The organism is Streptomyces sp. NBC_01017, assembly GCF_045162795.1.
Taxonomy (GTDB): domain Bacteria; phylum Actinomycetota; class Actinomycetes; order Streptomycetales; family Streptomycetaceae; genus Streptomyces; species Streptomyces machairae.
In genome coordinates this window covers 4,826,280-4,882,408 of record NZ_CP108683.1, presented here as the reverse complement: position 1 = coordinate 4,882,408, position 56,129 = coordinate 4,826,280, and the positions used below count along the sequence as shown (strand labels likewise).

The 56,129-nt window shown below is 70.3% G+C and carries 58 protein-coding genes (1 of these 58 only partly in view); 36 read left to right on the top strand and 22 right to left on the bottom strand.

The genetic code is table 11. The features are described 5' to 3' along the window. The first annotated feature begins 71 nt into the window (after positions 1-71). The gene (locus OG331_RS22115) at positions 72-512 is read left to right on the top strand and encodes a peptidoglycan-binding domain-containing protein (protein WP_328880078.1); all 441 of its coding nucleotides are present in this window, start codon (positions 72-74) and stop codon (positions 510-512) included. A 93-nt stretch (positions 513-605) separates the two neighbouring features. Here the strand turns inward: OG331_RS22115 and argS are convergent, their stop codons facing one another. Next, a complete protein-coding gene (gene argS / locus OG331_RS22110) occupies positions 606-2,366 on the bottom strand; it encodes an arginine--tRNA ligase (RefSeq protein ID WP_406198856.1) in 1,761 nt (586 codons plus the stop codon). A 238-nt stretch (positions 2,367-2,604) separates the two neighbouring features. Between argS and lysS the strand changes: the two genes are divergently transcribed. Then, complete coding sequence (lysS, locus tag OG331_RS22105) at positions 2,605-4,347, top strand: lysine--tRNA ligase (RefSeq protein WP_406210191.1); 1,743 nt, start codon at positions 2,605-2,607, stop codon at positions 4,345-4,347. 68 nt (positions 4,348-4,415) lie between these two features. Here the strand turns inward: lysS and OG331_RS22100 are convergent, their stop codons facing one another. The 3 genes from OG331_RS22100 to OG331_RS22090 form a co-directional block, all read right to left on the bottom strand. Further along, positions 4,416-5,756 carry a DUF2637 domain-containing protein gene (locus OG331_RS22100; RefSeq protein ID WP_406198854.1) on the bottom strand — a complete coding sequence of 447 codons (1,341 nt, stop codon included), beginning with the start codon at positions 5,754-5,756 and terminating at the stop codon, positions 4,416-4,418. 167 nt (positions 5,757-5,923) lie between these two features. Continuing rightward, the gene (locus OG331_RS22095; protein WP_406198851.1) at positions 5,924-6,826 is read right to left on the bottom strand and encodes a DUF3558 family protein; all 903 of its coding nucleotides are present in this window, start codon (positions 6,824-6,826) and stop codon (positions 5,924-5,926) included. Between the two features lie 137 nt (positions 6,827-6,963). Next, complete coding sequence (locus OG331_RS22090; RefSeq protein ID WP_406198849.1) at positions 6,964-7,824, bottom strand: DUF3558 domain-containing protein; 861 nt, start codon at positions 7,822-7,824, stop codon at positions 6,964-6,966. Between the two features lie 215 nt (positions 7,825-8,039). Between OG331_RS22090 and OG331_RS22085 the strand changes: the two genes are divergently transcribed. Further along, a complete protein-coding gene (locus OG331_RS22085) occupies positions 8,040-9,233 on the top strand; it encodes an RtcB family protein (RefSeq protein ID WP_406198847.1) in 1,194 nt (397 codons plus the stop codon). A gap of 52 nt (positions 9,234-9,285) precedes the next feature. Here the strand turns inward: OG331_RS22085 and OG331_RS22080 are convergent, their stop codons facing one another. The 3 genes from OG331_RS22080 to OG331_RS22070 are packed head-to-tail and all read right to left on the bottom strand — an operon-like array spanning position 9,286 to position 10,948. Then, the gene (locus tag OG331_RS22080; protein WP_406198845.1) at positions 9,286-10,032 is read right to left on the bottom strand and encodes a tyrosine-protein phosphatase; all 747 of its coding nucleotides are present in this window, start codon (positions 10,030-10,032) and stop codon (positions 9,286-9,288) included. An 11-nt stretch (positions 10,033-10,043) separates the two neighbouring features. Beyond that, the gene (locus OG331_RS22075; protein WP_363047912.1) at positions 10,044-10,172 is read right to left on the bottom strand and encodes a hypothetical protein; all 129 of its coding nucleotides are present in this window, start codon (positions 10,170-10,172) and stop codon (positions 10,044-10,046) included. Continuing rightward, a complete protein-coding gene (locus tag OG331_RS22070; RefSeq protein WP_406198842.1) occupies positions 10,172-10,948 on the bottom strand; it encodes an SDR family NAD(P)-dependent oxidoreductase in 777 nt (258 codons plus the stop codon). Before OG331_RS22070 ends, OG331_RS22075 begins: the two co-directional genes overlap by 1 nt. A 104-nt stretch (positions 10,949-11,052) precedes the next feature. Between OG331_RS22070 and OG331_RS22065 the strand changes: the two genes are divergently transcribed. Further along, the gene (locus OG331_RS22065; protein WP_328880069.1) at positions 11,053-11,481 is read left to right on the top strand and encodes a nuclear transport factor 2 family protein; all 429 of its coding nucleotides are present in this window, start codon (positions 11,053-11,055) and stop codon (positions 11,479-11,481) included. 9 nt (positions 11,482-11,490) lie between these two features. Here OG331_RS22065 and OG331_RS22060 read toward each other — a convergent pair whose 3' ends face one another. After that, a complete protein-coding gene (locus OG331_RS22060) occupies positions 11,491-11,826 on the bottom strand; it encodes a YnfA family protein (protein ID WP_406198839.1) in 336 nt (111 codons plus the stop codon). A gap of 136 nt (positions 11,827-11,962) precedes the next feature. On the opposite strand from OG331_RS22060, the gene OG331_RS22055 reads away from it, so the two are divergent. Further along, entirely contained in the window at positions 11,963-12,448 is a 486-nt protein-coding gene (locus OG331_RS22055) for a hypothetical protein (protein ID WP_406198836.1), read from the top strand. A gap of 15 nt (positions 12,449-12,463) precedes the next feature. On the opposite strand, the gene OG331_RS22050 is transcribed toward OG331_RS22055, so the two are convergent. Beyond that, a complete protein-coding gene (locus tag OG331_RS22050) occupies positions 12,464-12,871 on the bottom strand; it encodes a winged helix-turn-helix transcriptional regulator (protein WP_406198833.1) in 408 nt (135 codons plus the stop codon). Between the two features lie 132 nt (positions 12,872-13,003). On the opposite strand from OG331_RS22050, the gene OG331_RS22045 reads away from it, so the two are divergent. Next, complete coding sequence (locus OG331_RS22045; protein ID WP_406198831.1) at positions 13,004-13,894, top strand: NADP-dependent oxidoreductase; 891 nt, start codon at positions 13,004-13,006, stop codon at positions 13,892-13,894. Positions 13,895-13,904: 10 nt separating this feature from the next. On the opposite strand, the gene OG331_RS22040 is transcribed toward OG331_RS22045, so the two are convergent. Continuing rightward, the gene (locus OG331_RS22040; RefSeq protein ID WP_406198828.1) at positions 13,905-14,765 is read right to left on the bottom strand and encodes a DUF6597 domain-containing transcriptional factor; all 861 of its coding nucleotides are present in this window, start codon (positions 14,763-14,765) and stop codon (positions 13,905-13,907) included. A 62-nt stretch (positions 14,766-14,827) separates the two neighbouring features. On the opposite strand from OG331_RS22040, the gene OG331_RS22035 reads away from it, so the two are divergent. From OG331_RS22035 to OG331_RS22000, 8 genes are all read left to right on the top strand, one after another. Next, the gene (locus OG331_RS22035; protein WP_406198826.1) at positions 14,828-15,418 is read left to right on the top strand and encodes a TIGR03086 family metal-binding protein; all 591 of its coding nucleotides are present in this window, start codon (positions 14,828-14,830) and stop codon (positions 15,416-15,418) included. Positions 15,419-15,541: 123 nt separating this feature from the next. Further along, positions 15,542-16,636, top strand: coding sequence for an LLM class flavin-dependent oxidoreductase (locus tag OG331_RS22030; RefSeq protein ID WP_406198824.1), 1,095 nt, complete (start codon positions 15,542-15,544; stop codon positions 16,634-16,636). Further along, positions 16,633-17,229: an FMN reductase gene (locus OG331_RS22025; RefSeq protein WP_406198822.1), complete on the top strand. Its 597-nt coding sequence runs from the start codon at positions 16,633-16,635 to the stop codon at positions 17,227-17,229. The genes OG331_RS22030 and OG331_RS22025 overlap by 4 nt, the downstream gene beginning before the upstream one ends. A 142-nt stretch (positions 17,230-17,371) precedes the next feature. Further along, positions 17,372-18,097 (top strand): response regulator transcription factor, encoded by a 726-nt coding sequence (locus OG331_RS22020; protein ID WP_406198818.1) that lies wholly within the window; start codon positions 17,372-17,374, stop codon positions 18,095-18,097. Then, a complete protein-coding gene (locus OG331_RS22015; protein ID WP_406198816.1) occupies positions 18,098-19,519 on the top strand; it encodes an ATP-binding protein in 1,422 nt (473 codons plus the stop codon). A 136-nt stretch (positions 19,520-19,655) separates the two neighbouring features. Then, on the top strand, positions 19,656-20,921 hold the full coding sequence (locus OG331_RS22010) for an ArgE/DapE family deacylase (RefSeq protein ID WP_406198814.1): 1,266 nt from the start codon (positions 19,656-19,658) through the stop codon (positions 20,919-20,921). Between the two features lie 122 nt (positions 20,922-21,043). After that, positions 21,044-22,981, top strand: coding sequence for a serine/threonine-protein kinase (locus OG331_RS22005; protein WP_406198812.1), 1,938 nt, complete (start codon positions 21,044-21,046; stop codon positions 22,979-22,981). Further along, a complete protein-coding gene (locus OG331_RS22000; RefSeq protein WP_406198809.1) occupies positions 22,978-23,826 on the top strand; it encodes an FHA domain-containing protein in 849 nt (282 codons plus the stop codon). Before OG331_RS22005 ends, OG331_RS22000 begins: the two co-directional genes overlap by 4 nt. A 36-nt stretch (positions 23,827-23,862) precedes the next feature. Here the strand turns inward: OG331_RS22000 and OG331_RS21995 are convergent, their stop codons facing one another. Further along, positions 23,863-24,759, bottom strand: coding sequence for a LysR family transcriptional regulator (locus OG331_RS21995; RefSeq protein WP_406210188.1), 897 nt, complete (start codon positions 24,757-24,759; stop codon positions 23,863-23,865). Between the two features lie 79 nt (positions 24,760-24,838). Here OG331_RS21995 and OG331_RS21990 point away from each other — a divergent pair, with 79 nt between their 5' ends. Both OG331_RS21990 and OG331_RS21985 read left to right on the top strand, forming a co-directional pair. Further along, a complete protein-coding gene (locus OG331_RS21990) occupies positions 24,839-25,783 on the top strand; it encodes an EamA family transporter (RefSeq protein ID WP_406198807.1) in 945 nt (314 codons plus the stop codon). A gap of 11 nt (positions 25,784-25,794) precedes the next feature. Continuing rightward, complete coding sequence (locus OG331_RS21985) at positions 25,795-26,505, top strand: NAD(P)-dependent oxidoreductase (protein ID WP_406198804.1); 711 nt, start codon at positions 25,795-25,797, stop codon at positions 26,503-26,505. Between the two features lie 12 nt (positions 26,506-26,517). Here the strand turns inward: OG331_RS21985 and OG331_RS21980 are convergent, their stop codons facing one another. The 5 genes from OG331_RS21980 to OG331_RS21960 all read right to left on the bottom strand — a co-directional run bounded on the left by OG331_RS21980 (position 26,518) and on the right by OG331_RS21960 (position 32,533). Next, positions 26,518-27,336: a lipase family protein gene (locus OG331_RS21980; RefSeq protein ID WP_406198801.1), complete on the bottom strand. Its 819-nt coding sequence runs from the start codon at positions 27,334-27,336 to the stop codon at positions 26,518-26,520. 249 nt (positions 27,337-27,585) lie between these two features. Further along, positions 27,586-29,229: a glycoside hydrolase family 13 protein gene (locus OG331_RS21975; RefSeq protein WP_406198799.1), complete on the bottom strand. Its 1,644-nt coding sequence runs from the start codon at positions 29,227-29,229 to the stop codon at positions 27,586-27,588. 72 nt (positions 29,230-29,301) lie between these two features. Further along, on the bottom strand, positions 29,302-30,183 hold the full coding sequence (locus OG331_RS21970; RefSeq protein WP_406198796.1) for a carbohydrate ABC transporter permease: 882 nt from the start codon (positions 30,181-30,183) through the stop codon (positions 29,302-29,304). Beyond that, on the bottom strand, positions 30,180-31,202 hold the full coding sequence (locus OG331_RS21965; RefSeq protein WP_406198794.1) for a carbohydrate ABC transporter permease: 1,023 nt from the start codon (positions 31,200-31,202) through the stop codon (positions 30,180-30,182). Before OG331_RS21965 ends, OG331_RS21970 begins: the two co-directional genes overlap by 4 nt. 11 nt (positions 31,203-31,213) lie before the next feature. After that, on the bottom strand, positions 31,214-32,533 hold the full coding sequence (locus OG331_RS21960; RefSeq protein WP_406198792.1) for an ABC transporter substrate-binding protein: 1,320 nt from the start codon (positions 32,531-32,533) through the stop codon (positions 31,214-31,216). Between the two features lie 260 nt (positions 32,534-32,793). On the opposite strand from OG331_RS21960, the gene OG331_RS21955 reads away from it, so the two are divergent. Further along, positions 32,794-33,849 carry a LacI family DNA-binding transcriptional regulator gene (locus OG331_RS21955; protein WP_406198790.1) on the top strand — a complete coding sequence of 352 codons (1,056 nt, stop codon included), beginning with the start codon at positions 32,794-32,796 and terminating at the stop codon, positions 33,847-33,849. A gap of 131 nt (positions 33,850-33,980) precedes the next feature. Here OG331_RS21955 and OG331_RS21950 read toward each other — a convergent pair whose 3' ends face one another. Beyond that, a complete protein-coding gene (locus tag OG331_RS21950; protein WP_003974483.1) occupies positions 33,981-34,418 on the bottom strand; it encodes a hypothetical protein in 438 nt (145 codons plus the stop codon). Positions 34,419-34,927: 509 nt separating this feature from the next. Between OG331_RS21950 and hemL the strand changes: the two genes are divergently transcribed. The 8 genes from hemL to OG331_RS21910 all read left to right on the top strand — a co-directional run bounded on the left by hemL (position 34,928) and on the right by OG331_RS21910 (position 43,808). Further along, on the top strand, positions 34,928-36,247 hold the full coding sequence (hemL, locus tag OG331_RS21945) for a glutamate-1-semialdehyde 2,1-aminomutase (protein WP_406198787.1): 1,320 nt from the start codon (positions 34,928-34,930) through the stop codon (positions 36,245-36,247). Continuing rightward, entirely contained in the window at positions 36,244-36,975 is a 732-nt protein-coding gene (locus OG331_RS21940; RefSeq protein WP_406198785.1) for a histidine phosphatase family protein, read from the top strand. Before hemL ends, OG331_RS21940 begins: the two co-directional genes overlap by 4 nt. A gap of 109 nt (positions 36,976-37,084) precedes the next feature. Further along, on the top strand, positions 37,085-38,371 hold the full coding sequence (locus tag OG331_RS21935) for a hypothetical protein (protein ID WP_406198783.1): 1,287 nt from the start codon (positions 37,085-37,087) through the stop codon (positions 38,369-38,371). Positions 38,372-38,437: 66 nt separating this feature from the next. Next, entirely contained in the window at positions 38,438-39,052 is a 615-nt protein-coding gene (locus OG331_RS21930; protein WP_406198781.1) for a TlpA family protein disulfide reductase, read from the top strand. A gap of 1 nt (position 39,053) precedes the next feature. After that, on the top strand, positions 39,054-39,821 hold the full coding sequence (locus OG331_RS21925) for a cytochrome c biogenesis CcdA family protein (protein ID WP_406198779.1): 768 nt from the start codon (positions 39,054-39,056) through the stop codon (positions 39,819-39,821). Between the two features lie 3 nt (positions 39,822-39,824). Then, positions 39,825-41,549 (top strand): cytochrome c biogenesis protein ResB, encoded by a 1,725-nt coding sequence (locus OG331_RS21920; RefSeq protein ID WP_406198777.1) that lies wholly within the window; start codon positions 39,825-39,827, stop codon positions 41,547-41,549. Then, positions 41,546-42,646 (top strand): c-type cytochrome biogenesis protein CcsB, encoded by a 1,101-nt coding sequence (gene ccsB, locus OG331_RS21915; RefSeq protein WP_406198775.1) that lies wholly within the window; start codon positions 41,546-41,548, stop codon positions 42,644-42,646. Before OG331_RS21920 ends, ccsB begins: the two co-directional genes overlap by 4 nt. 358 nt (positions 42,647-43,004) lie before the next feature. After that, the gene (locus OG331_RS21910) at positions 43,005-43,808 is read left to right on the top strand and encodes an SRPBCC domain-containing protein (RefSeq protein ID WP_406198773.1); all 804 of its coding nucleotides are present in this window, start codon (positions 43,005-43,007) and stop codon (positions 43,806-43,808) included. A gap of 13 nt (positions 43,809-43,821) precedes the next feature. Here the strand turns inward: OG331_RS21910 and OG331_RS21905 are convergent, their stop codons facing one another. The 3 genes from OG331_RS21905 to OG331_RS21895 all read right to left on the bottom strand — a co-directional run bounded on the left by OG331_RS21905 (position 43,822) and on the right by OG331_RS21895 (position 46,733). Further along, positions 43,822-45,213, bottom strand: a complete 1,392-nt coding sequence (locus tag OG331_RS21905; RefSeq protein WP_406198770.1) for a condensation domain-containing protein — start codon at positions 45,211-45,213, stop codon at positions 43,822-43,824. Between the two features lie 103 nt (positions 45,214-45,316). Continuing rightward, positions 45,317-46,282 (bottom strand): isopenicillin N synthase family dioxygenase, encoded by a 966-nt coding sequence (locus OG331_RS21900; protein WP_406198768.1) that lies wholly within the window; start codon positions 46,280-46,282, stop codon positions 45,317-45,319. After that, on the bottom strand, positions 46,275-46,733 hold the full coding sequence (locus OG331_RS21895; RefSeq protein ID WP_406198766.1) for a nucleoside deaminase: 459 nt from the start codon (positions 46,731-46,733) through the stop codon (positions 46,275-46,277). The genes OG331_RS21900 and OG331_RS21895 overlap by 8 nt, the downstream gene beginning before the upstream one ends. A gap of 286 nt (positions 46,734-47,019) precedes the next feature. Between OG331_RS21895 and OG331_RS21890 the strand changes: the two genes are divergently transcribed. After that, the gene (locus OG331_RS21890; protein WP_406198764.1) at positions 47,020-47,499 is read left to right on the top strand and encodes a hypothetical protein; all 480 of its coding nucleotides are present in this window, start codon (positions 47,020-47,022) and stop codon (positions 47,497-47,499) included. Positions 47,500-47,542: 43 nt separating this feature from the next. Here the strand turns inward: OG331_RS21890 and OG331_RS21885 are convergent, their stop codons facing one another. Beyond that, positions 47,543-47,866: a PLD nuclease N-terminal domain-containing protein gene (locus tag OG331_RS21885; protein WP_406198762.1), complete on the bottom strand. Its 324-nt coding sequence runs from the start codon at positions 47,864-47,866 to the stop codon at positions 47,543-47,545. Between the two features lie 88 nt (positions 47,867-47,954). Between OG331_RS21885 and OG331_RS21880 the strand changes: the two genes are divergently transcribed. The 3 genes from OG331_RS21880 to OG331_RS21870 are packed head-to-tail and all read left to right on the top strand — an operon-like array spanning position 47,955 to position 50,883. After that, the gene (locus OG331_RS21880; RefSeq protein ID WP_406198760.1) at positions 47,955-49,412 is read left to right on the top strand and encodes a menaquinone biosynthesis decarboxylase; all 1,458 of its coding nucleotides are present in this window, start codon (positions 47,955-47,957) and stop codon (positions 49,410-49,412) included. Beyond that, positions 49,409-50,311 carry a menaquinone biosynthesis prenyltransferase MqnP gene (gene mqnP, locus OG331_RS21875; protein ID WP_406198757.1) on the top strand — a complete coding sequence of 301 codons (903 nt, stop codon included), beginning with the start codon at positions 49,409-49,411 and terminating at the stop codon, positions 50,309-50,311. The genes OG331_RS21880 and mqnP overlap by 4 nt, the downstream gene beginning before the upstream one ends. A 14-nt stretch (positions 50,312-50,325) precedes the next feature. Next, positions 50,326-50,883, top strand: coding sequence for a Uma2 family endonuclease (locus OG331_RS21870; protein WP_406198755.1), 558 nt, complete (start codon positions 50,326-50,328; stop codon positions 50,881-50,883). Here OG331_RS21870 and OG331_RS21865 read toward each other — a convergent pair. Next, a complete protein-coding gene (locus OG331_RS21865) occupies positions 50,861-51,505 on the bottom strand; it encodes a rhomboid family intramembrane serine protease (RefSeq protein WP_406198753.1) in 645 nt (214 codons plus the stop codon). The genes OG331_RS21870 and OG331_RS21865 overlap by 23 nt on opposite strands. A 90-nt stretch (positions 51,506-51,595) precedes the next feature. Between OG331_RS21865 and OG331_RS21860 the strand changes: the two genes are divergently transcribed. The 7 genes from OG331_RS21860 to OG331_RS21830 all read left to right on the top strand — a co-directional run. Continuing rightward, complete coding sequence (locus tag OG331_RS21860) at positions 51,596-52,279, top strand: UbiX family flavin prenyltransferase (protein ID WP_406198751.1); 684 nt, start codon at positions 51,596-51,598, stop codon at positions 52,277-52,279. A 68-nt stretch (positions 52,280-52,347) separates the two neighbouring features. Further along, positions 52,348-52,809, top strand: a complete 462-nt coding sequence (locus OG331_RS21855) for an Lrp/AsnC family transcriptional regulator (protein ID WP_328880032.1) — start codon at positions 52,348-52,350, stop codon at positions 52,807-52,809. 74 nt (positions 52,810-52,883) lie between these two features. Then, entirely contained in the window at positions 52,884-54,047 is a 1,164-nt protein-coding gene (gene mqnE / locus OG331_RS21850) for an aminofutalosine synthase MqnE (RefSeq protein WP_328880031.1), read from the top strand. A gap of 33 nt (positions 54,048-54,080) precedes the next feature. After that, entirely contained in the window at positions 54,081-54,740 is a 660-nt protein-coding gene (locus OG331_RS21845; RefSeq protein ID WP_406198747.1) for a UdgX family uracil-DNA binding protein, read from the top strand. 40 nt (positions 54,741-54,780) lie between these two features. Then, on the top strand, positions 54,781-55,305 hold the full coding sequence (locus OG331_RS21840) for a GNAT family N-acetyltransferase (protein WP_406198745.1): 525 nt from the start codon (positions 54,781-54,783) through the stop codon (positions 55,303-55,305). 88 nt (positions 55,306-55,393) lie between these two features. Further along, positions 55,394-55,696, top strand: coding sequence for a DUF4229 domain-containing protein (locus OG331_RS21835; protein WP_406198742.1), 303 nt, complete (start codon positions 55,394-55,396; stop codon positions 55,694-55,696). Positions 55,697-55,839: 143 nt separating this feature from the next. Next, positions 55,840-56,129, top strand: partial view of an SPFH domain-containing protein gene (locus OG331_RS21830; protein ID WP_406198739.1) — the start only. The gene runs 1,384 nt beyond the window's last position; 290 of the gene's 1,674 nt are visible here — the first part of the coding sequence; its start codon is at positions 55,840-55,842; its stop codon lies beyond the right edge, outside the window.

Sequence of the window (56,129 nt, the reverse complement as noted above, 5' to 3'; positions counted from 1 at the left end):
CCGCCCCGCACGCTCGTTTCGCCAGCCCGGCGGCAGGGGCCGCCACCCGAGACAGAGCGAGAGGGAAACGCATGCGACCGAATGTCTGGACGAGGACCCTCGTCAGCGTCAGCGCCGTGATCGGCCTTGCCGCCGGAAGCCTCGCCACCGCGGGCACCAGCTTCGCGGCACCGGACACACAGCCGGCCGTGAGCTCCGAGGTCTCCGTCCTCGCGGTGAACAACCTCGGCCTGAGCGCCGCCGAGGCCAAGAAGGTCCAAGGCTGGCTGAAGCAGTACTGGGGCTACACCGGCGCGATCGACGGGCAGCTCGGCACCAACAGCTGGAAGGCGTTCCAGCGCTGCCTCAAGGAGTACTGGGGCTACACCGGCGCGATCGACGGCATCGTCGGATCGGGCACCATCAAGGCGCTGCAGCGGCTGCTCCAGCACTACGGCTACACCGGCGCGATCGACGGGATCGCCGGCTCGGGCACCAAGGCCGCGTTCAAGAACTTCGCCAACAGCCGTTAGGTGCACAGCTAGGCGCACTGCCGTTCCGTACCAAGACAGCGGCCCGTCCTCTCCCTCGGGGAGACGACGGGCCGCGCGCGTGTCCTCGGACGCTCAGAGGCGCTCAGGCGTCCGGATGCCCAGCAGGGCCATGCCCTGGTGCAGCGTCCGGGCCGTCACGTCGCACAGGAGCAGACGGTTCTCCGCCACGTCCTTCGGCGGCTCCGGCTTGATCACCGGGCACTTGTCGTAGAACGACGTGAACAGCGACGCCAGCTGGTACAGGTACGCGGCCAGCTTGTGCGGGGCGTACTCCGCGGCCGCCTCGAAGACCGTGTCACCGAACGCGTCCAGGTGCAGGCCGAGCGCCCGCTCCGCCGCGTGCAGTTCCAGCTCCGGGTGCGCGGCCGGCCGGGTCTCGCCCGCCTTGCGCAGGATCGACTGGATACGGGCGTACGCGTACTGGAGGTAGACGGACGTGTCGCCGTTCAGCGAGACCATCTGGTCCAGGTCGAACTTGTAGTCCCGGTTCGGCGACGTCGACAGGTCCGCGTACTTCACGGCGCCGATGCCGACCTGTGCGGCCCGCTCCTGGATCTCGTCCTCGGTGAGGTCCTGTGCCTTCTCCCGTACGACCTCCGCGGCCCGCTGCACCGCCTCGTCCAGCAGGTCCTCAAGGCGTACGGTCTCGCCCTCACGCGTCTTGAACGGCTTGCCGTCCGCGCCCAGCACCGTGCCGTAGCCCATGTTGTGGGCGGTGACGCCGTCGCTCAGCCAGCCGGCCCGCCGGGCCGTCTCGAAGACCATCTTGAAGTGCAGGGACTGGCGTACGTCCACGACGTAGAGCAGCGACGTCGCGTGCAGGTCGGCGACACGGTTGCGGATCGCGGTCAGGTCGGAGGCCGCGTAGCCGAAGCCGCCGTCGGCCTTCTGCACGATCAGCGGGACCGGCTGGTCGTCCTTGCCGCGGATCTCGTCGAAGAACACCACGAGCGCGCCCTCGGAGCGCACCGCGACACCCATCTCCTCCAGGAGGCGGGCGGTCTCGGGCATGCCCTCGTTGTACGCGGACTCGCCGACGATCTCGTCGTCGCGGATCTCCATGTCCAGCTTCTCGAAGACCGAGTAGAAGTAGACCTTCGACTCGTCCACGAACTGCTGCCACAGCTCCAGCGTTTCCTTGTCGCCGGACTGCAGGGCGACGACCCGCTTGCGGGCCCGCTCCTTGAACTCCTCGTCCGAGTCGAAGACCGCGCGTGACGCCTTGTACACCCGGTTCAGGTTGCTCATCGCCTGCTCGCCGTCGACGTCGGCCGCGGGGGCCAGCTCGCCGGGGTTCTCGAACAGGTACTGGATGAGCATGCCGAACTGGGTGCCCCAGTCGCCGATGTGGTGCCGGCCGATCGTCTTCTCGCCGGTGAAGTCGAGCATGCCGCGCAGGGCGGCGCCGATCACCGCGGAGCGGAGGTGGCCGACGTGCATTTCCTTGGCGACGTTCGGCTGGGCGTAGTCGACGACGGTGATGCCGGGGGTGTCCTTGCGGGGGACGCCGAGGCGTTCGGAGTCCGCGTAGCGTGCCGCGAGGTTCTCCGTGATCGCCTTGTCGGAGACGGTGATGTTGAGGAAGCCGGGGCCGGAGACTTCGACATCCTTGACCACGTCACCGGTGGTGATGTTGCCGACGACCTGGGTGGCCAGCTCTCTGGGGTTGGCCTTGGCCTTCTTGGCGAGGGCGAGAATGCCGTTCGCCTGGAAGTCGGCCCGGTCGCTACGTCGCAGCAGCGGGTCGACGTCGGTCGCCTCCGGCAGGGTGGCCGAGAGGGCGGACGTGAGCTGCTGTTCGACGGAAGCGCTGAGGGGCGTGACCGAGGCCATGGGGTGGGAGCCGTTCTCCTCGTGGGTTTGGTAGACGTGCTCAGTATCCCATGGGGGGTAAAGCGGATTTCGCGGCTGCGGGCCGGTGGGGGCTTGTCGCGCAGTTCCCCGCGCCCCCAGAGGCGGCTGCGCCGCCTGTCGGGGCGGTCGTGCAAAGGCGTTTTCGTTGTTGCCGTCCTTGCTGGGACAATGAGGGCGCCAGCCGTTGACCGTACGGCTGCCCTGGAGAAAGAAGGACGTGCCGATCGTGGCTCAGAGCACCGAGACCACCGACTGGGTCTCCCGTTTCGCGGATGAGGTCATCGAGGAGTCGGAGCGTCGGGCCCCGGGCAAACCGGTCGTCGTCGCGTCGGGACTCTCCCCCTCCGGACCCATCCACCTCGGCAACCTCCGCGAGGTCATGACCCCGCACCTCGTCGCCGACGAGGTCCGGCGGCGCGGGCACCAGGTCCGGCATCTGATCTCCTGGGACGACTACGACCGCTACCGCAAGGTGCCGGCCGGTGTCGCCGGGGTCGACGAGACCTGGGCCGCGCACATCGGCAAGCCGCTGACCTCCGTCCCGGCGCCGAAGGGCTCGGCGTACCCGAACTGGGCCGAGCACTTCAAGGCGGCGATGGTCGAGGCGCTCGCCGAGCTGGGCGTGGAGTTCGACGGGATCAGCCAGACCGCGCAGTACACCTCCGGGGTGTACCGCGAGCAGATCCTGCACGCCATGAAGCACCGCGGCGACATCGACGCCGTCCTCGCGCAGTACCGCACCAAGCCCAAGGGCGGCGCCAAGAAGTCGCAGAAGCCGGTCGACGAGGCCGAGCTGGAGGCCGCCGAGGGCTCCGGCGCGGCCGGCGAGGACGACGGCAGCTCCGGCTCCGCCGGGTACTTCCCGTACAAGCCCTACTGCGGCAACTGCGAGAAGGACTTCACCACCGTCACCTCGTACGTCGACGACACCACCGAGCTGACGTACACCTGCAACGAGTGCGGGTTCTCCGAGACCGTCCGGCTCAACGAGTTCAACCGCGGCAAGCTGGTCTGGAAGGTCGACTGGCCCATGCGGTGGGCGTACGAGGGCGTCGTGTTCGAGCCGAGCGGTGTCGACCACTCGTCGCCGGGGTCGAGCTTCCAGGTGGGCGGCCAGATCGTCGGGATCTTCGGCGGCAAGCGGCCGATCGGTCCGATGTACGCCTTCGTCGGCATCAGCGGCATGGCGAAGATGTCCTCCTCGCGCGGTGGGGTGCCCACCCCGTCCGACGCGCTGAAGATCATGGAGCCGCAGCTGCTGCGCTGGCTGTACGCCCGCCGCAGGCCCAACCAGTCCTTCAAGATCGCCTTCGACCAGGAGATCCAGCGGCTCTACGACGAGTGGGACAAGCTCGACGGGAAGGTCGCGGACGGGTCCGCGCTGCCCGCCGACGTCGCCGCGCACTCGCGTGCCGTGCGCACGGCAGCCGGTGAGCTGCCGCGTACGCAGTGCCCGCTGCCGTACCGGACGCTCGCGTCCGTCGCCGACATCACCGCCGGGCACCAGGACCAGGCGCTGCGGATTCTCTCCGAGCTGGACCCGGAGAACCCGCTGGGCTCGCTCGACGAGGCGCGTCCCCGGTACGACAAGGCCGAGGCCTGGATCAACACGCAGGTGCCCGCCGACCAGCGGACCATCGTGCGCGACGAGCCCGACGTCGAGCTGCTGAAGTCCCTCGACGAGGCGTCCCGGCAGTCGCTGCGGCTGCTCCTCGACGGACTGGAATCGCACTGGTCGCTGGACGGGCTGACCCACCTCGTCTACGGCGTGCCCAAGGTGCAGGCCGGGTTCTCCGCGGACGCGACGCCCAAGGAGCTGCCGGCCGAGATCAAGACCGCCCAGCGGTCGTTCTTCGCGCTGCTGTACCACCTGCTGGTCGGGCGGGACACGGGGCCGCGGCTGCCCACGCTGCTGCTTGCGGTGGGGCAGGAGCGGGTGCGGGCCCTGCTCGGGGAGTAGGCGATACGGGAAAGGGGGCCCTCGGCGGAGGGCCCCCTTTTTTTGAGCTCAAGATTCTGTGCTCAGAGTCAGGCGATGTGGTCCTCTTCCAGCTCCGCCGAATGGCGCTTCTGGAAGCGTTCCGTGAGGGTCTTCAGCGCGCTGGGGCTCAGCGACGTGCCGTATGTCGCCTGGATGTTGTCGCCCAGGACACGGGGCGTGGGGTAACTGCCGTCGATCGACTGACGGAAGATCTGGTAGTAGTCGTCGTCGTTCGGCTCCGCGGGCTCCGGAGGACCGCCGCCCTCGCCGAGCTGGCGGGTGCGGTTGCCGGTCACGGGGATCGGGAAGGTGCCGGTGTCCTCGGGGGAGGGCTCCTGGACGGGCGGTTCCTGCTGGTACTGGTCCTGGTACTGCTCCGCCTGGAGCTGTTCCTCGTACCACTCCTCGTAGTGGCCCTGGGGGTAGTACTGGGCGTCGTAGCCGCCCTGGTACTCGACGTTCCGGGGGGTGTTGAACCAGTCCTGCACGTACTCCGGCTGCTCGGCTCCGGGCGGGCGGACCGGCTCGGGGCCGGCCAGCTCGGGGCGCTGCTCGCCGGCGGGTGCCGTCTGCCGGGGGACCGGCGGCGCCGTGGCCGCGCGAGGGTCGGAAGCGTTGCCCGGCGTCGTACCGGCCATGTCGGCGGGCGACGCAGCGGCGTCCAGGGCCTGCTTCGGCGCCGGCGGCAGCAGCGCCGGCTCGATGCCCGCCGCGGCCAGCCCCGCCGGAGCCGTCTGCGCCAGCGGAACCCCGTACCGCGCCAGACGCAGCGGCATCAAGGACTCCACCGGCGCCTTGCGCCGCCATGCCCGGCCGAAGCGGGAGCGCAGACGGGCCTGGTACACCAGCCGCTCCTGCTCCAGCTTGATGACCTGCTCGTAGGAACGCAGCTCCCACAGCTTCATGCGGCGCCACAGCAGGAACGTCGGGACGGGGGAGAGGAGCCAGCGGGTGAGGCGGACGCCCTCCATGTGCTTGTCGGCCGTGATGTCCGCTATGCGCCCGATCGCGTGGCGGGCCGCTTCCACCGAGACCACGAACAGGATCGGGATCACGCCGTGCATGCCGACGCCCAGCGGGTCCGGCCAGGCCGCCGCGCCGTTGAAGGCGATCGTCGCCGCCGTCAGCAGCCACGCCGTCTGGCGCAGGAGCGGGAACGGTATGCGGATCCACGTCAGGAGAAGGTCGAGGGCGAGCAGGACGCAGATGCCTGCGTCGATGCCTATCGGGAAGACATAACTGAAGTTCCCGAAGCCCTTCTGGATGGCCAGCTCGCGGACGGCCGCGTACGAACCGGCGAAGCCGATGCCGGCGATGATGACGGCGCCGAACACGACCACACCGATGAGAATGCGGTGCGTCCGAGTCAGCTGCAGTGGCGCGGCCACTCGTACTCCCCTCCCAGTGCATGTTGTTGCGCGCAACAGGGTGGCACATCTGTGCGGCGTGCGGATTGCCGGTACGGCACGAGCCCGGTCCCTTCAGGGGGCCGGGCTCGTGCAACAGGCATGGCTGAGCTGCGAGTTGTGACTCAGCGGTGGGGCAGGTGTGACGGTCAGCTCTTCTTCGACGCTGACTTGGACGGGGAGCCGGCCGCCTTCGAGGAGCTCCCGGAGGGCGACTTCGAGGGAGCCTTCGAAGTCGACTTCGACGGGGCGCTGCTCGGCGTGCCCGCGGTGCCGCCGCCGCTGCCGTTCGCCTTCGTCACAGCGGCCACCGCCTCCTTGGCGGCCTTGCGCGCGAGCTTGTCCATGGACTCCGTGCTCGGGGTCTTCTCACCGGCCAGACCGGCGCCGTTGTAGTCGAGCGTCACGACGACGTTCTCGACCCGGGCCACGATCGTCTCCTGCCGGAAGGAGCCCTCCTTCTTCTTCAGGTCGTAGCGCACCGCCGTCGCCTGATCGCCCACCCCGGCGACCGGCTCCGACTTGGCGTTCCTCGCACCCGACACCGACTTCGCGTCCTTGGCCTGCGTCTCGTAGTACTCCTGCGCCCGCTTGTCGCCCGAGCGCGAGGCGTCCGACTCGAAGCGCAGCAGGGAGACGTTGAGCCAGCGGAACTGCGAGCCCTTCACGCCGTTGTTGTCGAGGCTGCTCCAGGAGCAGGAGCCACGCGTCGACGCATCGTCCGACGAGCCCTCCTTGCCGGACTTGGCCTTGGGGGCGAGTTCCTCCAGCGTCTTCTTCGACAGCGCCTTGCACGCCTGCGGAAGCGCCTTGTACGCCGCCGCCTGCACCGTCGGCGACGGGCTCGCGGACTCGGACGCCGACGCCGAGGCCTTCGTGTCCCCGGCGGCCTTGTCGTCCGAACCGGAGTCCGAGGAGCAGCCCGCGGCGATCAGCACCGCGGGCACGACGGCCGCGCAGACAAGGGCACGCTGCAGGCCGTGAAGGCCCTGCCCCCGCTGCTCGCGCTGCTCACGCCCGTCACGCTGTTCTCGCTCTGCTACTCGCTGCATGGTTCCTTCACTCATGACTGACACTCGTGGTCCCTGCGGTCGGATCGGGTCCGAGGGGCCACGGTACGCGGTGAAGAAGGTGTGTGGTCTCGTTTCGGTTACGTCGCACTCGGGCGCAAGAGGGTGCGCGAGGGGCGCTACTCCGCCAGTTCGTCGGCCAGTTGTGCCGCCAGTTTCTGGGCCCTGTCCTGCATTTCCTCGCTGTCCGGGACCGTGCCGACGGTGGCCGGCTGCTCCTCGTACTCGATCGTCACGATCACGTTGGACGTGCGGAACGCCACAGTCACCTTGCGCTGCTGGGCCGTCGAACCGGAGCTGCTGAGCTTGTCGTCGAGGAAGGCCTCGTCGCCGAGGTCGTCGAGCACACGGGGCTGGAGGTCGGCCGAGGTCGAGGCCGAGGCGGACGGGGAGGTGGAGGCCGAGGCGGAGGGCGAGGAGGACGCGGACGCCGACGGTGAGGCCGGGGACGAGGGGGCGGACGAGTCGCTCGGATCGGCGGAGGCGGTGCCCTCGCCGGTCGCGGTACTGCCGGACTTGGTGCTCGTCGGCTCGGGGAGGTCGGCCGCCTCCAGCAGGGCCGCGAAGAGCTGCTCCGCCTCGCTGTCGTCGCTGACCGACGTGTCGTACGACACCACACGCTCGAAGTCGACGAAGAGATGGTCCGTGGCGTCGCTCGACTCGACCTTCCAACGGCAGCCGACCTTGCGGTCGGTGTCGTAGGTGAGCGTCGGGGCGCCCTCGTACGCCTTCTCGCGCTGGTCCTCGTCCGTGATCTGCCGGACGCCCGGCAGGAGCGAGTCGAGCGTGTCCTCGCCGACCACGCCGCACGGTTCGGGGAGCGTGTCGTAGCGGCCGGGCTCGGCCGCGGCGGTCGCCGTGCCGGAGTCGCCGGGGTTGGAGCCGTCGGTCGTGCCGCCGTCGTCGGAGCTGCCGGTGCAGCCGGCCAGCAGCGCCGCGAGGAGGGCGGCGACGCCGGATACGTAGGCCTTCCGCTGCACGGTCAGGCTCCTCTCGACGGTGGCTTCGTGGTCGGTCCGTTGCCGGTCTTTCAGTGTCCCCGCTGGTTATTCGCTTGCCGCACGGGGGCGCCCACTGGAGACAATGTGTATCGCACGCACTGCCGTGGGCGCCGGTCCGCTGTCCCTTTCGTCGACCTTGGTGCCGGTTTTGCGATTTCAGACTTGTATTTGTTTTCCGGGGGATTGAGGGCGTTATGTCGTACGTGGAGATGCCGGGCGCGAAGGTTCCCATCCGTATGTGGACCGACCCGGCGACGGTCGAGGACGTGGCGCTGCAGCAGCTGCGCAACGTCGCGACCCTGCCGTGGATCAAGGGCCTCGCCGTGATGCCGGACGTGCATTACGGGAAGGGGGCGACGGTCGGGTCCGTCATCGCGATGCGGGGGGCCGTGTGTCCTGCTGCGGTGGGAGTGGACATCGGCTGCGGGATGTCCGCCGTCAAGACGTCGCTGACGGCCAATGACCTGCCGGGGGACCTGTCGCGGCTGCGGTCGAAGATCGAGCAGGCGATTCCGGTGGGGCGCGGGATGCACGACGATCTCGTCGACCCCGGGCGGCTGCACGGCTTCGGTACGGCCGGGTGGGACGACTTCTGGGGGCGGTTCGACGGGATCGCGGATGCGGTCAAGTTCCGTCAGGAGCGGGCCGGCAAGCAGATGGGCACCCTGGGCGGCGGTAACCACTTTGTTGAGGTTTGCACGGATACGGACGGTTCTGTCTGGCTGATGCTGCACTCCGGTTCCCGGAACATCGGCAAGGAACTGGCCGAGTTCCACATCGGCGTGGCCCAGAAGCTCCCGCACAACCAGGGCCTGGTCGACCGCGACCTCGCCGTCTTCGTGGCGGACACTCCGCAGATGGCGGCGTACCGGAACGACCTGTTCTGGGCGCAGGAGTACGCCAAGTACAACCGCACGATCATGATGGCGCTCCTGAAGGACGTGGTCCGCAAGGAGTTCAAGAAGGCGAAGCCGACCTTCGAGGCCGAGATCAGCGCGCACCACAACTACGTCGCCGAGGAGCGCTACGACGGCATGGACCTGCTCGTGACCCGCAAGGGCGCGATCCGGGCCGGCTCCGGCGAGTTCGGGATCATCCCGGGCTCGATGGGCACGGGTTCGTACATCGTCAAGGGCCTCGGGAACCCGATGTCCTTCAACTCCGCCTCGCACGGCGCGGGCCGGCGCATGAGCCGTAACGCGGCGAAGCGGCGGTTCTCGACGAAGGACCTGGAGGAGCAGACGCGGGGTGTGGAGTGCCGTAAGGACTCCGGCGTCGTGGACGAGATCCCGGGTGCGTACAAGCCGATCGAGCAGGTCATCGATCAGCAGCGGGACCTGGTCGAGGTCGTGGCGAAGCTGAAGCAGGTCGTCTGCGTGAAGGGCTGAACGAGGCAGGCCCCCGGTGTGAACCGGGGGCCTCGCTCATGCCGGGGGAGCGTCACCGCTCCAGCAGTGCGGCCCGGAGCGTCTCGCTCAACGGCTGTGGGTCCAGGGACAGCGCCTCGGAGACGTAGCCCTCGATGGAGCCGTAACGGCCCGCCAGCTCTGCCAGGAACAGGCGCATGACCGCCTCGGGGGCCCGGCCGAAGCCCGGCCAGGTCGGGGTGCGGCCGTTGTTGCGGGCCTTCCAGTCGGCCAGGAGGGCGGGGGCGGCCAGTTCGGTGAGGGTGAAGTCCTCGGTGATCGTGGTCTCCGGTACCCCGAGCAGGCCCAGGATCAGCGCCGCCAGCAGGCCCGTGCGGTCCTTGCCCGAGGCGCAGTGGAAGGCCAGCGGGGTGTTCGACTCCGCTGCCTTCGCCACCAGTTCCAGCGCGCTGCGGATTTCCTTCGTGCCGTCCTGCGCCACCCCCATGTAGCGCTCGGCCAGATACGGGCCGGGGTCCACGTCGGGCGTCAAGGCCGCCTGGTTGTACGGGCGGTGCTCGATGCTGAGGTTGTGGTACGTGAACGACGGGTGGTCCGGGATACGGCCGCTGTTCTCGATCTCCCAGGGGTAGCGCAGGTCGATGACCGTGCCGATGCCCAGGGCGCGGAAGCGGGTCCAGTCCGCGGTGCCCTCGCTCAACTTGCCGAGGGAGTCCGCGCGGTAGAGGCGGCCGGCGCGGACGCGGTGGCCGTCGGTCGTCGGGTAGCCGCCCAGGTCGCGGAAGTTGTGCAGCGCTTCGAAACGTATGTGTCTGTCCACGCTGCGTGACCCTACTTCGGTGCGTGCGTCACCGCGTAGATCATGACGAACGCCACGATGTGGATGCCGAACAGGAAGTAGCCGAGCCACCACCACATCTGGCGTTCGTCGTGTGGGTCCTTGCGTCCGTCCTCCGGCACTACAGCTCCCTGTGGACCTTCGTGTTGGACGCCTGGGCGCGGGGCCGGACCACCAGGAGGTCGATGTTGACGTGGCTGGGGCGGGTGATGGCCCAGGTGATGGTGTCGGCGACGTCGTCGGCCGTCAGCGGGGCGGCCACGCCCTGGTAGACCTTCGACGCCTTGTCGGTGTCGCCGGAGAAGCGGGTCAGGGCGAACTCGTCCGTCTTGACCATGCCGGGCGCGACCTCGATGACGCGGACCGGGCGGCCGACGATCTCCAGGCGCAGGGTCTCGGCGAGGACGTGGGCGCCGTGCTTGGCGGCGACGTAGCCCCCGCCGCCCTCGTAGGTGCCGTGGCCGGCGGTGGAGGAGACGACGACCACCGTGCCGTCGCCGCTCGCCTCCAGCTTCGGGAGCAGGGCCTGGGTGAGGTTCAGGGTGCCGAGGACGTTCGTCTCGTACATCGTGCGCCAGTCGGCCGGGTCGCCGGTGGCCACCGGGTCGGCGCCCAGTGCACCGCCGGCGTTGTTCACCAGGACGCCGATCGTCTTGAAGGCCAGGGCGAACTCGTCGACCGCGGCGCGGTCGGTCACGTCCAGCTGGTAGGCCGCGGCCGAGTGGCCGGCCGCGTTGATCTCCTCGGCCAGCGCCTCGATGCGGTCCTTGCGGCGGGCGGTGAGGACCACGCGGTAGCCCGCCGCGGCCAGCTGCCGTGCCGTGGCGGCGCCGATTCCGCTGCTCGCACCGGTGACGACGGCGATGCGGGAGGCGGTGGACGGGGCTGCGGCGGGCATGGCTGCTCCTCTTGCTCGGTCGAGTCCAGGGACTGTCCGGCCAGGATAGGCGCGCGGAGCGGTGGGACAATGAGACGGGTGATCCCCCGAGCAGGAGGTGGAGCATGGGACAGGCACGTGACGTCATGGATCGGCTCACCGCAGCGATCACCACGGCGGACCCCAAGGGCATAGCCGAGCTGTACGCACAGGACGCGGTCGCCGTCACCCCCGATGGCGGAGAACTGCACGGGCGTGACGACATCACCGCGTACTGGCGTCAGATGGCGGAGATGATTCCCGACGGGCGGTACGAGTCGGTGCACTCCTACGAGGTCGGCAACACGGCCATCGACGAGGGCGTCTTCACCGGCCGGAACACGGGGCCGATCCAGCTGCCCACGGGAGAGACGCTGCCCGCGACGCAGAAGGAGATCAGGATCCGCGGGGTCGACTTCGCCACCGTCGACGACAGCGGACACATCGTCGACTACCGGCTCTACTTCGACGAGATGGAGTTCCTCGGGCAGTTGGGGCTGCTGCCGCCGGCCTGAGCGCGTCGGTCAGTCGCCTCGCGGCGCGTACATGATCACCGCCATGCCCGCGAGGCAGATCAGTGCGCCCGTGACGTCCCAGCGGTCCGGGCGATAGCCGTCGGCGACCATGCCCCAGGCCAGTGAACCGGCGACGAAGACACCGCCGTACGCGGCGAGGATGCGGCCGAACTCGGCGTCGGGCTGGAGTGTGGCGATGAAGCCGTAGGCGCCGAGGGCCATCACGCCCGCGCCGATCCACAGCGAGCCGCGGTGTTCGCGCACGCCCTGCCAGACCAGCCAGGCGCCGCCGATCTCGAAGAGGGCGGCGACGACGAACAGGGCCGCGGAACGCAGGATGAGCATGCGGGCAGCTTGCCATGGGGCCGCAGCGTGTCCGTTCAGCGGTTCCGGGCGGCGCACGTCACCTGTTGGACGGCGCCTGCGACGCGCTCCGCGTGGGATACATCCGTACGACCACGCTGGAGTGAGGAGTGGGCGGATGCGGCGGATGAGGGTTGCTGCGGTGTGCGGTGCGGCCGTGATGACGGCGGTCGGCGGGATGGCCGTGGCCCCGGCCGCCGGGGCGGTGAGCGCGCCGGCGGCGGATCTCGCCTTTCACGGCTCCGCCGCCATGTCCGGCGGTCGGGTCGCCGTACGGTTCACGCCGTACCGGCTCGGGACGGGTGCCGTGCCGGAGGCGACGGCGCTGGTACGGCTGCGCTTGTCCGAGGCGCTGGCGGACCGGCAGGCGCTGCCCGAGAGGTGTGCGCGGGCGGGGGAGCGGATCGTGATGTGCCGGGTCGGGGCGCTGGACGCGGACGGGGTGGGGGAGCCGGTCGGTCTGCGGGTACGGCTGCGGGGCGCGCCGTCGGAGGTGCTGGTGGAGTTCGACACCGTGCGCACCGGTGGCGCGGCGGGCACGGACCGCGGGAACGACCAGCAGCGGGTGCTGGTGCTGGACACGGGGGACTCTTACCACTTCTGACGCTTCAGTCCCGTCCTAGTCGTCCGGGGTCTCGCCGTCGTAGCGCTCGCGTGCCTGGCGGACCTCGTCGAAGTGGGTCTCCGCCCAGTCCTTCACCGCGGTCAGCAGCAGGGCCAGGCCGTGTCCGAGCGGCGTGAGCTCGTAGTCGACCCGGACGGGGACCGACGGGGTGACGGTGCGCGTGAGGAGGCCGTCCCGCTCCAGTGAGCGCAGGGTCTGGGTCAGCATCTTGGGGCTGACGCCGGCGATCTTGCGGCCGAGGTCGCTGTAGCGCATCGGGCCCGCGGAGAGGGCGGCGACGACGAGGCTGACCCACTTGTCGCTGAGGCGGTCCAGGAGCTGGTTGGTGGGGCAGCTCCTGAGGAACGCGTCGTAGGCGATACGGGCCTCTTCGCGCCGCTGGGCCGCTGTCATGGTCGGCATGGCTCACCTCGCGGGTACGTACGCACTCCCAGGTAACTACTTACGAATGGATAGTAACTCTTCCTAGGGTTGTTGCAACAGCGGGGAAACCCTCCCCGACATGCACTGATTGCACATATCAGGAGAGTTGCCATGCGTGCTGCTGTGGTGAGGACGTTCGGCGGACCGGACGCCGTGGAGGTCTTGGAGCGGGACGTGCCCGAGCCGGGTGCGGGGCAGGTGCGGATCAAGGTCGCGGCTGCCGCGCTGAACCCGGTCGACGCGGGGTTGGCGGCCGGTGTCTTCGGGGGTGCCGGCGCTGATGTCGGGCTCGGCTGGGACGTGGCCGGGACGGTGGACGCGGTGGCGCCGGCCGCTTCCTGGAATGTCGGGGACGAGGTGGTGGCGCTGCACCACGGCATGCTCAAGCCGCTCGGTACGCATGCCGAGTACGTCGTCGTCCCCGCGGACGCCGTCGCCAAGGCCCCGGCGACGGCCGACGCCGTCCACGCGGCGACGCTGCCGCTGAACGCCCTGACCGCCGCGCAGGCCCTGGACCGGCTGGAGTTGGCGCCGGATCACTCGCTGCTGGTGACGGGCGCGGCGGGCGCGGTCGGCGGATACGCCGTGCAACTCGCCGCTCACCGGGGGATATCCGTGACCGCACTGGCCCGCGAGGCCGACGAGGAACTCGTACGGTCCTTCGGGGCCACCCGTTTCACGGCGGGTGCCGTCGACGCGGGGAGCTTCGACGCCGTGCTGGACGCCGCGATCCTCGGCGAGACGGCGCTTGCGTGGGTGCGGGACGGGGGCGCCTACATCGGCGTCATTCCGGGCATCCAGCCCGGGTCCGTGCGCGGCGTGCGGACCGGAGCGGTCGAGGTGAGCGCGGACGGGGCGCAGCTCGCCGAACTGGTCCGGCTGGTGGACGACGGGGTGCTCACCCTCCGGGTGGCCGAGACCTTCGCGCTGGACGACGCGGCCAAGGCGCACGCCCGGCTGGCGGAGGGCGGGGTGCGGGGCCGGTTGGTCCTGGTTCCTTGAACGCCAATCCTTAGTCGCCGGTGCTGCCGGTGCTGCCGGTGCCGCCGGACCGGCCGTCCGCCGCGTCCGCCGCGTACGCCGTCGGCGGCACCCCCACCGTCGCCGTGAAGTCCCGGACGAGGTGGGCCTGGTCGGCGTAACCGAGCTCGCTTGCGAGGGTGGCCCAGTCGACGTCGGTGCGGGTGCCGGCGAGGTCCAGGGCCTCGTGGATGCGGTAGCGGAGGATGCACCACTTGGGGCTGACGCCGATGTACGTCGAGAAGAGGCGCTGCATCGCCCGCACCGACAGGCCCTGTTCCTCGGCGAAGTCGCCGACGCGGCGCACCGTACGGTCGGCGCGGATGTGCCGGACGAGGTCCATGGCGAGGTCGGCCTGCGGGTCCGGGGTGCAGGGCAGGGCGAGCAGGAAGGCGTCGAGGGCGGCCACGCGGGCGGCGTCCTCGGCAGGGGTGACGATCGCGTGGGCGGCGTCGCCCGTGGCCTGCGCGAACACCTCCTGGGCGGGCAGCGCGCGGCCCGTCCACCGCGACACCGGCGCCTCGGGGACGTAGGGCCGGAAGCCGCCGGGCCGGAACTTCGCCCCGCAGACCCGGCCCCGGCCGGTCAGCTTCCGGGTGTACAGGCCGAGCGCGACGCCGGTGACCTCGGCATACGGCGGACCCTCGTCCTCGTCCCACTGGAAGGTGAGGTTCACGGCCGGGTGCGGGACGATGTGGGAGGCGTAGGGCGCGGGCAGGTCCCAGTCGATGAGCCAGTACCACTCGACGTACCGGCGCAGCGGCTCGGCGGGCTCGTGGCGGCGGAACCGGACGCGGTTCAGCAGCGCGGCCGGGTCGACGATCCCGCGGGTGTCGTGGCGGGGTGCCTCCATGGCGGGATCGTACGTCGCGTTTCTTCAAGAAGGGCAGCCGCCGATGTCCCTACCGTCGAGGCATGGACACGAACAGTGTGAAGACGTACGGCATCGGCGAGCTGCTGGCGATGGCGCGTGAGCGGGCGGTTCCGGTGGTGCGGGGCATTCCCGACACGGCGCTCGTCGCGCCCACGCCCTGCGCGGAGTACGACGTGAAGGCCCTGGTCAATCACCTCTACCAGGTGATCGTGCAGTTCCAGCGGCTGGCCGCGAAGGAGGCGTCGGACTTCGGTGACACCCCGGACCGGGTCACCGGGAACGCCGAGTGGCGCGAGGGGCTCGCGCTGGAGGCGGACCGGCTGGTGGCGGCCTGGTCCGCGCCCGGCGCCGAGGAGGGGACGACCGGCGGGATGGACATGCCCGCGCGGCTGGTCGGCTCGATGGCGCTGCTCGATCTGACGGTGCATGTGTGGGACCTGGCCCGGGCGACCGGCCAGGACTGCCCGGGCGCCGACGAGGCGGTCGTGGCGGAGCTCGCCGGCGCGGTGGACACGCTGGCGCCGACGGCCAGGAAGATGGGGGTGTTCGGGGAGCCGGCCCCCGAGCCGGAGGGCGCGTCGCGGTTCGAGCGCCTGCTCGCGCGAACCGGCAGGGATCCGCGCTGGCGGTAAGCACGGCGGGCCGGGATCGTCCGGGCAGGTCGGCAGTGGTTTCGGCGGGCCGGGAATAGTCGCCGCGGGGTCTCCGTTCTCCAGGTATAGTTGAAGCGTCAACAACCTGGAGGGTGAGCGACCATGCAGTTCGGGATCTTCAGCGTCGGCGATGTCACGCCGGACCCCACCACGGGCCGTACGCCGACCGAGCGCGACCGCATCAAGGCCATGGTCGCCATCGCGCTGAAGGCCGAGGAGGTCGGGCTCGACGTCTTCGCGACCGGCGAGCACCACAACCCGCCGTTCGTGCCGTCGTCCCCGACGACGATGCTCGGCTACATCGCGGCGCGGACGGAGCGGCTGGTCCTCTCCACCTCCACCACCCTCATCACCACCAACGACCCGGTGAAGATCGCCGAGGACTTCGCCATGCTCCAGCACCTGGCCGACGGCCGGGTGGACCTGATGATGGGCCGGGGCAACACCGGCCCGGTCTATCCCTGGTTCGGCCAGGACATCCGGCAGGGCATCAACCTCGCCATCGAGAACTACGCCCTGCTGCACCGGCTGTGGCGCGAGGACGTCGTGAACTGGGAGGGCAAGTTCCGTACGCCCCTCCAGGGCTTCACGTCCACGCCCCGCCCGCTGGACGGTGTGGCGCCGTTCGTCTGGCACGGCTCGATCCGCTCGCCGGAGATCGCCGAGCAGGCCGCGTACTACGGCGACGGCTTCTTCCACAACAACATCTTCTGGCCGGCCGACCACACCAAGCAGATGGTCGAGCTGTACCGGTCCCGGTACGCCCACTACGGGCACGGCACCCCCGAGCAGGCGATCGTCGGGCTGGGCGGGCAGGTTTTCATGCGGAAGAACTCGCAGGACGCGATCCGTGAGTTCCGGCCGTACTTCGACGTCGCGCCGGTGTACGGGCACGGCCCGTCGCTGGAGGACTTCATGGACCAGACGCCGCTGACGGTCGGCTCCCCGCAGCAGGTGATCGAGAAGACGCTCTCCTTCCGCGAGTACGCCGGCGACTACCAGCGCCAGCTGTTCCTGATGGACCACGCCGGGCTGCCGCTCAAGACGGTCCTGGAGCAGCTCGACATGCTCGGCGAGGAGGTCGTGCCGGTGCTGCGCAAGGAGTTCGCGGCCGGGCGGCCGGCCGACGTGCCGGAGGCGCCCACGCACGCGTCCCTGCTGGCGAAGAAGGGTTCGGAAGAGGTGACCGTCGCATGAAGCTCGTCGTCGTGTCCGCGGGGCTGAGCGTCCCGTCCTCCACGCGGCTGCTGGGCGACCGGCTGGCGGCGGCGGCCGGCCGGCTGGCCGCGGACCCCGTGGAGGTGGAGGTCGTCGAGCTGCGCGACCTCGCCGTGGAGATCGCGCACAACTTCACCAGCGGCTTCCCCGGCCGGCAGCTCGCCGCCGCGATCGACGCGGTGACCTCGGCCGACGGGCTCATCGTCGTCACGCCGGTGTTCTCGGCCTCGTACAGCGGCCTGTTCAAGTCCTTCTTCGACGTGATCGAGAAGGACGCGCTGGCCGGTGTCCCGGTGCTGATCGCAGCGACCGGCGGCACGGCCCGGCACTCCCTGGTCCTGGAGCACGCCCTGCGTCCGCTCTTCGCCCACCTGAGGGCCGTGGTCGTCCCGACCGGCGTGTACGCCGCCTCGGAGGACTGGGGCGCCGAGGGGCTGAACGGGCGCGTGGAGCGGGCGGCGGGGGAACTGGTCAGCCTGATGGCCGGACGGCCCGCCCAGAGAAGGGCCGAGCTCGAGGTGGTGCCCTTCGCCGAGCAGCTGGCGGCCATTTCCAGCCCGTCCGGCGCTTGAGGACGAGGCCGTTCAGGCCGAAACGGGGGTCCGGGGGCGGAGCCCCCGGAGACGGCCGTGTGACGGTGAGATCCCAGTAAGAAGGGCAACTGCAGCGCACCCGAAACGGCCGAACCGCCGGAGGCCTTGGCAGACTGAACCCGTGTCCCAGACTGTTCTCCTCGCCGAAGACGACCGCGCCATCCGCCACGCCCTGGAGCGCGCGCTGACCCTGGAGGGCTACCAGGTCACCGCGGTCGCCGACGGCGTCGAGGCGCTGGCGCAGGCCCATCGCACGCCGCCGGACGTGCTGGTGCTGGACGTGATGATGCCCGGCATCGACGGCCTCCAGGTCTGCCGGGTACTGCGCGCCGAGGGCGACCGCACCCCGATCCTGATGCTGACGGCGCTCGTGGAGACCCAGGACCGCATCGCCGGCCTGGACGCGGGCGCCGACGACTACGTGGTGAAGCCCTTCGACGTCGAGGAGGTGTTCGCCCGGCTGCGCGCCCTGCTGCGCCGCACCAGCGAGGCGAACGGCGTCCCCGTCGACGTACCGAAGCAGCCGCAGACCCCCGAACCCTCCGGCCGGCTGATCGAGGCGGCCGGGCTGCGGATGGACCCGCAGGCGCGGCGGGCGTGGCGGGGCGGGCGGGAGCTGGAGCTGACACGGACCGAGTTCGAGCTCCTTGAGCTGCTGGCCCGCAACGCCGGCATCGTCCTCGACCACTCCACCATCTACGACCGCATCTGGGGATACGACTTCGGCCCCGGCTCCAAGAACCTCGCCGTCTACGTCGGCTACCTGCGCCGCAAGCTCGACGAGCCGGGCGCGCCGCAGCTGATCCACACGGTGCGCGGGGTGGGTTACGTGCTGCGGGAGGACTGAGTGGGCGCGGCCCGGCGGCGGCTCGGGAAGCTGCTGACAGCGCGACGCAGCACAGGACTGGGCACCACCTTCGCCCTGTCCTTCGCCGCCGTGACCGCCGTGGTCACCGTCCTGGTCGGCCTGCTGTCGTACACCGCCGCCGCCCGGCTGGTGCGGGTCGACCAGGAGTCCGTGTTCGACGAGGTCGTACAGGACCTGCGGGGCGAGGTCCGGCAGCGGCCGATGACCCCGAACGACTTCTCCTCCTCCGCGCCGGGCCACGATCTCGTACGGCCCGCCCGTACCGATGTGCAGGTGCTGGGCCCGGACGGGGCCGTCGTCGACCCGGGGCGACCGGGACTGCCGGTCACGTCGGCCGACCGGCGGATCGCGGCCGACGGGACGGCCGGGCGGATGGTCCAGCACAAGGACGTCGACGTCGGCAGCGACGTCTACCGCGTCGCGACCGTCGCGCTCGGCGGCGGCCGGGGCGCGGTGCAGATCGCCCAGGAGTTCAGCGACACCGAGGACCTGCTGCGGGCACTCCAGCAGCGGACACTGCTGCTGATGGCGGCGGTGGTGACCCTTGCGGGGCTCTTCGGCTGGTGGCTGGCCCGGCGTATCACGCGCCGCCTGGTCGTCCTCACCTCCGCCGCCGAGGACGTCGCCCGCACCCGGCGGCTCGGCATCCAGGTGCCGGTCACCGGCTACGACGAGGTCGGCCGGCTGGGCCGCGCCTTCGACCGCATGCTGGGGCGCCTCGCCCAGTCGGAGGAGGACCAGCGGCGGCTGGTGCAGGACGCGGGCCACGAGCTGCGCACCCCGCTCACCTCACTCCGTACGAACATCTCCCTGCTGCGCCGCATCGACGAACTGCCTCCCGACACCCGTGACGAACTGGTCGCGGACCTGGGCCAGGAGGCGCGCGAACTGACCGACCTCGTCAATGAGCTGGTCGACCTGGCGGCCGGGCAGTCCGACGCCGAACCGGACCAGCGGGTGGACCTCGCCGACATCGCCGAGGACGTCGCCGGGCTCGCCCGGCGGCGTACGGGACGGCGGATCGTGGTCCGCGCGTGCGGGGAGACGACGACGGAGGGGCGGCCGGCGATGCTTCAGCGCGCGGTGACCAACCTCGTCGAGAACGCGGCGAAGTTCGACCGCGAGGGGACCGCGCCGATCGAGATCAACGTCGCCGGGCCCGCCCGGCCGGGGACGGTGCGCGTCGAGGTCCTCGACCGGGGGCCCGGTATCGCCGAGGACGACCTGATCCGGGTCTTCGACCGCTTCTACCGGGCCGCCGACGCACGGTCGCTGCCGGGGTCCGGGCTGGGGCTGTCGATCGTGCGGGAGGTGGCGTTGTCGCACGGCGGAGCGCCGTTCGCGTTCCGGCGGGACGGGGGCGGGACGGCGATCGGGTTCACGGTGGGCGGTTCCGGCTGAGGGCCGCACGCTCTCGGATCTCCATGGGTCGTACGCCGTGGACCGGGTCTCCCGGGTTCGGATCTCGTGGCATGGGCCACGATCTGTTCGGGCGGGGCGTGCGTCGTGCCCGGTGGTCGAGGGGAGGAGCGTCATCGTGCTGAGCGACGTGGAGAGCGCCGTACTGGCGGGGATCGACGAGGCCGGGATCGGACGGACGCTGCTGGAGCTGATCTCCGTGCCCAGCGTGACCGGGAGCGCGGCCGAGTCGGAGCTCCAGCATCTGCTGGCGGGGCGGCTGGAGCGGCTCGGCCTTGAGGTCGACCTGTGGTCCATGGACCTGGACGCGCTGCGCGCGGACCCCGGGTTCCCGGGGGCGGAGGCCGAACGCGAGGAGGCCTGGGGCCTGGTCGGGGTGACGGAGGACGGCGGCGACGGGCCCACCTTCGTCCTCCAGGGCCACGTGGACGTCGTACCGCCGGGGGACCTGGACGCCTGGGCCGGCGATCCGTTCGTGCCCAGGGTGGTCGGGGACGTCGTCCACGGCCGGGGCGCCTGCGACATGAAGGCCGGCCTGGTGGCCCACCTCGCCGCGCTCGCGGCGATACGGGCCGCCGGGGTGCGGCTGCGCGGGCGGGTCGGCGTGCACTTCGTCGTGGGCGAGGAGGACGGCGGCCTCGGCGCGTTCGGCACGCTGCGGCGCGGCCACCGGGGCGACGTCTGCGTCATCGCCGAGCCGACGGGCGGCGCACTCGTCACCGCCAACGCGGGCGCGCTGACCTTCCGCATCGCCGTGCCCGGCAAGGCGGCACACGGCAGTGCGCGGGACCAGGGCACGAGCGCGGTCGACGCGTATCTGCCGCTGCACCGGGCGCTGGCGGTGCTGGAGACCGAGCGCAACCGGGACGCGCATCCCCTGATGGCCGAGCACCCGATCCCCTACGCCCTGTCGGTGGGGACCCTGCACGCCGGGGACTGGGCGAGCAGCGTGCCCGATCTGCTGGTCGCGGAGGGGCGGCTGGGGGTGCGGCTGGGGGAGGACCCGGCGCGGGCGCGGGCCGCGTTCGAGCAGTGCGTGGCGCAGGCGTGCGCCGCGGACCCCTGGCTGCGCGAGCATCCGGCGACCGTGACCTGGCCGGGCGGACAGTTCGCCGGCGGGCGGCTGCCGGAGGGGCATCCCCTGCCGGAGGTGATCCGGAACGCCCATGCCGACGCCGGGGGAGCCGCGGGGCTGCGGGAGTGCGGGGCGCCGTACGGGAGCGATCTGCGGCTGTACGCCGGGGCGGGGATCCCGACGTTGCAGTTCGGGCCGGGGGACATCCGGGTGGCGCACAGTGAGCGGGAGCGGGTGTCGCTCACCGAAGTGGTGCAGGCGGCACGGACGTTGGCGGTGACGGTGCTGCGGACGGTCGGCACGAAGTGAGCCGAGCGGGCGGGCGACGCCCTGAGACCGGGCGGCAGGCCGACGCCTTGAGAGGGTCCTGTGCTCGTCCGCATGAAGTCCCGTGAAAACAGTCACTGTTGGGCCATGGCTACGTACACTCCGTGACCGTGTTGACGTTGAAGGCCGGGCACGAGGTCGCCGGCCGCTACCTCCTCCGTGAACCCATCGGCAGCGGCGGGATGGGGGTCGTCTGGCAGGCCTGGGACGAGACGCTGAAGCGGATCGTCGCGGTCAAGTGCGCGCGCCCGGACGACGAACAGGCCGCCAGAAGGCTCAGGAAGGAGGCGCAGTACGCCGCGCGGCTGCACCATCCGAACATCGTGCCGGTCTTCGACTTCGTCGAGGAGACGGGCGAGGGTGCCAGTGCTGACGCCACCTGCTGGATCGTCATGGAGTACGTCCCCTCCCGCAGCCTCGCCCAGATCGTGGCCGACAGCGGCCCGCTCCCGCCCGAGGACGCCGGATCCGTCGGCTCCCAGATCGCCGCCGCGCTGGCGAAGTCGCATGCCCTGGGCGTCGTGCACGGCGATGTCACGCCGGAGAACATCCTGGTCACCGAGGACGGGGTCGCCCGGCTGACCGACTTCGGCATCGCCCGCGCCCTGTGGAGCGACGTCACGCAGACGCACACGGTCACCACGGGTGTGGTGCGGGGCAAGCCCAAGTACCTCGCACCCGAGTTGGCCAAGGGACGGCCGGCGGACGAGAAGGCCGACGTGTTCTCCCTCGGCGCCAGCGTGTTCGCGGCGGTCGAGGGGCAGTCGCCGTACGGCGTGGCCGAGCACCCGATGGCCTACGTCGCCCGGGCCATCGAGGGGCACCTCGAACCCGCCGAGCGGGCCGGCCGGCTCACCGCTCCGCTGGCCGCGCTGCTGGAACTGGACCCCCGGCGCCGCCCCGACGCCGCCGAGGCGCACCGGCTGCTGACCCGGGCCGCCCCGCCGCCGCCCGACGTCCAGGGCAGGCTGCACGACGCCCACACCCTGCACCTCGCCTCGCTCACCCTCCGGCTGCCGCGTGCCGTACGGCGTCGGCGGCGCCCCCTGGCGATCTCGGCGGGGGCACTGGCCGTGGCGGCCGCGGTCACGGCGGGGATCCTCGTCGCCACGTCGGGCGGCGACCCGGACGACACCCCCCGCGCCCCTGACGCGAAGCCCTCCGCCACGGCCGCCGCGCAGGCCGGCGCCCTCGGCGGCATCCGTACGGCCAACCCGTGCGGGCTGCTCGACGCCGCCTCGCTGAGTCGCTTCGGGGACACCGAACTCGACCCGGATTACGGCGAGTTGGACCGCTGTGACGTGCTCGTACTCGGCGACGACGGGGACGAGGTCGCCGGTGTCGAGGCCAACTTCCTCAGTGAGGCCCGGGAGTTCGACGGCGGCGTGCAGGTCCGCAGGGTCGGCAACGTCCGGGTCGTCGCCTTGACGCGCGTCGGCGACCACTGCGAGCGGTACGTCCGGACCTCCGACCGCCGGGGGATCATCATCCGCGGGGAGCGGCGGGAGGCCGGCGCCCCCGATCCCTGTGCCCTGGCCGACGCCGCCACCGACTACGCGGTCACGGTGCTGGACCGGGGCCCGGTGCCCCGGCGCGCGGAGTCCTGGCCGGCCACCTCGCTCGCCCGCCTCGAAGCCTGCAAGCTGCTCGACACCGCCGCGCTCGACCGCGTACCGGACCTGCGGACCCGGCCGTCGGACTACGGTTTCGCCAACTGGGACTGCGAATGGGCGAGCGCGGACGGCGACAAGGCCTTCGTGGAGTTGTCCTTCACCCGGGACAACCGGCTGGAGGACGACGGACGGCCGAAGCCCATCGCCGGGACGACGGCTTACGTCTCCCCGGAGGAGGAGGGCGAGGGCAGTTGCGTCGTGTACGCACCGCACCGCACGTACACCAACTCCGTCGGCGACCGCACGACCGAGCTGATCCGGCTGACCGTACTTGGGCAGCGGCCGGCCGAGCAGGAGTGCGCCACGGCCGAGGCGCTGACGGCCAACGCGCTGAAGAACCTCGCCGAGCAGCTGCCGGAGGCGAAATGATCGCAGGCCACCGACCCCACCGCCCCCTCGACCACGCCCGCACCCGGCCCGCCCCCAGCGGTGGCCGTGCCCTCCCTCCCACCCACGGCAGCCTCGCCCGCGGCGCCTCCGCGCCCGTACCCGGCACGCTCTTCGCCCTCGCCATCGGCGGCGGCATGATGCTGGGCCCCGGGGCGGGCCGCGAGGTGCTGTTCGGGCGCAACCGGCCCGAGGTGCACGTCTGTCTGGGCGAGGACGACCCCCAGGTCAGCCGCCACCAGGGCACGCTCACCCATCGCGACGGGCACTGGTGGGTCAGCAACACCGGCCGTCTGCCGATCCGCTGCGCCGCCGGCCGCCTGCTCTTCCGCGACGAGGAACCGCTGCCCCTCGACACCGGCTACACCCCCTTGTTCGCAGGCGGTTCGGGGGGCCGCGAGCACCTTCTGGAGGTCTACGTCACCGACGCCGAGGGCGGCCACCGGGCACCACGGCACGGCGACGTCACCCGGCCACCCCGGGTCTGGACCCTGACCGACGCCGAGCGGCTCGCCCTGGTCGCCCTGGGCCGGCGCTACCTGCTGCACGAACCCCGCCCCCAGCCCCTGACCTGGCGCCAGACGGCCGCCCAACTCGCCGACGTACGCCCGGGCGAGGGCTGGACCGACAAACGCGTCGAGCACCTCGTCAACGCCGTACGCCTGCGCCTGTCCCGCGACGGCGTACCCGGCCTGACCCGAGAAGAGGTCGGCGAACCGGTCGGCAACGCCCTCAACGACCACCTGATCCGCGCCCTGCTGACGTCCACGACGCTGGTGCCGATGGATCTGGCGGTGATCGACGGGGTGGTGATCGACGGGGCGTGACCCGCGGTGACCATTCCCCCGTACGCCCTGCCGCCGTCAGTTCCCCGAGGAACGTCCGACCCCGAGGACGTCGAGCATCGCCCGCGTCGCCGGGCTCGGGTTGAAGCGGCTCCACGTCAGGTACTCCAGGCGATGCGGTCCGTCGAGCACTCGGACCAGGGCCAGTTCGGGGTCGTCGGCGGCCAGCGGGCCGATGTACGCCGACGGCAGCAGCGCGATGCCGAGTCCGCGGGCGACCAGCCGGGAGATCAGCTCGACGACGCCGGCCTCGTACGCGACGTCCCGGACCAGACCAGCCGCGGCGAAGGCCCGGTCGGACTGGGCGCGGGCCGGTGTCCCGGCCGCGAAGTCCACGAACGTCTCGTCGGCGATCTCCGCCAGCGTGACCCGGGAAGCACCCGCGAGCCGGTGCCCGGCCGGCACGACGAGGGCGTGCTCGTCGTGATCGAGGACGACGGATTCGACGCCGGACGGAGCCTCGCCCTCCGGCAGGCCCAGGAAGGCGATGTCCAGGTCGCCGTCGCGGATGGCCGTCGCCAGTTCGTCGCTGCGTCCGGAGCGCAGGACGACGTGGACGTCCGGATACCGGGCGCGGTAGCGCTGCAGCAGTTCCGGCACGTCCACGGCAGCCGTCGTCACGATCACACCGACGGCGAGCCGGCCCCGTACGACTCCGGTCGCCGCGGCGGCATCGGCGACCGCGCGGCCGGCCGCGGCCAGACACTCGCGCGCGGCCGCGACGAACGCCTCCCCGGCGCTGGTCAGCTCGACTCGGCGGCTGGAGCGGGCGAACAGCCGGACCCCGAGCTCCCGTTCCAGTCCGGCGATCCGGTGACTGAGCGACGACTGCACCACGTCGCAGTGCTCTGCGGCCCGGGTGAAGTTGCGGGTTTCGGCGACGGCGACGACGTAGCGCATCTGCTGGAGGTCCACGCTCCCATCGTTCTGGTTCATGGCTGTGATGACAACCATGCTTTGGAGTCATGGAGGGTGACTGCGGAGACTGCGTCACATGCATTCCTTGACCGAGCGGTCACCGGGCCCGATACGGCCTTCGTACGCACTGCCGGTGACAACCGCCGCGACCGCCGCAACCGTCGCCCTCACCGCGATCGCCCCCGCGACGTGGGGCACCACATACGCCGTGACCACGGAACTCCTCCCGCCCGGGCACCCGATGTTCGCCGCGCTGATGCGCGCCCTGCCCGCCGGGCTGCTCGGGCTGGCGATCACGCGCGTGCTGCCGCGCGGGGACTGGTGGTGGCGGGCCGCCGTCCTCGGCGGGCTCAACATCGGCGTCATGTTCCCCCTGTTGTTCCTGGCCGCCGAACGGCTCCCCGGCGGTGTCGCCGCCACCCTCGGTGCCACCCAGCCACTGCTCGTCGCCGGGCTCGCCATCGCCGCGCTCCACGACCGGCCGACGGTCTGGCGATGGACCTGGGGCGTGATCGGCGTCGCCGGCGTCGGACTCGTCGTGCTCGGGCCGGACGCCCACCTGGACGCCGTCGGAGTGCTCGCCGGCCTCGGCGGCACGGCCGCCATGGCCGGCGGGGTCGTCCTCACCAAGCGCTGGGGCCGTCCCGAGGGCGTCGGCCCCCTGACCCTGGCCGGCTGGCAACTCACCGCCGGCGGGCTGCTGTTGCTCCCGCTCACCCTCGCGATCGAGGGCGTGCCGCAGCGGATCGACGCCGGGGCGGCCGGCGGCTACCTGTGGCTCGGCAGCATCGGCGGCTTGATCGCGTACACGCTCTGGTTCCGCGGCATCGGCAGGTTGCCGGTCGGCGCGTCCGCACCGCTGGTGCTGCTGTCCCCGCTGGTCGCGACCGTCGTCGGCCTCGCCCTGGGCGAATCCCTGAGCCTGCCGCAGAGCGCCGGCTTCGCGCTCGCCCTGGCCGCGTTGCTGGCGGCACAGCTCAATTCGCCGAAGGCGCTGATGAGAGGAGTACGGGTTCGATGAGGACGGGTTCGATGACGACGAGTTCGATGAAGGCAGGCATGACGATCGCCGTACTCGGGGCCACCGGGATGGTCGGCAGCCGGGTGATCGACGAGGCCGGCGCACGCGGACACCAGGCGCTCGCCCTCTCCCGGAAACCCCCGAGCCAGGGCCCGAACGTGACGCCGATCGCGGTCGACGCGAACGACCCCTCCGCCTTGCGTGAGGCGCTCACGGGCGCCGCGGCGGGCGCCGTCGTGCTCACCGTCCGGACGCTTCCGGTCGACCAGGAGTTCCTGGTCGGCGTCACCCGCACGGTGCTGGACGTCGCCGCCCGACTCGGCATCCGCGTCCTCGTCGTCGGGGGCGCCGGCGCGTTGCGCAGCCCGGACGACCCCGACCTGCTGGTGGCCGACAACCCCGCGTACGTGCCGGCCGAGTGGCGGGCCGTAGCGGCGGCCGGAACGGCTCAGTTGCGGACCTGCGAAGCCCACCCCGAGGCCGACTGGGTCTATCTGAGCCCACCCGCCCTGCTGGAACCCGGCGATCGGACCGGCCGCTACCGGCGGGGCACCGACACCCTGCTCACCGGCGCGGACGGCCGTTCGTGGATCAGCGCGGAGGACCTGGCGGTCGCGGTACTCGACGAGCTGGAGTCCTCCGGCCCCGAGCGCCGCCTCCACGACGTCCGCCGCATCCGCCACTTCACGGTCGTCCACCGCGACGAGAGCCCGGCGCCGTAGTTCGGCATGCGGTCAGACGAGGTTGCGCTCCAGGGCGGTGACATAGCCGGCCATGAAGTGGTCGCGGATGCCGTCCCCGGCGGGGGCGAAGGCGTCCGCGGTCAGGCCCCGGGCCCGGTCGCTCAGGCCGCCGAGCAGGGAGGTGGTCTCCCGTACCTTGCCGGTGGAGTCGATGTGGCGCAGGACGTCCACGTGGTGGAAGACGGGCTCGGGCGGCAGCTGCGGGACGATGTCGTTGTTGTTGACGAACCGGAACAGGCGGTTCTTGAACGCCTTGTTGCAGGAGGTCGCCAGCAGCCGGTCGCAGGTGCGCGGCTGCCCGTAGGTGTAGACGCCGTCCGCCAGCAGCTCGGGGTCCTCCATGTAGAGGCGGCAGCCGGCGAGCATGGCCAGCGCGCCGCCGAGGCTGTGGCCGGTGAACCACAGGGTCTGCCCGTTGTCGTGGAACTCGGCGAGCGTCTCCTTGACCTTCGGGAAGACCGAGTCGAGGGCCTCGGCGAAGCCGTGGTGGACATGGCCGGTGCCCGCCGGCCCGGGGCGGGGCGGCGTGGTGGCGTCGGTGAGCCAGTCGCGGATGTTGGCGGGCTCGGTGCCGCGGAACGCGGTGATGATCATGTGCTCGTTGGTCGCGGTGTACGCCTGGGTGTCCTGCAGCGGGAACGGCGGCGTGAACGCGCTGCGGTGGTGACGGACCCGGTCGAAGCCCCACTCCCGCAACTGCCGCTCGATGGTGGCCTCGTCCTTGTAGGCCAGGTCGGAGGCGCGGGCGAGCCAGTAGGCGTGGGCGAGGTTGTAGCCGGTGGCGCGGTGGTCGAGCGGGGGGACGGGCACGGCGGTCGCCTCCTGAGGAAGTGCAAACGAGCTGGTGGCCGAGTGGCGCGAGATCGTTTTCTTCCTAACCGGGGCTCTCCGGGCGGACGCGTGCCGCCAGTCGATCTTCACTCGAAAGGATCCGGCGGGTGCTGGCCGTCCGGCAGGGGACATCAGAGTTCAGGTAGGGGACACCAGAGTTCAGGGCGGGACCCGGGAGCCACCCGGAGACCCGCCCTGACGTGATGCGGGCTCGACTGAGCCCTTGAGTCACACCGTCAGCCAGGCCGCCTGGTCCGGCGCCAGCACCGCACCCTCCAGGGGACCGCTCGCCAGCAGCACCGAGGTGTGGTCGGGCAGCGGACACGGCTCGGCCGAGAGGTTGACCACGCACACGAAACCGGGCTCGCGGCTGAAGGCGAGCACGCCTTCGGAGGTCTCCAGCCAGGTCATCGTGCCGTCGCCGAGGGCGGGGTGCTCACGGCGCAGGCGCAGCGCGGTGCGGTACAGCTCCAGCATGGAGTCCGGGTCCCCGGACTGGGCCGCCACGGTGTGCGGCGCCCAGTCGGCGGGCTGCGGCAGCCAGGGCTCGCCGGTGGCGCCGTCCGGGCTGAAGCCGTACGGGGCGCTGCGGCCGGACCAGGGGATCGGGACCCGGCAGCCGTCGCGGCCGGGGTCGGTGTGGCCGGACCGTTCCCAGACCGGGTCCTGGAGCACGGCCTCGGGCAGGTCCTCGACCTCGGGCAGGCCGAGTTCCTCGCCCTGGTAGACGTAGGCCCCGCCGGGCAGGGACAGCATCAGCAGGGCGGCGGCGCGGGCACGGCGGATGCCCAGTTCCAGGTCGAGGGGGCCCTCGGGTTCGTACGACGTGTTCGCCACCCAGCGCTTGGTGGCCTTGCGGCCGTACCGGCTGAGGTGGCGTACGACATCGTGGTTGGACAGCACCCAGGTGGCGGGCGCGCCCACCGCGCCGAGCATTTCCAGGGAGCCGTCGATGACCGCGCGCAGGTCCTTCGGGTGCCAACTCGACATCAGGAAGTCGAAGTTGAACGCGGTGTGCAGGCCGTCCCGGCGGACGTACGCGGCGAGGCGTTCGGGGGTGTCCGCCCAGGCCTCGGCGACGAAGGACCGGTCGCCGGGGAACTCGTCGGCCACCCTGCGCCAGGCGCGGTAGATGTCGTGGACCTCGTCGCGGTCCCAGTGCGGATGGTCGACGTGCTGCCAGGCCTGCCCGTCGTCCGGGTCCCGGCGGGGCGGGAGGTCCGGGAGCTCCGGGTGCTTGATCAGGCCGTGGGCGACGTCGATGCGGAAGCCGTCCACGCCGCGGCCGAACCAGAAGCGCAGGACCGACTCGAACTCGGCGCGTACCTCGGGGTGTTCCCAGTTGAGGTCCGGCTGTTCGGGGGCGAAGAGGTGCAGGTACCACTGGCCGTCGGGCAGCCGGGTCCAGGCGGGCCCGCCGAAGCAGGAGACCCAGTCGTTGGGCGGCAGGGAGCCGTCGTCGCCCCGGCCCGCACGGAAGACATAGCGTTCCCGCTCCGGGCTGCCGGGGCCCGCCGCCAGCGCCTCCTGGAACCAGGCGTGCCGGTCGGAGGTGTGGTTGGGCACGATGTCGGGGATGACGCGGATCCCGTGCGCGTGCGCCTCCTCGATGAGCTGCTCGGCCTCGGCGACCGTGCCGAACACCGGGTCGATCTCACGGAAGTCGGCCACGTCGTAACCGTGGTCCGCCATCGGGGACTTGTACCAGGGGTTGATCCAGATGGCGTCCACGCCCAGCGACTTCAGGTACGGCAGTCGGGAGCGGATGCCGACGATGTCACCGACGCCGTCGCCGTTCCCGTCGGCGAAGCTGCGGATGTAGACCTGGTAGATGACGGCGCTGCGCCACCAGGGTGCGGAGGTGGAGGACAAGGTGGTGTATCTCCTCGGTCGTTCACTTCTTCGGACGTTCTCTTGGCTTCGGGGAGTCGCAGCAGGCGGCGGCTACTTCGCCGCGCCCGCCGTGAGTCCGGCGACGATGCGGCGCTGGAAGAGCAGCACCATGACCACCAGCGGGACCGTGACGAGGACGCCCGCGGCCATCTGGCTGCCGAACGGCGTCTCGTACGTCGTGGCGCCGGTGAACTTGGAGATGGCGACCGGCGCGGTCTGCATGTCGGGCTTGTTGGTCATCGACAGGGCGATGAGGAACTCGTTCCAGGCGGCGATGAACGTGATGATCGCCGTGGTGAAGATGCCGGGCGCGGCCAGCGGGATGATGACCTTGCGGAACGCCTGGCCGCGTGTGCAGCCGTCGACCATCGCCGCGTGTTCCAGCTCGTCCGGCATCTGCCGGAAGAAGGTGGTCAGGTTCCACACCGCCAGCGGCAGCGCGAAGGACATGCTCGGCACGATCATCGCCTGGTAGGTGTTGATCCAGCCGACGTCGGTGAACAGCTTCAGCAGCGGGACCACGATCGACACCACCGGGAACATCGAGGTCGCGATGACGAGGGTCAGGATGAGCCGCTTGCCGCGGAACTCCAGCCGGGCCATCGCGTAGGCGGTGAACGTGGCCAGCACCAGCGCCAGGACGGTGGTGACACCGGCGACGACCAGGCTGTTCAGCAGTGCCCGCCCGAAGCCCTGCGCCGGGTCGAACACCGCCCGGTAGTTCTCGAAGGACACCGGGGACGGCACGAGCGAGGTGTCGAAGATGTCCGAGGTGCGGCGCAGGCTGGAGACCAGCATCCAGTAGAAGGGCGCCAGGCAGCAGGCGACGACGGCGACAACTCCGGCATAGAGCAGTCCGCTGCGCCACTTCGCGGTGACGGGCGTCGTCCGCGTGCTGATGGCGGTCGTCCTCGCGGTGAGGGTGGTCGTCATGCCGTCACCTCCATACGGCGGCGTCCTGCCTTCTTCCCGCGGCGGGCGGCGCCCACGCCGACGAGGTCCGCGCCGAGCAGCCGTACGAAGGCCAGGGCGATGAGGAAGACGTAGAGGAAGAGGAGTACGGCATAGGCGGAGGCCGGTCCGAAGCGGACGTTGGACGCCTCGTTCTGCGCGAGCATGGACAGGGTTTCCACCGAGTGCTTCTGCGCGCCGACGAGGATGTACGGCAGGTCGAACATCCGCAGCGCGTCCATGCAGCGGAACAGCACCGCCACCAGCAGCGCCGGCTTCACCAAGGGCAGTGTGATGTGCCAGAACTGGCGGGGCGGACGTGCGCCGTCGAGGCGGGCCGCCTCGTAGACCTCCTTCGGGATCACCTGCAGGCCGGCCAGGACGAGCAGTCCGATGAAGGGGGCCGTCTTCCACACCTCCGCGACGATGACCGCGACCTTGGCGTGGAAGCCCTCGGTGGTCCACAGGATCTGATGGCCGATCAGGGCGTTGGCGACGCCGTCGCTGTTGAAGATCCACCGCCACAGCAGCCCGGAGATCGCCGTGGGCACCGCCCAGGGGATCAGGATCCCGGCGCGTACGAAGCCGCGGCCCCGGAACGCCTTGTGCATGATCAGGGCCATCGCCACCCCGATCACGGTCTCCAGACCGACCGTGACGATGGTGAAGAAGGTGGTGTTCCAGAAGGCGTTCCAGAACCGCTCCCCGGCCGCGCCGAAGATGTCGGCGTAGTTCTTCAGGGCGACGAACGGCTCGGTGTCGCTGATGAATCCGGTCGCCGGGTCCAGGCCCTTCGGCCCGTACAGCGACTCCTTCAGCGCCATGAGCGTCGGGTAGATGACGACGATCGACAGCACCAGCAGGGTCGGGGACACCAGCAGGGCCGCCATCCGCCCCGATCCGGCGGTCGCGCGCGCCGGCTTCCCCGTGAGCCGACGGCGGGTCACGGGTTCGCGGGACGGCCCGGCGTCGACACCGGGCGGGATCTCGGTCTTGGTCATGGCCCCGCCCCTCACTGCGCGACGGACTTCTGCAGCGCCGCCTGCAGGTCCTTCAGCGCCTGCGCGCTGCTCTTGTCACCGGTCAGGGCGGCGTACGCGTGCTGTTGGACCGCCGCGGTCACATCGCCGTACTGCACGACGCGCGGACGTGGCACGGCCCGCAGGATGGACTCCTTGAGCACGGGCAGATACGGGTACTGCGCGGTCAGCGCCTTGTCGTCGTACTGGGAGGCGTACGGCGGGGCGGCGGAGGCTTCCTTGAGTTGGGTGGCCGTGTTCTCCTCGCTGGTGAAGAACTTGATGAAGTCCAGGGCCGTGGCCTTGTTCTTCGCGAAGGAGGACAGGGCCATGTTGTGGCCGCCCAGGCTGGAGGCGCCGGGCCCGTTCAGGCCGGGCAGCGGGGCGACCGCGAACTTCCCCTTGATGCCGCTGTTGGCTGCCAGCCCATACATGTAGGGCCAGTTGCGCAGGAAGACGAGCTTGCCGGCCTGGAACGCCTGGCGTCCGTCCTCCTCCTGGTAGGTGACGCCCTCCGCCGGGATCGTGCCGTCCTTCGCGGAGCCGACGAGGAAGTCCAGACCCTTCCTGGCCTCGGGGGTGTCGACGTCGGGCGTGCCCTTCGCGTCGGTGACGGTGCCGCCCGCCGAGTTCACGGCCTCGGCGAAGTTCACGGTCAGGCCCTCGTACTTCTGGAACTGGCCGGCGTAGCAGGACATGTCCTCCGCCTCGGGCAGCCTCTTCACCTTGGCGCAGGCGGCCTTCAACTCGGCCCAGGTGACCGGGGGTTGACTGACCCCGGCCTTCTTCAGCAGGTCGGAGCGGTAGTACAGCATTCCGCCGTCGGAGCTGCCGGGAACCGCGTAGAGGCCGCCGCGGTACTTGGCCGTCTCGACCACCGGCTTCAGCATCTTTCTCAGCGGGAACCGCTCCTGCGGCAGCCTGTCGATCCACTGGTGGGCGGCGAACTCCGACGTCCACACGACGTCGAGGGACAACACCGTGTAGGCGTCGGACTTCGTCTCCGCGTTCTGGATCATCTGCCGGCGCTGGGCGTCCGGGTCCGTCGGCAGCTGGATGAAGGTGACCTTCTCCTTCGGGTGCTGCTTGTTCCAGCGGTCGATCATCGGCTGGACGGAGCCGGTGGTGTCCTTGCCGGCCACGTACGTGATGGGGCCGCGCCCCTCGAACGACGGCGCTCCGGGCTGCCCGGAGTCGGTGCCGGCGGAGGAGGAGCAGGCGGTGATGAGCAGCCCGCCGGCGGCGAGCGCGGCCGAACACCGGAACGCTCTGGTGGTGGTCCTGGACGTGGGGGAGGTCTTGGTCGTCGTCACTGTCTCTCCTGGGCGTGCGGATCCTCTTGAGACTGCGTTGTCATCGCCCTGATCGAATAATCAGGCAGGTCAGAGCCATAATGGCAATGGCTCTAGGGATGGGCCGATGATGATTCGGTCCCGTCGAGACAACGCTTGCAAGCTAGGGGCGCCCTAACCGGAAGTCAATGTGTTACTTGTTGGTAGTACTGCGAAGTGCGTGCTGAAAGCGCTGTCATCCGGACCCGGGGAAGCTGTGTCCCCTGTGCTACGGTCCGCTCATGCCACCAGCTCAGCGGCACCCGACGATGGCCGACGTGGCCGAACGGGCCGGGGTCTCCACATCCACCGTCTCCCGCACCCTGCGCGGACTGTCCACCGTCTCGCCCGACGTGCGCGCCCGCGTCGAGAAGGCCGCACGCGAGCTGAACTTCGCCGTGTCACGACAGGCTGCAAGCCTTGTCACGGGCCGCACCGGGAACGTCGCGGTGCTCGTGCCCACGCTCGACGCATGGTTCATGGGAGCCGCCCTGTCCAGCCTGGCCCCGCTGCTGCGGGCGGCCGGCATGGAGCTCAACGTCTATGTGATCCCCGACCTGGCCGAGCGCACCTCGTTCTTCGAACGCCTCCCGGCCCGGCGCAACGCGGACGCCCTGCTGGTGTTCTCCTTCGACCTCACCGACGAGGAGACCGCGCGGCTGGACAGCCTCGGCATCCCCGTCATCTACGTCAGCCAGCACGTCGAAGGACGGCCCAGCGTCTACGTCGACGACGTGGCCGGCGCCCTGCACGGCACCCGGCACCTGCTCAACCTCGGCCACCGTCGGATCGCCTTCCTGGCGACGCAGGGCGCCAGCGGCTTCTCCTTCAGCTCCAACGAACGGCTGCTCGGCTACCAGCAGGCACTCACCGAAGCGGGCGTCCCGCTCGACGACGATCTGGTGACCGCGGTCCAGGTCGCCGACAGGCGTGGCATCGCCGAGGCGCTCGGCACGCTGCTCAGCCTGCGCGAGCCGCCCACGGCGATCTTCGCCGAGCAGGACGAGGTCGCGGTCGCGTCCGTCCGGATCCTGCGCAGGACACAGCTCGCCGTTCCGGAACGGATCTCCGTCCTCGGCTTCGACGACCAGCCGCTCGCCGACTGGTTCGACCTGTCCACGGTGGCCCAGTCCGCGGCGGACATCGGCCGCGAGGCCGGCGAGCTGGCCCTGCGGCTCATCGAGGACTCCGAGGACGAGCACCAGCGGCACGTCGTGCTGCCGACGCATGTGATACCGCGGGCCACCACGGCACCCGTGTACCGCCCTCAGGGGGAGGGAGAGGAGGGGCGGGGATGACTCGCCTCACCGCAGCTGCGGTGAGGCTCCCGCACTGAAACGGGCCTGGCTCCGGCACTGAAAAGGGTCTGGCTCCGGCACCAAAAAGGGCGAGGCCCGAAGACCCCGCCCGCTACCAGCGAAACCCCAGCTCAGGGCCACACGAGGCAATAAGGCTGATGCCCCGCCTCATGCAACCGATGGCTGAAGTCCTGCCACTCGTGCAGCAGCTGGTACACGTTGAACGCATCCCGGGGCCCACCCCGGTCCGGCACCGTCGACCAGATGAACGCCGCCGCGCCGACGGCTTCCTCTCCTATACCCCGGAGCGGGTCCACGACCGTCATCGGCAGCTTGACCACGGCGTAGTCGGGGTGGAGGACGACCAGCTCCAGTGGCGGCACCTTGTGCAGGGGGACGCCCTCGATGCCCGTGAGGACCATCGCGGCCATGGTCTCCGGCTTGATCTTGGTGAACATGCCGTTCATGCCGAGCTCGTCGCCGCCGAGTTCCTCGGGGCGCATCGAGATCGGGACGCGGGCCGCGGTCGCGCCGTCCGGCGCGCCGAAGTACTTGTACGTCACCCCCACCCGACCACCATTCCTGCTCACCCTCAGCCGATCACTGCGTCGGTCGGCCCGCTCTGATTCGTTCGGAACACTCGGCATATCCGGTACTACGTGTCCCTGACGTGCTTCGTTCGAATCCTCCGCCTCGCGCCGGTGCTTTCCCCGCCGGGCACGTCGAGGACCCAGGTCATCAGTCCCCTCGCCCAGTCCGCCACCGCGATGCATATCTCCACCCGACTGCTTTTCTAGGACGCGTGGCCCCGGCCGCGCAACCCGATCATCGTGTCAGTGACCTCCCCCACGGCCGCCCGCCGAAACGTGCGTTGAAACACCTGTCCGCGGGATCTCTTCAGTCCCCGACCACCACGTCCCGCATGAGCTGTGTGTATCACGCCCAGTCTCGCAGATCGCGGGCGAGCGCCGACCGGTTGCCCGGTCTGCGGTGGCCCCGCTGCCGTCACCTCCCGCTGGCCTACCCTGAGGAGGTCACTGGCAATCGGAGCCCGAGAAGGTCGGAGAAGTCGCAGGCCATGAGCGAATCGCCCTACCCGTACGAAGCACCGGCCTCGCAGGCCCTGTTCGACCGTGCGGCCGCCGTCACGCCCGGCGGCGTGAACTCCCCGGTCCGTGCCTTCCGCGCCGTGGGCGGAACGCCCCGGTTCATGGTGTCCGGCAGCGGCCCGTACCTGACCGACGCCGACGGACGTGAGTACGTCGACCTCGTCTGCTCCTGGGGTCCCATGATCCTCGGGCACTCCCACCCGGACGTGATCGCCGCCGTCCAGGACGCCGTGTCCCGCGGTACCTCGTTCGGTACGCCCGGTGAGGGCGAGGTCGCGCTCGCCGAGGAGATGGTCGACCGGATCGAGCCGCTGGAGCAGGTGCGGCTCGTTTCCAGTGGCACCGAGGCCACCATGTCCGCCATCCGGCTCGCCCGCGGGTTCACCCAGCGGTCCAAGGTGATCAAGTTCGCCGGGTGCTACCACGGGCACGTCGACTCGCTGCTCGCCGCCGCCGGGTCCGGGGTCGCGACCTTCGCCCTTCCCGACACCCCCGGCGTCACCGGTGCCCAGGCCGGCGACACGATCGTCCTGCCCTACAACGACCTCGAGTCCGTCCACGAGGCCTTCCACCGCTTCCCCGGTGAGATCGCCTGCGTGATCACCGAGGCCTCGCCCGGCAACATGGGCGTCGTCCCGCCGCTGCCCGGCTTCAACCAGGGGCTGAAGGACGCCTGCGGGAAGAACGGCGCCCTCTATATCTCCGACGAGGTCATGACAGGCTTCCGGACCAGCCGCGCCGGGTGGTACGGCGTCGACGGGGTCAAGCCCGACCTCATGACCTTCGGCAAGGTCATGGGCGGCGGCTTCCCGGCCGCCGCCTTCGGTGGACGTGCCGATGTGATGGCCCACCTCGCGCCCGCCGGGCCCGTCTACCAGGCCGGCACCCTCTCCGGGAACCCGATCGCCACCGCCGCCGGGCTCGCCCAGCTGCGACTCCTCGACGAGGCGGCGTACGAGAAGGTCGACGCCGTGTCGGAGACGATCCAGTCCCTCGTCACCGACGCCCTCACCAAGGAAGGCGTCACGCACCGGCTGCAGACCGCCTCCAACATGTTCTCCGTGTTCTTCACGGACCGGGACGTGCGCAACTACGAGGACGCCAAGCGCCAGGAGTCCTTCCGCTTCACCGCCTTCTTCCAGTCGATGCTGGCGCAGGGCGTCTATCTGCCGCCCTCGTCCTTCGAGTCCTGGTTCGTTTCCACGGCACACGACGAGCAGGCCGTCCAGCGGATCGCCGACGCCCTCCCGGCGGCGGCCCGAGCGGCGGCGGAGGCCACGGCAGCATGAGCGACACCCCCATGACCAGCGACACCCCCATGACCAACGACAGCCCCACCGGCGACAGCGACATCACCGTCGTACACCTCATGCGGCACGGCGAGGTGGCCAACCCGGACGGGATTCTGTACGGCCGTCTCGCCGGGTATCACCTGTCCGACCTCGGGCGGCAGATGGCCGACCGGGTCGCCGAGCACCTCGCCTCCCGGGATGTCACGTACGTCTGCGCCTCCCCGCTGGAGCGGGCGCAGGAGACCGCGACGCCGATCGCCAAGGCGCACGGCCTGGACCTCACGACCGACGCGCGGCTCATCGAGGCCGGCAACGTCTTCCAGGGCAAGACGTTCGGGGTGGGGGACGGCGCCCTGAAGAAGCCGGAGAACTGGAAGCACCTCGTCAACCCCTTCAAGCCGTCCTGGGGTGAGCCGTACGTCGAGCAGGTCATCCGCATGATGGGCGCGCTGGACGCAGCCAAGGACGCCGCGCGCGGGCATGAGGCCGTGCTGGTCAGTCATCAGCTGCCGATCTGGATCGTGCGCTCCTACGTCGAGAAGCGGCGGCTGTGGCACGACCCGCGCAAGCGGCAGTGCACGCTCGCGTCCCTGACGAGCTTCACGTACCAGGGCGACAAGATCGTGTCCGTCGGCTACAGCGAGCCGGCCATCGATCTCGTCCCCGCCCATCTCCGCGCCGGCGCCAAGCCGGTGAAGGGGAAGGACAAGGCCTTCGGCGCCTAAGACACGTTTGTGACATTTGTTGCGAATCCTCCGTGATCTGGAGGAACCTCCCCGTTCGTCGCGCCCTCTGACTGGGTGACCACCAGAGGATGCGACGGACGGGAATGCAATGGGCGACTTCAACCGAAGGGGAATTCTCGGGCTCGGCGCCGGAGCCGCTGCCGCGCTCGGACTCGCGGGGTGCGGCACCTTCACGCAGTCAGAGGGGTCGAACCAGGGTGGAGGTTCCGGCGACGGCCACGAGAATCGGCCCGGCACCCAGACCCAGCGCGCCAAGCCCATAGGTGACGGCTCCACCTCGTACACCGGCAAGCAGCCGCACCAGCCCGGCAAGCCCGAGCCGCTGGAGCCCGGTCAGGACCCGCCGCAGTTCGTCGTCTTCTCCTGGGACGGTGCCGGTGAGGTCGGCAACGGTCTCTTCCCGCGCTTCCTCGAACTCGCCAAGCAGCACGAGGCGCACATGACCTTCTTCCTCTCGGGGCTCTATGTGCTGCCCGAGTCGAAGAAGCGGCTCTACGACCCGCCGAACAACCCGCGCGGCGCCTCCGACATCGGCTACCTCACCGACGACCACATCAAGGCCACCCTGAAGGGCGTCCGCCAGGCCTGGCTCGACGGCCACGAGATAGGCACCCACTTCAACGGCCACTTCTGCGCCGGCAACGGCACCGTCGGCAACTGGACGCCGCAGCAGTGGCGCAGCGAGATCGACCAGGCCAAGTCCTTCGTCAAGGAGTGGCGTACGAACTCCGGGTGGACCGACCTGCCCTCCCTGCCCTTCGACTACGACAAGGAACTCGTCGGCGGCCGCACGCCCTGTCTCCTCGGCCAGGACAACCTGTTGCCCACCGCCCGCGAGCTCGGCTGGCGCTACGACGCCTCCTCGCCCGGCGGCCGCCAGGTGTGGCCGACGAAGAAGCAGGGGCTGTGGGATCTGCCGTTGCAGCAGATACCTTTCCCCGGCCGTTCGTTCGAGGTCCTCTCCATGGACTACAACATGCTCGCCAACCAGTCGATCAACTCCACGAACGCGCCCAGCCACAACTACCCGGCCTGGCGCGAGCAGTCCGCGCAGGCGTACATCCAGGGATTCAAGCGGGCATACGAGACAAACCGCGCCCCCTTCTTCGTGGGCAACCACTTCGAGCAGTGGAACGGCGGCATCTACATGGACGCCGTCGAGGAGGCCCTCAAGCACATCGCGCGGGAGAAGGAGAAGGGTGGCGACGTCCGGCTTGTCTCCTTCCGGCAGTTCGTGGACTGGATGGATGTGCAGAAGCCGGATGTTCTGGACAAGTTGCGCACGCTGGAGGTCGGGCAGGAGCCTGCCGGGGGCTGGAGCGCGTTCATGAAGGGTGATGCGGGCAGCTCCACGAGCACCCAAAACGCTGCCTGAAATGCGGTTTTCCACCCGCAAGGGGGGTGCGCAAGATCCGCGGAACGGGCATGCGAAACTTTTCACATGAGTGCCGCAAGCGCCCCCCAGCGCTCGAACCGTCGACGTCTCGTCCTGCTCACCGCGACAGCCGCGGCCACCGCGCTGACCCTGTCCGCGTGCAGCTCCGGTGGCACGTCGGGCGGCGGCGGTGACACCAACTTCGTCACCGGCAACAACGGCATCGCCACGGTCGCGCAGGGCAAGCGCACCACGGCGCCCGTGCTGGACGGCAAGACCGTCGACGGCAAGAAGCTGACCACCGCCGACTACAAGGGCAAGATCCTCGTCGTCAACGTGTGGGGCTCGTGGTGCCCGCCCTGCCGGCTCGAGGCGAAGAACTTCGAGAAGGTGTCCACCGACCTCAAGGACCAGGGCGTCCAGTTCGTCGGCATCAACACCCGCGACACCAGCACCACCCCCGCGCTCGCCTTCGAGAAGGAGCAGGGGATCACCTACCCGAGCCTGTACGACCCGACGGGCAAGCTGATGCTCCGCTTCGAGAAGGGCACGCTCAACCCGCAGCTGATCCCCTCCACCCTCGTCATCGACCGGGACGGCAAGGTCGCGGCGCGTGCGCTGCAGCCCTTGAGCGAGGAGTCGCTGCGGGGCATGATCGAGCCGGTCCTCGCGGAGAAGTGACGTGACCGGAGCGCTCACCCTCGCCGCGGAGTACAACGGCACCGTGCTGCACGGCGCCCTGCTGCTGGCGCTGCCGATCGCGATGCTCGGCGGGCTCGTCTCCTTCTTCTCCCCGTGCGTCCTGCCTCTCGTCCCCGGCTATCTGTCGTACGTCACCGGAGTCAGCGGGACCGACCTGGCGGAGGCCCGCCGCGGACGCATGGTCGCCGGCGCCTCCCTCTTCGTGCTCGGCTTCACCGTCGTGTTCGTGTCCGGCGGTGCGCTGTTCGGCTACTGGGGCTCGACCCTTCAGGAGCACAAGGACGTCCTGTCGAAGATCCTCGGCGTCCTCATGATCCTCATGGGCGTCTTCTTCATGGGGATGATGCCCTGGCTCACCCAGCGGGAGTTCCGCTTCCACACCAGGCCGACCACCGGACTCGCCGGTGCGCCCCTGCTTGGCGCGCTGTTCGGCATCGGCTGGACGCCGTGCATCGGCCCGACCCTGTCCTCCGTGCAGACGCTCGCCATCAACGAGGCCAGTGCCGCACGCGGCGCCATACTGACCGTCGCGTACTGCCTCGGCCTCGGCATCCCCTTCGTGCTCGCTGCCGTAGCCTTCCGCAAGGCCCTCGGCGCCTTCGCCTGGGTCAAGCGCCACTATGTCTGGGTGATGCGCATCGGCGGCACCATGATGATCGTGACCGGTGTGCTGCTGCTGACCGGCGCGTGGGACCGCATCGTGCAGGAGATGCAGGTCTGGTCCAACGGCTTCACTGTGGGGATCTGATCGATGAGCAAGACGACAACCGACGCGACCCCGGCCGCCGACGACCAGGACCTGAGCGCCGCCGGCTCCCAGCTGTCCACCGCCCCCACCGAGGAGATCTCCAACTTCCCCTCCCTCGGCGTCATCGGCTGGGCCCGCTGGTTCTGGCGGCAGCTCACCTCGATGCGGGTCGCGCTGCTGCTGCTCCTGCTGCTGTCGCTCGGCGCGATCCCCGGCTCGCTCATCCCGCAGAGCGGCATCGACGAGACGAAGGTCGCCGAGTTCCGCAAGGCGCACGAGACGCTCGCGCCGGTCTACGACAAGCTCGGCCTCTTCAACGTCTACAGCTCGGTGTGGTTCTCCGCGATCTACATCCTGCTGTTCGTCTCCCTCATCGGCTGCATCGTCCCGCGCACCTGGCAGTTCGTCGGCCAGCTGCGCGGCCGTCCGCCGGGCGCCCCGAGGCGCCTGACCCGGCTGCCCGCCTACACCACCTGGCGCACCGAGGCCGAGCCCGAGCAGGTCCGTGAGGCGGCCCTCGCGCTGCTGAAGAAGCGCCGCTTCCGCGCCCATGTCTCCGGTGACGCCGTCGCCGCGGAGAAGGGCTATCTGCGCGAGGTCGGCAACCTCGCCTTCCACATCGCGTTGATCGTGATGCTGATCGCCTTCGCCTGGGGCCAGTTGTTCAAGTCCGAGGGCAACAAGCTGATCGTCGAGGGCGGCGGCTTCTCCAACACGCTCACCCAGTACGACGACTTCAAGTCCGGCAGCCTCTTCAGCCAGGACGACCTGGATCCGTTCAGCTTCAACCTGAAGAACTTCGTCGGCAGGTACGAGCCGTCCGGCCCCAACCGTGGCACCCCGCGTGTCTACAAGGCGGACGTCACCTACAGCGTGGGCGCCTTCGGCAAGGAGGAGAAGTCCACCATCGAGGTCAACGAGCCGCTGGAGATCGGCGACTCGAAGGTCTACCTCGTCAGCCACGGCTACGCCCCCGTCGTCACGGTCCGCGACGGCAAGGGCAAGGTCGTCTACAGCGACGCGGTGCCGCTGCTGCCGCTCGACGGCAACGTCACCTCCACCGGTGCGATCAAGGTCATGGACGGCTACCGCGACGCCAAGGGCAAGTGGGACCAGCTCGGCTTCCAGGCCTTCTTCCTTCCTTCCTACGTCAAGGGCAACGAGATCGCCTCGCAGTTCCCGGCCCTGTTGAACCCGGTGCTGAACCTGGAGGCCTACCACGGCGACCTCGGTGTCAACGCGGGCCTCCCACAGAGCGTGTACCAGCTGAACAAGAAGAACCTGAAGGGGTTCAAGGACTCCAAGGGCGCACAGCTCAGGGAGAACCTGAAGCCCGGCGAGACGATGAAGCTCCCGGGTGGCGCCGGCTCGATCACCTTCGAGAAGGAGATCAAGGAGTGGGCCGGCTTCCAGACCGCCCGCCAGCCGGGCAGTGGCTGGGCGCTCGCCGGTTCCCTCGCCGCGATCTTCGGTCTCGCCGCCTCCCTGTTCATCCAGCGCCGCCGTGTCTGGGTGCGGGCAGCCGCAGGCCCCGACGGCGTCACCGTCGTCGAGATGGCCGGCCTCGGCCGCAGCGAGTCCGCCAAGGTGCCCGAGGAACTCGGCGACCTCGCCGGGACCCTGTACGAGCAGGCGCCGGGCGCGCCCGACGCCGACGACGACCCCGCAGATTCCGAAGCTTCCCCCGACCCCCAAGTCGCACCCGCCGAAGGGGCTGACACCAAGTGACTCTCGCCGCCGCGACCGAGCTGGCCGCCGCCACCAACGAAAACCTGGCGAACATCAGCAACACGCTGATCTACTCGTCGATGGCCGTCTACACGCTGGCCTTCTTCGCGTACATCGCCGAATGGCTCCTCGGCAGCCGCAGCAAGGTCGGCCGCACGGCCGCCGCGCTCACTCCGGCGAAGGCCGAGAAGGCCGCAGCGCCTGCCGTCGCCGTCAAGAAGGGCGGCTCCACCGCGGTGCTGGAGCGGCCGAAGGTCGTCGTGCGGGCCGCCGCCGGCCGACGGGACGTGCCGGACGGGCCCGGGGCACACGGCGGGGACGCGCAGGGTGACCTCTATGGGCGTATCGCCATTTCCCTCACCGTCCTCGCCTTCCTGATCGAGTTCGGTGGTGTGCTCACCCGGGCTCTGTCGGTGGAGCGGGCGCCGTGGGGCAACATGTACGAGTTCAACATCACCTTCTCCACGGTCGCCGTCGGGGTGTACCTGGCGCTGCTCGCGCTGAAGAAGAACGTGCGCTGGCTGGGGCTGTTCCTGATCACCACGGTCCTCCTCGATCTCGGCCTCGCCGTCACTGTCTTGTACACCGCCAGCGACCAGTTGGTTCCCGCCCTTCACTCGTACTGGCTGTACATCCACGTCTCCACGGCGATCTTCTGCGGCGCGGTCTTCTACGTCGGCGCGATGTCCACGCTGCTCTACCTCTTCAAGGACAGCTACGAGAACAAACTCGCCGGCGGCGGCACCCCCGGCCGCTTCGCGAACTCCGTCCTCGACCGGCTGCCCGCCTCCGCGTCCCTGGACAAGTTCTCCTACCGCGTCAACGCCGCCGTGTTCCCGCTGTGGACGTTCACGATCATCGCGGGCGCCATCTGGGCGGGCGACGCCTGGGGCCGCTACTGGGGCTGGGACCCCAAGGAGACCTGGTCCTTCATCACCTGGGTCGCCTACGCCTGCTACCTCCACGCCCGCGCCACAGCCGGCTGGAAGGGCCGCAAGGCCGCCTACCTGGCCCTGATCGCCTTCGGCTGCTGGCTGTTCAACTACTACGGCGTCAACATCTTCGTCTCCGGCAAGCACTCCTACGCGGGCGTGTAAGTCCCGTGCCGCGAAGGCCGGTTCCCGTGACCTGGGTCATCGGAACCGGCCTTCGTCGTACGGACAGGTAGCAGGCGTGGATACGATCTGCGGACGTCTCGCTGACCTTCCTGGAGGCCTGGAGGCCTGGCGGCTGCGGCACAGGCTCGACGAGGCCGCACGGGACTTCGCCGACGAGGTTGCCGGCGCTGTGCGTGGTTCGTGGTCCTGCCGTCGTCCGGTGGCGACGCGAGCGTGCAGCCGACCGGCAAGGCCGCCGCGGTGCCGGAGGACATCGCGCCGGCGGCCGGGGACGCGGGCGGCGGGCGGAAAGGGGACCACGATCCAGCCGCTGCACAGGTCCGAGGAGTGGACATCCGTGGACGGCAGCCGCAAGGGGCTGGCCCATGAGGACGGGCGCCGTCAGCGGCCCACGGACCCCGACCCCGCCCCGGGTAAGCCCGGCTACGACATCACGACCAATGACCGGCATCTGGTGACGCTTCCCACCGACCCGGAGAAGATGTACGACTGGCTGGCCGAGGCCGGCCCGGCGCACAGCGGCCAGGAGACCCGTCAGGCGATGTTCACGCTGGTCGGCGACCTGATCCGGGACGCGATCATGCCCCCGGAGCAGGGCGCGGCGCTGTTCCACGCGGTCGCCCGGATGCCGGGTCACGAGCAACACGGCCATCCCGGACCGGGCCGTCGTCGACCGTGCAGGTCAGCGTCCGTAACGGGTGCGCGTCGCCCCCGGCGGGGTCAGGCTGGTGTCATGAGCGGTTCCGTAGAACAGGGCATCAGCCAGACCCACGGGAACACGCACATCCTGCACTTCCTGGTGCGGCTTCCCCGGCCCGTCGAGGCGGTCTGGCCGACGCTCGGCACCCCCGAAGGGCTCGCGTCCTGGTTCACGCCCGCCGACGTCCTGGAACCCAGGCTCGGCGGCGCGATCGCACTGCGGGACGTCGGATCCGGGCAGGTCACCGCATGGGACGTCGAGCGGGTCGCCGAGTACACGGTGGAGGACGGCGGACGCCTGCGATTCCACCTGGAACGGGACGGCGAGACGGGGACCGCCCTGCGCTTCACGTACGAGTCCCAGGGCGAGACGGAGTCGGAGCAGCGCTGGCGGGCCCGCTTCGAGAGGCTGATCGAGGTGCTGGAGGGCGGCGGCTCCTGAGGGCCACCCCGGACTACGGGACGGTCGAGGCGATGACGTCCCGTAGCCGCTCCGCGTACAGCCGCATGTTCTTCTGCGCGACGTCGGTGTCCGGGTAGCGGCTCGCGAACCACAGGCCCTCGTGCAGCCGGGTGACCCACGCGCACACCTGGTCGCCGTACGACACCCTGATCAGCCCGTACGCCTTGCGCTCGGCCCAGTGCCCGGAGCCCGGGATGCCGCGGGTGTCGACGAAGGACACGATCGAGTACAGGTCGGGTGAGGTGGGGCGGAAGTCGGTGCCCAGCAGGCTGAGCACCCGGGCCAGCGGCATGCGGGCCAGATGCCGGTTGGCGTGCAGCGCGGCGCGTACCGTGCGCAGGGCGCTGGGCAGATCGTGGGCCTGCTCCATGGGGATCTCGATGGGCGCGCCGCCGACGTACCAGCCGACGGAGTCGGACCACCGGGACTTCGCGCGGGTGTGGAACGGCACGACGGTGCGGTAGACGGGCTCGTCGCCGATCTCGTGGACGATGAGGGCGGTCGCGGCCAGGATGCCGACCGAACTGCCGCCGTAGGGACGGCAGTACGCCTCGAACGCGGCGGCGGTGTCCGCGTCGGTGAGCGGCTCGCGCAGCAGTTTCTGGGTGGGCAGTCCGCCGTCGGGGTCCAGTCCCAGATCGACGGGGAAGTTGGGCAGCCTGCCGTCGCAGCGCCGGATGAACTCGCGCCAGCGGCCGACGATGTCGTGGCTGTCGTCGATCCGGTCGGCGTCCGTGCGCTCGATCGCGCAGAAGTCGACATAGCTGCCGGCGGGCGCCCCTTCGACGGTCTCGCCGGCAAGGCACGCGGCGTAGAGCTCGTGAATCTCGGCGGGGATGCGCTGGATGGAGTGGGCGTCGACGTTGCTGTGGTCGAAGGCCACGTACACGCTGGTGGAGTCGTCGCGGACGACCGCCGTGTAGATGAGGTTGGGCCAGCGCAGTGCGTCCGCGGTGACGTCGAAGCGGCCCTGGAGGTGCTGCACGAGGAGCGTGGGGTCGGTGAACTCGCCCACCTCGGTGCGGTGCAGGGACACGGCGTCGGCGTCGAGCGTGAACCGGCGTACGTCGTCGCCGGGCCGGCCGGACCAGCGGAAGCCGCTGCGCAGCGTCTCGTGCCGCAGTGTCCAACTGCGCAGCGCCTCCTCCAGCGCGTCGAGGTCGGCCCGGCCCGGGAGGTCGAAGGCGGTACCGAGCCAGGTCGGCACGAACAGACCGTCCTCGCGCACGGACCGGGCGGTCCTGATGTGCGACTCCTGGATGTACGCCGGTGGGCGGGAGTCCTCCGGGAGGTCGGCCGCCGTCGCCACGGTCGCCGGACTGAACGTCCATTCGACGAGTCGTCCGGGCCGGACCTCGCAGCGCTGGATGTCAGTCATTCGCACGGGCGGCTCCATTCGCGGCGGGGGACACACCCGAAAGGGTGGTATCCCGCCCAACGAGGCAACCCTTTCTCAGAAACGGCTCGTTGCGATCACCCGACCGTGATCATCCGACGGTGATCGAGTCCAGCTTCTCCCGCAGATACACATGCGAGTCCACCGGCGTGTACGCCACCCGTCCCACCGGCGCGGGCACCGACTCCACGCGGGTGCCGGGCGTGCACTCCCCGAAGTAGACGAGGGACATCAGCTCCTCGGCGGGGGCGTCGGCGGGCGGCGGCAGGACGCGATGCCGGCCGGACCGCCACCGGTCACCGGTCCAACGGGCCATCAGGTCACCGATGTTGATGGTGAAGGCCGCAGGGTCGAACGGCGCGTCCTCCCAGCCGCCCGCGTCCGTGTAGACCTGCAACCCGCCCTTGCCGGCCTGCCGGTCGAGGATCGTCACGGTCCCGAAGTCGGTGTGCGGCCCGATCCGGAACTGACCGGGCTCCGGCGCCCCGATCACCTCGGCTCCCGGGTACCAGTTGATGTTGAAGCCGTAGGTTGGGTGGGCCATGTGCCGGGTGAAGAAGTCGTGTTCGAGGCCGAGGGCCTCGCCGAGCAGGGCGAGGAGCCGGTTCTCCAGCTCGCCCATCCGCGCGAGGTACTCCTCGCACAGCGCCTGAAGTTCGGGCACTTCGGCGGGCCAGACGTTCGGCGCGTACCACTCGGCGTTGACGACCGGGTCCTCGAAGGGCTCGTGCGTCGCGAAGGTCAGCGACTCCTTCAGGTCCGGCGGGGTCTCGGCGCCTTCCGCGTGGCCGTTGGCCTCGGCGCCGGGGCCGAGCCAGCCGCGGCCGCCGACCTTGGCCTCGTAGGCCTGCTTCGCCTCGACGGGGAGTACGAAGAAGGCGCGGGCCGCTTCCCGGATCCGCCCGCGCAGCGCCGGGTCCACGCCGTGCCCGGTGACCAGCAGGAAGCCGGCGGTCTGCAGAGCCTCGTCGACGGTGCGGGCGATCGCGCCGCGCGTCCGGGCGTCGCCGTCGAGCCAGGGCCCGAGGTCGATCGTGGGAATTCGTGGCTCACTCACCGATGTCCTCGTTCCACAGTGCCGGATTGTTCCTGATGAAATCGCGCATCATCCCGATGCACCCGGGGTCGTCGAGGAGCACCACCTCCACGCCGTGCTCGGCCAGCCAGTCGTACCCGCCGTGGAAGGTGACCGCCTCGCCGATGACGACGCGGGAGATCCCGAACTGCCGTACCAGTCCCGAGCAGTACCAGCAGGGCGAGAGCGTGGTCACCATGGTCGTTCCGCGATACGACCGCTGCCGTCCCGCCGCCCGGAACGCGGCCGTCTCCGCGTGCATCGACGGGTCACCGTCCTGCACACGGCGGTTGTGCCCGCGGCCGAGGACCGCCCCGTCCGGGGCATGGAGCGCGGCACCGATCGGGATACCGCCCTCGGCGAGCCCGGCGCGCGCCTCCGCGACGGCGGTGGCCAGCCAGGTGCGGGCCGTCGCGTGATCCAAGAGCTCCATGCCACTCACTTTCCTGTGCGGGAGACGCGGGGGTGACCTGGGATGACTACCCACTCGCCGCAACGACGGAGCGTCACCCGACTCTCCCCCTCGACGTGCGCGAAGCACGTCACCGTGTCCGGCGTAGGCAGGCCGTTCGCCTGGGTGGGCGACGAGTTCGACACCGCTAATTCGGTGGCGGGGCGGGCGGCGTCGGGTGTTGTGTGGCGTGGCCCGGTGATCACGAGGGACGCCGGGGTGGGGAGGTTTTGTGGCGGGTCGGGAGTGGGCTTGGCGGGTTGCCGAGATGCGTCAGCGGGGTGGTGCGCTGGCCGCCTTCGTGGCCGCCTGCGGTGACGACGAGGAACGGTGCCGGGCGGCCAGGGAACTGGCGGTGCGGTTGCTCGCGTCGGATCCGGACGACCTCGATACGGCCCAGGAGATCGTGCGGACGCTGGCCGACTGGGCGGACGATCTCGCGGATCACCCGCATCATCCCGGCGTCCCCCGCCCCGACGAGGCCGACCGCCTGACGCGCGATCACGTCAAGGACGTCCTGCGCGACCACCTCACGGCTCCGGCCCGCGACTGGCTGTCGAGGACGAAGCTCTCCCTGGACGTCTGCTTCTTCGCTCTGCGCAGGGTGCGCGGACTCGACCCGCGGACGCGCGAGGACGTCTTCTACGCCTACGGCCGCGGCACGATGTCCCTCGACCTCGGCCATCGCGCGGCCGCGGCACGGGAACTGGCACGACTGAGGGAGCTGCGCGAGCTGTACGGGGCGTAGACCGGTCGCTCCGCGAGTCCTTCGGGGGAGCCGCAGCTCCGCGTCAGGGCTCGTCCCGCTTGCGCTCGTCGTCCTTCGTCCCGTCGTCGTCCTGGTCCAGTGACTTCAGGAAGTCGGGGTTGTCATCGGGTGCGACCCACTGCCGGCGCCGGTTGTCCCGGACCCCGGACCAGCCCTCGGCCGCCGGGCTGCGCTTCTTGCCCGCGATGAGCCAGGAGATCGAGCCGACCAGCGGGAAGACCAGGACGAGGATGGCCCACAGCGGCTTGGGCATGTGCCGGATCTCGTCCTCCTTCGTGCTGATGCAGTCGATGAATGCGTACACGCTCAGCGCCAGTGGCACGAGAAACATCAGCACGCGGAGCATGGGCCCCTCTCCAGCGAAACGGTCGTCGGACCGGGGGCACGGCCCCCGGGTTCAGGGCCAGGGTAGCCGCTCGGGGATACTTGACCCCATGGCTTACGACGATCTTCGTTCCCTGCTCAGGGCGCTGGAGCGCGAAGGCGACCTCAAGCGCGTCAAGGCTGAGGTCGATCCGTATCTCGAGGTCGGGGAGATCGTCGACCGCGTACAGAAGTCCGGCGGTCCCGCGCTGCTCTTCGAGAACGTGAAGGGGTCGTCGATGCCCCTCGCGATGAACGTCTTCGGGACCGACCGGCGACTGCTCAAGGCCCTCGGTTTGAAGTCGTACGGCGAGATCTCCGACAAGATCGGCGGGCTGCTCAAGCCCGAGCTGCCGCACGGCTTCATCGGGGTCCGCGAGGCCTTCGGGAAGCTCGGCGCCATGACGCACGTACCGCCGAAGAAGGTGAAGTCGGCGGGTGCGCCCGTGCAGGAGGTCGTGCTGCACGGCGACGAGGTCGACCTGGAGCAGCTGCCCGCCCTGTTCACCTGGCCCAAGGACGGCGGCTCCTTCTTCAACCTCGGGCTCACGCACACCAAGGACCCGGAGTCGGGCGTACGGAATCTGGGGCTGTACCGCCTCCAGCGCCACGACAAGCGCACGATCGGCATGCACTGGCAGATCCACAAGGACAGCCGGAACCACTACCAGGTCGCGGCGAGGCGGGGCGAGCGGCTGCCGGTCGCCATCGCCTTCGGGTGTCCGCCCGCCGTGACGTACGCGTCCACCGCCCCGCTTCCCGGTGACATCGACGAGTACCTGTTCGCCGGGTTCGTCTCCGGCAAGCGGATCGAGATGGTGGACTGCAAGACGGTGCCGTTGCAGGTGCCGGCGCAGGCCGAGGTCGTGCTGGAAGGGTGGCTGGAGCCCGGCGAGATGCTGCCGGAGGGGCCGTTCGGCGACCACACCGGTTTCTACACGCCGCAGGAGCCGTTCCCGGCGCTGAAGATCGACTGCGTGACGATGCGGAAGCGGCCGTTGCTCCAGTCGATCGTCGTGGGCAGGCCTCCGACGGAGGACGGGCCCCTGGGGCGTGCGACGGAACGCTTCTTCCTCCCGCTGCTGAAGATCATCATCCCGGACATCGTGGACTACCACCTGCCGGAAGCCGGCGGTTTCCACAACTGCGCGATCGTCTCGATCGACAAGAAGTACCCGAAGCACGCACAGAAGACGATGCATGCGATCTGGGGCGCGCACATGATGTCCCTGACCAAGCTGATCGTGGTCGTCGACTCCGACTGCGACGTCCACGACCTGCACGAGGTCGCCTGGCGGGCGCTCGGCAACACCGACTACGCCCGTGACCTCACGGTCGTCGAAGGCCCCGTCGACCATCTCGACCATGCCTCCTACCAGCAGTTCTGGGGCGGCAAGGCAGGCATCGACGCGACGAAGAAGTGGCCCGAGGAGGGCTACACCCGTGACGGCGGCTGGCCCGACATGGTCGAGTCCGACCCGGAAACGGCGGCGATGGTCGACCGCCGCTGGAAGGAGTACGGACTGTGACCAGCGCCTCCGCCGCGATCCCGCAGCCAGGACGCACGAAGGCGTTCCTCCGCCTCGTCATGATCGAGCACTCGGTGTTCGCGCTGCCGTTCGCGTACATCGCCGCGCTCACCGCGATGTTCCAGTGGGACAAGAACATCCACTGGGGGCGGCTGCTCCTGGTGACGGTCTGCATGGTGGGTCTGCGGACCTTCGCCATGGCCGTGAACCGGATCATCGACCGCGAGATCGACGCCCGCAATCCGCGCACCGCGCACCGCGAGCTGGTGACGGGCGCGATGTCGGTCCGGCACGCCTGGACCGGCGCCCTGATCGCCCTGGTGATCTTCCTGGGCTCGGCGGCGCTGCTGAACCCGCTGTGCCTGGCCCTCGCCCCCATCGCGGTGATCCCGATGGTGGTCTACCCCTACGGCAAACGCTTCACGAACTTCCCGCAGGCCATCCTGGGTCTCGCCCAGGCGATGGGCCCGGTCGGCGGCTGGCTGGCGGTCACCGGCACCTGGTCCTGGGACGCCGTGATCCTGGGCCTCGCGGTGGGCATCTGGATCGGCGGCTTCGACCTGATCTACGCCTGCCAGGACGTCGACACCGACCGCGAGATCGGCGTCATGTCGGTCCCGGCCCGCTTCGGCATCCCGGCGGCGATCTGGGGCGCCCGCGCCTGCCACACGGTGACGACTGCCCTGTTCGTCTGGTACGCCCTCGCCACGGACGTGGGCACCTTCTTCTGGCTGGGCCTGCTGATCGTCGCCGGCGCGTTCGTCTACGAGCACTCGATCGTCCGCCCGCACGACCTGTCCCGCCTGAACCGGGCGTTCTTCAGCGTCAACGGGTTCATCGGGATTGCCCTGTTCGTGTGTGCGCTGATGGATCTTGTGGTTCGGGGGCTGACCGTCTGACTACGGTGCAGGCCGTGACCCGCCTGCACGCGCAGTTGAGCCGGTTCGAGGACGCCTTTCCCGGCTTCCGGACGGAGATCGTCGAGGGCAGCGTCGTGGCGTGCCCGCTCAGGCCGCATCACGCAGGGACGGTCTTCGCGGCCTGGAAGGCCCTCGGACCGCAGCTCGGCCCGGAGTGGGACGTCGTCAGCGATGTCGCCTTCCCCCTCGACGAGGACAACGAGTTCTGTCCCGACCTGGCCGTCATCCCCGCGCGGGAGGCGAACCGGAACGCGATCGCGTACCCGCCCGACCTCATCGAACTGGTCGTGGAGGTCGCCTCCCAGGGCAGCATCCGCCGCGACTACGAGGTGAAGCCCGGCCGGTACGCCTCCCGGGGCATCGCCAACTACCTGATCCTCGACCCGATGAACGGCCACGCCGTCACGATGTGGAACCCCGGCCCCGACGGCTACCGAGGCCGCGACACCATCCCCTACGGCCCCGACCTGACCATCGACTCCCCGCTCGGCAAGCTGAAGATCCCCACCGCCGGCCTCCCTGTCGACCCTAAAGCGCGCCCCCGGCCCTGAGCGCCGGCCCGTCCGCCCGGCGCCGCAGCACGAACGCCGCCGCAACCCCCGCCACCAGCCCCACCAGATGCCCCTGCCAGCTGACGCCGGACTGGGTCGGGGCGAGGCCCGCCAGGATCGAGGTGCCCCAGATCGCGGCCACCAGCAGGCCGGCCAGGATGCCGAGCGGGCGGCGCTCCACGAAGCCGGTGACCAGGAGGTAGCCGAAGAGGCCGAAGATCAGGCCGGAGGCGCCCGCGGTGTTGGTGCCGGACGGGGATATCAGCCAGACGCCGAGGCCGTCGGCGACGATGATCAGGGCGCAGACGGCGGCGAACCGGCGTATGCCGCCGAGCGCGGCCAGGAAGCCGAGGACCAGCAACGGCACTGTGTTCGCGGCGACGTGGGCGAAGCCGAAGTGGATGAACGCGGCCGGGACGACGTCCACCAGCTCGGACGGTGTGCGCGGGACGATGCCGAAGCCGTCCAGCGCGTGCCCGCTGAGCACGTCGGCCACTTCCAGCAGCCACAGCAGCGCCATCCAGACCAGCATCAGCTTGGCCGCGGTCCGCGCGCGCTCACCCCGCGACCACTCGCGCCGCTCCGCACCCCACGTACCCGCCGCACCCGACGTACCCGTCATGGCCACCCCACCGCCCAACTCGTCCCCCTGGGGAACGCCCGGCCACCCTTGGTCGGTTCCCACCCCGTAAGGCCGGATAGGCTCGGTGTCGTGAACCCAGTCAAGCCAGGAGAGACGCCGCGTACGCCTTGGATCGTAGGGGTGTCCGGTGCTTCCGGCACCCCATACGCCGCCGCGGTGCTGCGCGCGCTCCTCGCCGCGGGGGAGAGCGTCGACCTGGTCGTCAGCAGGGCGTCCCGGCTCACGCTCCTCGACGAGACCGGGATCTCCTTCCGCGACGCCCACTGGCAGGACGACCTGCGCGAGTGGCTCGGGCGGGGCGCCGACGGCAAGCCCGGGACCTTCGAGCCGGACATCGTGGGCGTCCGGTACTGGAACGCCGGGGACCTCGCCGCGGGCCCGTCCTCGGGGTCGTACGCCACGAAGGGCATGCTGATCGTGCCCGCCTCCACCGCCTGTGTCGCCGGCGTCGCGCTGGGCCTGTCGAAGGACCTGCTCCAACGCGCGGCGGGCGTGGCCCTCAAGGAGGGGCGCAAGCTGGTCGTGGCCGTCAGGGAGACCCCGCTGAACGGCCAGACGCTGAGGCACCTGGTGACCCTGGACGACGCGGGCGCCACCGTCGTACCCGCCTCGCCCGCCTTCTACGCGGGGGCCACCCACATCCAGGACCTGGTCGACTTCGTCGCCGGACGCGTGCTCGACGCGGCGGGCGTCGAACACCGGCTCTACCGCCGCTGGAAGGGCGAACTCGGCGGCGGAACCCGCACGACATGAACGCCATCTGAGCAAGTCGCAGTAACTCTCATCACTTCGGGACATCTTCACCGGAAGGCTTCGATCGCATGGACGCGGTGGACAGGCAGCTCATCCAGGCCCTGAGGGAGAACGGCCGGGCCTCCTACGCGGAGCTGGGACGCCTCGTCGGCCTGTCGGGACCCAGCGTCACCGACCGCATCAACCGGCTGGAGGCGGCCGGCGTCATCACCGGCTATCGCGCCACCGTCGACGCCGCCTCGCTCGGCCTCGGCGTCACCGCGCTGATCGGCATCTCGCTGTCCGACGCCACCGACCACGAGGACGTCGCGAGCCGCCTGCGGGACCTGGGCGAGATCGAGGACTGCTGGTTCATCGCGGGCGACGACTCGTACATGCTCAAGGTCCGCGCGGCCGACGTGGACGGGCTGGAGAAGATCATCCGCCGGCTCAGCGGCACCAAGGGCGTCTCCCGGACCCGTACGACCATCGTGCTCTCCACCAAGTGGGAGAACCGGGTCGGACAGCTGCCCGACGAAGAGGACGCGTAGCGCCTGATGGCGGTCACCCCGCCCGAAGGGGCGGGGAGTACGGTTTACGGAGTCTTTCCGAGAGAGGTGCACGCATGGACGTCGGGCTCAAGCGCGAGCTGGAGGAGAAGGTCCGCTCCGGTGAGCGGCTGTCCCGCGAGGACGGCATCGCGCTGTACGAGTCGGACGACCTGGCGTGGCTCGGCGGCCTCGCGCACGAGGTGCGCACGCGCAAGAACGGCGACGTCGTCCACTTCAACGTCAACCGCCACCTCAACATGACCAACGTCTGTACGGCCTCCTGCGCGTACTGCTCCTTCCAGCGCAAGCCGGGGGAGAAGGACGCGTACACGATGCGCATCGAGGAGGCCGTCAAGCTCGCCAAGGCGATGGAGTCGGACAACCTCACCGAGCTGCACATCGTCAACGGCCTGCACCCGAACCTCCCGTGGCGCTACTACCCGCGCTCCCTGCGCGAGTTGAAGGCCGCCCTCCCGAACGTCTCGCTGAAGGCCTTCACGGCCACGGAGATCCACCACTTCGAGACGATCAGCGGTCTGTCGGCGTCGGAGATCCTCGACGAGCTCATCGACGCCGGGCTGGAATCCCTCACCGGTGGTGGCGCGGAGATCTTCGACTGGGAGGTCCGGCAGCACATCGTGGACCACCGCACCCACTGGGAGGACTGGTCCCGCATCCACCGCCTGGCGCACGAGAAGGGTCTGAAGACCCCGAGCACCATGCTGTACGGCCACATCGAGGAGCCGCGGCACCGGGTGGACCACGTCCTGCGCCTGCGTGAGCTCCAGGACGAGACGGGCGGCTTCCAGGTCTTCATCCCCCTGCGCTACCAGCACGACTTCGTCGACATGAAGGACGGCAAGGTACGCAACCGCCTCCAGGCCCGGACCCAGATGGCGACCGGCGCGGAGGCCCTGAAGACCTTCGCGGTGTCCCGTCTGCTGTTCGACAACGTCCCGCACGTCAAGGTCTTCTGGGTCATGCACGGCGTCCAGACCGCCCAGCTGGCGCTCCAGCACGGCGCCGACGACATGGACGGCTCGGTCGTCGAGTACAAGATCACCCACGACGCGGACAACTTCGGCACGCCGAACAAGCTCACCCGCGAGGACCTGCTGGACCTCATCCGGGACGCCGGCTTCCGCCCGGTGGAGCGCAACACGCGCTACGAGATCATCCGCGAGTACGACGGCCCGGACCCGCTGCGCCGCGAGTCCCCCCAGCCGATGCGGGTGTGATTCCGGAGGGCGGGACCGTGGTACTCGTCCGCCATGGTGAGCACCAAGGCGCCCGAGGACGCCTACACCGCTGAACCCTTTCTCCCGGACCGCGGCGGCCTGCCCGCCCTGCGCCGCGCCGCCGCCGAATGCCGGGGCTGCCCCCTCCACCGGGACGCCACGCAGACCGTGTTCGGCGTCGGCGACCGGAACGCCCGCGTCATGCTCGTCGGCGAGCAGCCCGGCGACCAGGAGGACCGGCAGGGCAAGCCCTTCGTCGGTCCGGCCGGGCGTCTCCTCGACAGGGCGCTGGAGGAGGCGGGCCTCGACCCGGCAAAGGCGTACGTCACCAACGCCGTGAAGCACTTCAAGTTCACGCGGGCCGAGCCGCGCAAGCGCCGTATCCACAAGGCGCCGACCCTGCGCGAGATGACCGCGTGCGGCCCCTGGCTTTCCGCCGAACTGGCCGTCGTGGAGCCCGAGCTGATCGTGCTGCTGGGCGCGAGCGCGGGCAAGGCGCTGCTGGGGTCGTCGTTCCGGGTCGGGGAGGTGCGCGGAACGCTGCTGGAGCGCGAGATCCACGGCCGGCCGAGGAAGCTGGTGGCGACGGTGCATCCGTCGTCGGTGCTGCGGGCCCGGGACGACGCCGACCGGGAGGCGGCGTACGCGGGGCTGGTCTCGGACCTGAAGGTGGCGGCGCGGGCGTTGTCGTGATGGCTTTCGCCGAGTTCTTCGTAATGGCTACGATTTCGCGGTGTCCCTTACTTTCACACTCGACCCGGCCGTCACACCGGACCTCCGCGACGGCATCCTCGACCTGTGGACCGACGTCTCCAACGCGGGCGGAGCCGTGGGCTTCGTGCCGCCGGTGACACGGGAAGCGATCCGCCCGGAACTGGTGCGGCACTTCGTGGGGATGGCGGAGGGACGCAGCCGGCTGCTGGTCGGGCACGACGAGACGGGCGAGGTGTCCGCGACCGCCTTCTTCACCTTCAACACACACCGGCTGATGGCCCACTGGACGTGGCTCTACACGGTGATGGTGCACCCCCGCCACCAGGGCAAGGGCTACGGCCGTGACCTGCTGGCGGCCGCCGAGCAGGCCGGCCGCAGCTTCGACGGCATCGAGGCGATCCGGCTCACCTGCCGCGGCGGCCTCGGCCTGGAACGCTTCTACGGCTCCTGCGGTTACAAGGAGGTCGGCCGGATCCCGGACGCCATCCGGGTCGCGCCGGGCGACGACCGGGAAGACGTGATCATGCTGCTGCCGCTCGAATGACCCACCCCGCCGACCCCCCTGCAAGATCGGCCGTCCCGCGTGCTTCACTGGACAGTGGCCCTTTTTGGATTCGGAAGAGTGGATTGAGATGCTCCGCTACACACTGATGCGCCTCGGGATCTTCGTGGGCTGCCTCGTGGTCGTCTGGGGCCTCGTCTACTCCGGCCTCGCCCCGCGTGGTTTCGGTGACTCCAACGGCATGTGGGTCGTCCTGCTGGCGCTGCTGCTCTCGGCGCCCATCAGCTTCGTCGTGCTGCGCAAGGAGCGCGATCGCGCCTCCGTGCAGATCGTGCAGAAGGTCGACCGCGTGAAGGCCAACCTGGAGGCGAACCGCAGCCAGGAGGACGACGTGGCCGACGAGACGGCTCGGGCGCAGGGCCAGACCTCCTAGCTTGCCGCGTCCCGGCAGCGATACCGCCCGGTAACTGCGTGTACCCCGCCCTTACGCTTGTCCGGATCCATGGTGTGGGATGGCCGGATCCACGTCGGTGGAACGGTTGTTCGCACCGGCATTCGTGAACGTAAGGGGGAACCGTGGCACGAGCGCGCGCGCAGGCAAAGAAGAGCGCACGACGCGTTGCCGACGCCGTCGTCTCCGGAGCCGATCCGCGGACGGCCGCGCAGGACGAACTGCGGCGGCAGATCGGCGGCCGGGGGACACGGGGAGACGGCGGCGAGGACTACGACGCCCAGGGCCAGGGCATCGACCCGGCGGACTTCCCGGCCGCCCGGGAACAGGGCGGCTCCACCGCCACCGTCATGCGGCAGAAGACGGTGCCGCTGGACGAGGCCGGGGAGGCGCTCGGCCGTAGCGAGCAGGTGCG

Bases quoted from the DNA above. Each gene is read 5' to 3' on its own strand.
- OG331_RS22000 (WP_406198809.1), top strand. From the start codon at position 22,978: ATGATCGCAGGCCACCGACCCCACCGCCCCCTCGACCACGCCCGCACC.
- OG331_RS21835 (WP_406198742.1), top strand. From the start codon at position 55,394: ATGCTCCGCTACACACTGATGCGCCTCGGGATCTTCGTGGGCTGCCTC.
- OG331_RS22115 (WP_328880078.1), top strand. From the start codon at position 72: ATGCGACCGAATGTCTGGACGAGGACCCTCGTCAGCGTCAGCGCCGTG.
- OG331_RS21855 (WP_328880032.1), top strand. From the start codon at position 52,348: ATGGACGCGGTGGACAGGCAGCTCATCCAGGCCCTGAGGGAGAACGGC.
- OG331_RS21890 (WP_406198764.1), top strand. From the start codon at position 47,020: ATGCGTCAGCGGGGTGGTGCGCTGGCCGCCTTCGTGGCCGCCTGCGGT.
- OG331_RS21940 (WP_406198785.1), top strand. From the start codon at position 36,244: ATGAGCGACACCCCCATGACCAGCGACACCCCCATGACCAACGACAGC.
- OG331_RS22055 (WP_406198836.1), top strand. From the start codon at position 11,963: ATGCGGCGGATGAGGGTTGCTGCGGTGTGCGGTGCGGCCGTGATGACG.
- OG331_RS21930 (WP_406198781.1), top strand. From the start codon at position 38,438: ATGAGTGCCGCAAGCGCCCCCCAGCGCTCGAACCGTCGACGTCTCGTC.
- OG331_RS22095 (WP_406198851.1), bottom strand. From the start codon at position 6,826: ATGCAGCGAGTAGCAGAGCGAGAACAGCGTGACGGGCGTGAGCAGCGC.
- OG331_RS22050 (WP_406198833.1), bottom strand. From the start codon at position 12,871: ATGCCGACCATGACAGCGGCCCAGCGGCGCGAAGAGGCCCGTATCGCC.
- OG331_RS21990 (WP_406198807.1), top strand. From the start codon at position 24,839: ATGCATTCCTTGACCGAGCGGTCACCGGGCCCGATACGGCCTTCGTAC.
- OG331_RS21895 (WP_406198766.1), bottom strand. From the start codon at position 46,733: ATGGAGCTCTTGGATCACGCGACGGCCCGCACCTGGCTGGCCACCGCC.
- OG331_RS22025 (WP_406198822.1), top strand. From the start codon at position 16,633: ATGAAGCTCGTCGTCGTGTCCGCGGGGCTGAGCGTCCCGTCCTCCACG.
- OG331_RS21880 (WP_406198760.1), top strand. From the start codon at position 47,955: ATGGCTTACGACGATCTTCGTTCCCTGCTCAGGGCGCTGGAGCGCGAA.
- OG331_RS22085 (WP_406198847.1), top strand. From the start codon at position 8,040: ATGTCGTACGTGGAGATGCCGGGCGCGAAGGTTCCCATCCGTATGTGG.
- OG331_RS22065 (WP_328880069.1), top strand. From the start codon at position 11,053: ATGGGACAGGCACGTGACGTCATGGATCGGCTCACCGCAGCGATCACC.
- mqnE (WP_328880031.1), top strand. From the start codon at position 52,884: ATGGACGTCGGGCTCAAGCGCGAGCTGGAGGAGAAGGTCCGCTCCGGT.
- OG331_RS22060 (WP_406198839.1), bottom strand. From the start codon at position 11,826: ATGCTCATCCTGCGTTCCGCGGCCCTGTTCGTCGTCGCCGCCCTCTTC.
- OG331_RS22040 (WP_406198828.1), bottom strand. From the start codon at position 14,765: ATGGAGGCACCCCGCCACGACACCCGCGGGATCGTCGACCCGGCCGCG.
- argS (WP_406198856.1), bottom strand. From the start codon at position 2,366: ATGGCCTCGGTCACGCCCCTCAGCGCTTCCGTCGAACAGCAGCTCACG.
- OG331_RS21920 (WP_406198777.1), top strand. From the start codon at position 39,825: ATGAGCAAGACGACAACCGACGCGACCCCGGCCGCCGACGACCAGGAC.
- hemL (WP_406198787.1), top strand. From the start codon at position 34,928: ATGAGCGAATCGCCCTACCCGTACGAAGCACCGGCCTCGCAGGCCCTG.
- OG331_RS21935 (WP_406198783.1), top strand. From the start codon at position 37,085: ATGGGCGACTTCAACCGAAGGGGAATTCTCGGGCTCGGCGCCGGAGCC.
- OG331_RS22030 (WP_406198824.1), top strand. From the start codon at position 15,542: ATGCAGTTCGGGATCTTCAGCGTCGGCGATGTCACGCCGGACCCCACC.
- OG331_RS21985 (WP_406198804.1), top strand. From the start codon at position 25,795: ATGACGACGAGTTCGATGAAGGCAGGCATGACGATCGCCGTACTCGGG.
- OG331_RS22045 (WP_406198831.1), top strand. From the start codon at position 13,004: ATGCGTGCTGCTGTGGTGAGGACGTTCGGCGGACCGGACGCCGTGGAG.
- OG331_RS21845 (WP_406198747.1), top strand. From the start codon at position 54,081: ATGGTGAGCACCAAGGCGCCCGAGGACGCCTACACCGCTGAACCCTTT.
- OG331_RS21885 (WP_406198762.1), bottom strand. From the start codon at position 47,866: ATGCTCCGCGTGCTGATGTTTCTCGTGCCACTGGCGCTGAGCGTGTAC.
- OG331_RS21955 (WP_406198790.1), top strand. From the start codon at position 32,794: ATGCCACCAGCTCAGCGGCACCCGACGATGGCCGACGTGGCCGAACGG.
- OG331_RS22035 (WP_406198826.1), top strand. From the start codon at position 14,828: ATGGACACGAACAGTGTGAAGACGTACGGCATCGGCGAGCTGCTGGCG.
- OG331_RS21865 (WP_406198753.1), bottom strand. From the start codon at position 51,505: ATGACGGGTACGTCGGGTGCGGCGGGTACGTGGGGTGCGGAGCGGCGC.
- OG331_RS21970 (WP_406198796.1), bottom strand. From the start codon at position 30,183: ATGACGACCACCCTCACCGCGAGGACGACCGCCATCAGCACGCGGACG.
- OG331_RS22070 (WP_406198842.1), bottom strand. From the start codon at position 10,948: ATGCCCGCCGCAGCCCCGTCCACCGCCTCCCGCATCGCCGTCGTCACC.
- OG331_RS21965 (WP_406198794.1), bottom strand. From the start codon at position 31,202: ATGACCAAGACCGAGATCCCGCCCGGTGTCGACGCCGGGCCGTCCCGC.